Here is a 55,460-nt window from a genome sequence, read left to right on the forward strand (position 1 = left end):
TCGGGAAGAGTAATAGTTGGCATGGCGCCTCCTCTCCTAGTGGTGACCCCTACCAAAGGTCACGTGGGTTGGGATGAGCCAGTACAAGATCCAACACCAGGCCGTTCAATGATGAACGCCTGCCTTACAGCGGCAGGAGCCTTTCGGCCAACCGATAATCGAACCAGAGTGACTGGAGTGAACAAAAAGAACCTGGCAAGGCGGCACATGGCGCGCCCGGAAATAGCCAGGCAAGGATGCTAGCACAGATGAACGGTCATCGCGTCGGCCAAGCGTTGGGTAAAGAGCAATTCATGGCTTTATAGCTGCAAAAGTGAACTTGAGCTGTACGCAGGGCCTCAAAGCCACTGAGAATCGCCGTTCGTCCTCGACCCAAAGGAGCATCCCATGATGCGTTTTACCTCTACCCTCGCTGTCGCCGCTACCCTGAGCCTCCTTTCCCTCGGCGCGCAGGCTGCAGCCCCTTCCAACTGGCCAGCCGGCGCCCGTGACAGCTTTGTCAGCGACTGCAGTGCCGCCGCCAGCCAGAACGTGGACGCCAAAACTGCCAAAGCCCACTGCGAATGTGGTGCTGACAAGATCAATGCCGAATTGAGCACTGCCGAGATCAAGGAATTGATGACCAACCAGAACGCCAGCGCGGACCTTAAAAACAAAGCGGTCGCGGCTATTTCGTCCTGCAAAGTGGTGAAGAAAAAGTAAGATTGCCTGACGATTCGACGGCCATTTCGCTGAAAAAACAGCCTGAAAACTGCCTTTTCACACAATTTATGCAGGTTTTACGGCTTTTTTTAACAGCTGATATTTCGTCGAAAAGCCCCGTAAATCGGGGCTTTCAGCCCAACGATGGATCAAACGCAAAGCGATTGATTAGCAAACAGTGCCTTGGGGGGGCTCCCAAGCCGAACATTTCGACTATGATAGCCCTGTGTGCCCAGTTGGCCTGAGCAGCACAGCACTACTGAAAATATATGTTTCTTGGAGATACACCATGTCTAATCGCCAAACCGGCACCGTTAAATGGTTCAACGATGAAAAAGGCTTCGGCTTCATCACTCCTCAAGGTGGCGGTGACGACCTGTTCGTACACTTCAAAGCTATCGAAAGCGACGGTTTCAAAAGCCTGAAAGAAGGCCAAACCGTTTCCTTCGTGGCTGAGAAAGGCCAAAAGGGTATGCAAGCTGCACAGGTTCGCGGCGAGTAATTCTCCGCTGAGCTAAAAAAACCCCGTCCATGTGACGGGGTTTTTTATGGGCGATGCAAAAACCGTATCAGCCGCAGTTAACCCGGTTGATCACCAGGTTGTCGTCGGTGTTCAGGTTCAGGCGGTCGGAGCGATACTCCAGCGTGACCATGTCATTGGGCTTGAGGATGCGTGCGTTCTGCGCGCCAGCACGCGTGCGGGCTTGCTCCAGCAACTGGGGCGAGGCTTTCTGGCCGATGGCGAACTCTGCAGCCTTCGACTCACAGCGGCTATGACCGGCATCGGTCACAGTGGCAGCTTTGCCTGGCTCAGAGGCACCCGGGGTACTGCAACCCGCCAACGCGAGCGCAGCCAACAAAGTACCGAATGATGCGAGCTTCCAAGGCATGAAGCCTCCTATGATAAAAAGTGGACGGAGATCGTGCGACAGTATTTAAAGCGATTGGTTTCAAGACATTAACCGCCTGTGGGCAAGTCTGCCTGAGTCACGGCCTGCAATCGCTTGGTGAATCGTGACTAGATATGAACGTATTCAGTAGATATCGATGTAGTCCGACGAAGGAGTAGGCCAATTCTGCTTCAGCGCGTTGAAAATCTGCATGACCCAGACTTCATCGCTGGCCGCCACGTTGCCGACATAGCCGGAACCTTTGGCCCAGGTCTCCAGGCGAAACACCAGGCCACCGATATCAGCCCCCCCGACGACGCCGGAAGAAATGTAGGCGATGCCTTTTCTGGTCACCCGCAGCTGGGTATGTTCGTCGTCACTGGCGCTGCCAAGCAATTGGCGCACGGCGTCCAGCGTCAGGTTGTCAGGCTTGCTCAAATCGATTTGCACGCGGTGTTTCCCGGCCATTTAACAGGCCGACAGTGTCGCACAGCCGCTGCTTCATGCCTAAGTAGCAGTGCCAAATGCCGTACAAAATGCTTAACTGCGCCCCTCTGGAACGGCGTTCCAGTGCATTGCCCCGCATTTTCAGCCCGTGAGATTTCCATGACCACCGTAACGCTTCAAGCCGACATCAAAGCCAAGTGGCCCCAAGGGCAAAGCTCCTACAGCCCCGGAAGCCCGGAAGAACTGGCGATCATTGGTATCGACCTGCTGGTCAAGGAACTGGGCACCCAGGCGGCGCAAGCATTCATCGGCCAGATATTCGAGAAATACCCGGCCGACTACATGGGCGCCCAAGAGCGCGAATAGAACCGGGCGACGAGCGCCGCCCCGCTAACTTACTTCAGGCGCGCCAGGCGCTCGGTCAGCAGATCGAAGAAGCCCTGGGCGTCGCCATTCTCGACCCAGAACACATTCTTCGGCTGCTTGAGGCCGTCGTACCAATCGACGATGGTCTGGCCGAAGGTCGGGCCTTCGCGGCTGTCGACCACCATATTGGCCTCACGACCGCTGAACAGCGAAGGCTTGAGCAGGTACGCCACCACGGTAGCGTCATGGACCGGACCACCCGGAATGCCGTAGTGCTCCATATCGCCTTTGACGTACTCATTCAGAATACTGCTGACGACCTTGCTCGCGTTGTTGTTCAGGTCCGCAATCTTCTTCAGGCGGGCGTCGCTGGTGAGGACTTTATGGGTCACGTCCAACGGCAGGTAGGTCAGCTTCACACCGCTTTTGAGCACGATCTCAGCCGCCACCGGATCGGCGAACAGGTTGAACTCGGCCACCGGGGTGATATTGCCTCCATTGAAGTGGGCGCCCCCCATCACAACCACTTCCTTGATGCCTTGAGTGATTTCGGGCGCCTGGGTCAGTGCCAGTGCCAGGTTGGTCTGCGGGCCGAGCATGGCGATAGTGATGCTGTGCGGCTTGGCGCTGCTCAGGGTCTTGATCAGGTAGTCGACTGCATTGCCTTCGGCCAGACCTTTTTTCGGTTCATGCACCGTGACGCCCGAGATGCCTTCCTTGCCATGGATATTCTCGGCGTAGATCGGTTTGCGCAGCAACGGCGCTGGCGCACCTGCGTACACCGGGATGTCCTCGCGCCCTGCCCACTCGCGCGCCAGGCGCGCGTTGCGGGAGGTCTTGTCCAGGCGCACATTGCCGGCGACGGTGGTCAGCGCACGAATGCTCAACTCCTCCGGCGAGGCCATGGCGAACAGCAAGGCCACCACGTCATCGGCACCCGGGTCGGTGTCAATGATCAGGTCGATTTTTTCCGCCGCTTGGGCGCTTGCAGCAGTGAGCGCGGACAAAAGCAGAACACTCCGGAACAGGTTTTTCAGGGTTAGACCACGTTGCATAAAGCACTCCTTGTCATAGGGGGGACGCTAGAACGTTACGCCGGACACCAGCGCGATATTGCAGTACGGCTGGCACTCGCCAGTGCGCACAACAGCGCGGGCATTGCGGCTCAATTGCTTGAATTGGTCATGGCTGAGCAGGCGTCGCTCGCCCAGTGCAGCCTGCTCTGTGAGCGCATTTAGCGAAGTCAGCGCGGGCGGTTGCTTCAGCAGGATCTCTTGCGCCAGCACATGGCTTTCTACCTGCATTTCGCTAAGCACGATACGCAAGGTGCTGATAAAGTCCGGGATGCCCTGGGTCAGTGCCAGGTCGATCAATTCGACGCCGGGAGGTACCGGCAGGCCGGCATCACCGATGACGAGGATGTCACCATGGCCCAGGGACGCGATCACGCGCGACAGGGCGATATTCAGCAAAGGTGTCTTTTTCATGCGGGCACAAAACCTTGTACGTCGTGCAGCGTGGGAATAGAAGGCTGAGCGCCGGCACGGGTCACCGACAACGCCGCCGCCACCTGACCAAAACGGATCGCCTCGGCTTCGCTCTGGCCCGCGGCCAGCGCGGCGGCAAAGCCACCGACAAAGGTATCGCCAGCAGCGGTGGTATCCACCGCCTTGACCTTCGGCGCCACCAAGTGCTCAAAGCTCTTGCCGTCGGCAAACAGCGCGCCCTGGGCGCCCAGGGTGATGATGACCTTGCCGGCACCCGCCTGGATCAGCGCGGTCGCGGCGACCTTGGCGCTGTCGAGGGAGTCGACCGCTACGCCGCTCAGGGCGCTGGCCTCACTTTCATTGGGGATCAGATAATCGATCGAGGCATACCAGTCAGCGGGCAACGGTCCGCTTGCCGGGGCCGGATTGAGGATGACGGTCTTGCCCAGCTCGCGACCCCGCTTGAGCGCATACCCAACGGTCTCCATTGGCACCTCAAGCTGACAGATGATCACATCTGCCGCCTGCAGCACAGCGTCGCACGTTCGCAGTGACGCGGGCGTCAGCTCACCGTTGCTGCCGGCCACAATGACAATGGCGTTCTGGCTGCTGTCATCGACCACGATCAACGCCACACCGCTGGAGCCGCCCACCGTGCTGACTGCCTGGCAATCGATCCCTTCCACCAACAGCGCATCGCGCAATTGGCTGCCATAGGCGTCGGTACCGATGCATCCCACCATTGCGACACTCGCCCCCAGGCGTGCCGAGGCGACGGCCTGGTTGGCGCCCTTGCCGCCGGGCACAGTGGAGAACGTCTGGCCGATCAGGGTTTCACCGGCACGCGGCAAGCGACTGGCGCGGGTGACCAGGTCCATGTTCAAGCTGCCTATTACCACTACTTTTGCTGGCATACATCAGTACTCATCAATTCGGTTCAGCGGTATTGGGCGAACACATCAGCCAATGGCGCGGTCGACTCACGCAAAACAATACTGGGCGTCACGATACGTTGATCGATCGGCAGTTGGGGTGTTGCTATTCGTTGCAGTAATAATTCGGCCGCAGTCTCGCCCAACTGCAGGATCGACTGGCCGACCGTCGTCAGCGCCGGGTAGACGTAGCGCCCCATCTGGATGTCATCGAAACCGATGACCGACAGCTCGCCCGGCACACGCACATTACGCTCGGCGGCGGCGCGTAGCACGCCAAAACCAATCATATCGTTGCTGGCGAAAATCGCGCTGGGCGGGTGTTGCGATAATAACTGTACGGCTGCGGCATACCCGCCCGTGCTGGTGAAGTCGCTTTCCAGGGTACGGCTGGCCAACACCTCGATGCCCGCCTCGCGCAATGCACGCTGGTAACCCGCCAGGCGCATCTGTGCAACGCGGGTATGCCCAGGGCCGCCGATACAGGCGATGTCCCGGTGCCCCAATTCCAGCAAGTGCCGGGTCGCCAGGTAAGCGCCCTCTTCGTGATCGATGCGCACCAGGTCCACATCAATCCCATCCAGCGCCCGGTCGACAATCACCATGGGCGTGCGCACTGCACTCAAACCTGCGGCAAGGCCACTGTCATCACCGCCCACGGATGTCACGATCAAGCCGTCGACACGCTTTTCCAGCAACACGCGCAAATAACTGCGCTGTTTCTCTGCGTCGTCATCCGAGTTGCAGAGGATCACGCAATAGCCATTACGCTCGCAGTAATCCTCGATACCCCGAGCCAGCTCGGCAAAATACGGGTTGAGGCTGTTGGGCACCAGCAGGCCAATGGTCGCGGTGGTCTTGGCCTTGAGCGAGCGCGCGACGGCACTGGGCACGTAGTCCAACTGCTTGATCGCAGCCTCGACCTTGATGCGTACCGGCTCGCTGACTGGGCGCGTCTTGTTCACCACATGGGACACGGTGGTGTAGGAAATACCTGCAAGCGCTGCCACATCCTTGATCGTTGCCATGGGTCAGCCCCGCCGACTGGCGCGCTGGCTGCGATAAGTATCGAGGACCACGGCAATCACGATCACGGCACCGGTAATGATGCGTTTAGTCGGTTCCGTCGCACCAATCTGCGCAAGCCCGGCGGCCAAGACCGAAATAATCAACACCCCGAAGAACGTACTGATGACCGAGCCACGCCCGCCCATCAGGCTGGTGCCACCGATCACCACGGCGGCGATCACTTGCAACTCCAGGCCCGAGCCGGCATTCGGGTCCGCCGCTTCCAGGCGCGAAATCTGGAACAGCGCCGCCACACCGGCCAACAGGCCCATCAGGCTGAACACCAGGATCTTGTAAGGCTTGGGATTGATACCCGCCAGGCGCACCGCTTCTTCGTTGGTGCCGATGCCGATCAGATAACGACCGAAGACCGTACGGGTCAGTACCAACTGGGCCGCGATGATCACCAGCAGGGCGATGATGAACGACGGGGAAATACCGAAGGCAATCGGGTTGGACAGCCAGGCAAACGAGTCACCAATATAAGCGGTGCGCGAGCCCGTCATCTGGTAGGCCACGCCGCGGGCCATCTCCAGCACGCCGAGGGATACGATAAATGACGGAATGCGCCAGGCCACCGTGATGGAACCGGTGATGGTGCCGGCCAACGCCGCGCAGCCCATGCCCAACAGGGCGGCGGGCAACACGCTCCAGCCCCAGCCCAGGATCGCCACGCTGACTGCCGAGGCCGCCAATGCCAATACCGATCCCACAGACAGGTCGATGCCGCCAATGATCAGGATGAAGGTCATGCCCACCGCCAGCACCATCAGGTCTGGGATCTGGTTGGCCAGGGTGCTGAAGGTGTCATAGGACAGGAAGTGATCGCTGAGCACCGAGAACAGCGCAATCATCGCCAGCAAGGCACCTGCCAGCCCCAGGTAAGTACCCAGGCCATAGAAGTTGCCGCCAGTTTTACCGGGGGAAATGTTTGTTTTCATGGGGTATTCCTAGGCGCTGCTTCGTTGAGCAGCGCATCACGTTTCTGATAGCCGGCAAAGGCGGCGGCGAGCAATTCGTCCTGGGTCCAGCTGTCACGCTCGAAGGTCTCGATCAGGCGCCCGGCGGACAGCACACCGATGCGGTCACAGATCAGCATCAGCTCACGCAGGTCACTGGACACCACCACCAGCGCTTTGCCCTGGCGGGTCAGTTCACCGAGCAAGGCATAGATATCGAACTTGGCACCGACGTCGATGCCGCGGGTGGGCTCATCGAACAGCATTACTGCGCAATCGCGCTCCAGCCAGCGGCCAATCACCACCTTTTGCTGGTTACCACCCGACAGCTCGGACACTAGTTGCGTCGGGCTGGAACTGCGGATACGCATGGCGTCGATCTGGCGCTTGGCCAGAGCGGTTTCGTTGCGGCTGTTGACGACGCCACCGCCGGAAATTTCCGGCATGTTGCCCAGGGCGATGTTGGCGCTGATGGACTGGGTCAGCAGCAGGCCCTCACCCTTGCGGTCTTCGGTGATCAGGGCAATACCATGACCGACCGCGTCGACCGGCGAGCGAATGCTCACCACCTTGGCCGGCGAGCCCAAGGCCACGGTGCCGCTGTCGGCCGGGTCGGCGCCGAAGATCAGGCGCAGCAATTCGGTGCGGCCGGCGCCGATCAGGCCGGAAATGCCATAGATTTCACCGGCGCGCACTTCAAAGGACACATCGCGGACCTTGTCCGAACGGGTAAGGCCCGTCACGGTCAAGGCCGGGCCTCCGATGCTGCGCGGGCCCAAATCGATGTGTTCACCCAGTTCGCGACCGACCATCAAGGTCACCAACTGCTCACTGTTGTAATTGGCCATCGGCTCGACGCAGACCAGCTTGCCGTCGCGCAATACCGCAATGCGCTGGGCGACACGGGCCAACTCTTCGAGCCGGTGCGAAATATAAATGATCGCCACGCCTCGAGCCTGCAGGCGCGTGATTTGTTCAAACAGCATCTCGACTTCACGAGCAGTAAGCATCGCCGTGGGCTCGTCGAGGATCAATACGTGGCAGTCGCCGATCAGGTTACGGGCGATCTCGACCATTTGCTGGTGACCAATGCCCAGGCTGCCCACCAGCGTGTCCGGGTCGATCGCGTCCAGACCGACTTGGGCCATCGCTTCGATCGCGGCTTTGCGCAGTTGTTTGCGGCTGATCCAGCCACAGCGGCTCGGCAGGTTATCCAGGAACAGGTTTTCAGCCACGGTCAGCGTCGGCAGCAGGTTGAGTTCCTGCATGACCATGCGCACGCCCAAGGCTTCGGCCTGGGTGCGGCTGGCCGGGCGGTAATCCTGACCGTTGAATTGCATGTGCCCGGTGGTGGGCGTGACCAGGCCGCCGATGATCTTCGACAAGGTACTTTTGCCTGCGCCGTTCTCACCGGTCAGCGCCAACACTTCCCCGCGATTGAGCGTCAGGGTGATGTCGGACAGAACCGGTTGGGCATAGGTCTTACCGATACCGCTGACCGAGAGGACAGCGTTCGGGGCGGAAGATGACATAGGAAAATCTCCAGGCGCCCGCTCAGGACGAGCGGGCGCTGTTGGGTACTGCCAGGATTACTGCTTGATGACGAGTTCGACCGGGGTTTCGATCACGCCATCTTTGGCATCGACTTTCTCACCCTTGACCAGCTTCAGCGCGTTCTGGATACCGAACACGGCTTGCTGGGCGGCGGCCTGGTCAGCGGTGGCCAACACACGGCCGTCCTTGAGCATTGGTTTGATCGCGTCAATGTTGTCGTAACCTACCACCAACACCTTGCCGGCCTTGCCTGCCGCACGCACGGCGGAAACAGCACCCAGGGCCATGTTGTCGTTACCGGCCAACAGCGCCTTGATATCCGGCGTTTCGCTCAGCATCGCTGCCGCGATCTTGTTGCCCTGGTCGATTTCCCAGTTACCGGATTGGGTGGAAACAATTTTCATGCCTGCCGCGTCCATCGCATCCTTGAAGCCTGCGGTGCGCTGCTGGGCATTGGTGGTAGTGGGTACGCCCTCGATGATGCCGACCTTGTCACCGGCGGCCAGCTGCTTGGCCAGGTAGTCGCCCACCAGCTTGGAGCCTTTGCGGTTATCCGGGCCTACGAACGGGATATCGAGGTTTTTGCTTTTGAGTACTTCCGGGTCCAGGCGGTTGTCGATGTTGACCACCTTGATACCGGCATCGGAAGCCTTCTTCAGCACACTGGCGAGTGCCTTGGAGTCGGCGGGAGCGATGACAAGCGCATCGACCTTGGCGTTGATCATTTCGTTGACGATGGCGATCTGCGCGCTGGTATCGGTTTCGTTCTTGATGCCGTTGGAGATCAACTTGAATTCTGTCGGGTGCTCTTTCTGGTATTCCTTCGCACCGTCGGTCATGGTGACGAAAAACTCATTGGCAAGGGACTTCATGACCAAACCCACGGTAGGCGTTTTGGCAGCGTCATCGGCAAATGCAGAAGAGAGAGGCAAAGCGGCGGATGCGGCAGCAAGCACAGCAACAGCAAGAAGACGTCCAGCAAATGGCAGCTTCATGGGTTCACTCCGATCTTATGATTATTGTGAGCAACGCTTGCACCGAAGAGCCCTTCGGCAGCCCTCCCACCCGGGCGGCTGATACGAGCTGTCACGATTGTGCCAAGGGCGCAGTGAAACATCTCGCAAACGTTTGCGTTGAGAGAACTATGAGAACCTTGTCGGGATTTGTCAACGGTAGCTGCAAGCCTGTCATTGGCGCCCTCCAAGCTCTCCCTTGAGCTACCGGCCGCTGATACGTTTAAGCCAGCTCGCCCTTTCTGCCGTTCTCTGAAACGACAGGCTGCACTGCGAATGATCGACCAGAGCACCCGAACAAATTGTGAACGCTTTCGGACAACCGAACACCACAGCTCTTCGCGTTCGGAAAGCCGGACAACGCCAAGCCCTGTTAAACTTAAATATTAGATTAAGTTGTTTTAAATCAATAAGTTAATTTATAAAAACCAACATGCTCAGCCTGGTACAAATCCTGCTCTTTCTCAGCACCTCGCGGCGTTCAGAACCGCCCGGGTGTTCTAGATGAACCTGCTACAGCACTCATCAAAAACCAGAGAGAAAAATAATGAAATCTGCATTGAAGAACGCTATTCCGGGCGCCCTGGCCCTCCTGCTGCTGTTCCCCATTGCCGCCCAGGCAAAGGAAGTTGAAAGCAAGACCAAACTCTCCAACGTGGTCATCCTTGCCACCGGCGGTACCATCGCTGGCGCCGGCGCCAGCGCGGCCAACAGTGCCACCTACCAGGCGGCCAAAGTCGGCATCGAACAACTGATCGCCGGCGTTCCTGAGCTTAGCCAGATCGCCAATGTTCGCGGCGAACAAGTGATGCAAATTGCGTCGGAAAGCATCAATAACGAAAACCTGCTGCAACTGGGTCGCCGTGTCGCCGAACTGGCCGACAGCAAGGACGTAGATGGCATCGTGATCACCCACGGCACCGACACCCTTGAAGAAACCGCCTACTTCCTGAACCTGGTGGAAAAAACCGACAAGCCTATCGTGGTAGTCGGTTCCATGCGCCCAGGCACTGCCATGTCGGCAGACGGCATGCTCAACCTGTACAACGCCGTTGCGGTCGCGGGTAGCAAGGATGCACGGGGCAAAGGCGTGCTGGTGACCATGAACGACGAGATCCAATCGGGTCGCGACGTCAGCAAGATGATCAACATCAAGACCGAAGCGTTCAAGAGCCCATGGGGCCCACTGGGCATGGTCGTCGAGGGCAAATCCTACTGGTTCCGCCTGCCGGCCAAGCGTCACACCATGGATTCTGAGTTCGACATCAAGACCATCAAAAGCCTGCCTGACGTTGAAATCGCCTATGGCTATGGCAACGTGAGCGACACCGCCTACAAGGCATTGGCCCAAGCGGGCGCCAAAGCGATCATTCACGCCGGTACCGGCAATGGGTCAGTATCGTCCAAGGTCGTTCCAGCGCTGGTGGAATTGCGTAAACAAGGCGTGCAGATCATTCGCTCTTCCCACGTCAACGCCGGTGGCATGGTTCTGCGTAACGCCGAACAGCCAGACGACAAATACGACTGGGTCGCGGCCCTTGACCTGAACCCGCAGAAAGCCCGCATCCTGGCCATGGTCGCCCTGACCAAGACCCAGGACAGCAAGGAACTGCAGCGGATCTTCTGGGAATACTGATCCCTGCTGATCTACCTGTAGGAGCGAGCTTGCTCGCGAAGAACGCTAACGATAACGCGCAAAGCCTGACTCACTGCGGCGCTATCACGTTTTTCGCGAGCAAGCTCGCTCCTACAGCTTCTTTGTCCCCCTCAACAACAAACTCCCTGATTCGCTGTCAGACGAACTTCTTGAAATTTAAGCAGTTGCGAAATTGCCTACAGTTAAATACTGTATGTGCGTACAGCCTATTAAGGAATGCTCTGTGGCAAAGCCCTCTTCCGCAGCACTTACAACGCCTGACGCCTATCAGCGCCTGGCCATTCGCGTGCAAAAAATCATCAATTCGACCAACGCGCAGAAAGCCAAGGCAGCGTTGATCTTCCGTTTACCCGATGAACCGGAGGACGATTGGCAACGTTTACTGGAAGAAATTGCGGAAAACGACAACGTCACCCTCGCCTACCGAGATGACGGTGGCGTGCAGATTTTCTGGGTTGTGCCGAAGGAAGATTGATTGAATGAGTGCCCGTTTTATTGCTGCGTGCTGTCTGTTATTTACCGTCACCGCCAACGCCCAAGCCCCTCGCACCTTCAGCGAAGCCAAGAAAATCGCCTGGAAGCTCTACGCGCCGCAATCCACCGAATTTTATTGCGGCTGCAAATACACCGGTAACCGGGTGGACCTGAAAGCCTGCGGCTACATCCCACGCAAAAACGCCAACCGCGCCGCGCGCATTGAGTGGGAACACATCGTGCCGGCCTGGCAAATCGGACATCAGCGCCAATGCTGGCAGAGTGGCGGGCGAAAAAACTGCACGCGCCATGATGATGTGTTCAAGCGCGCCGAGGCAGACCTGCACAACCTGGTGCCGAGCATCGGCGAAGTGAATGGCGACCGTAACAACTTCAGCTTTGGCTGGCTGCCGGTGCAAAGCGGGCAGTACGGCTCTTGCCTGACCCAGGTGGACTTCAAGGCGAAGAAAGTCATGCCTCGCCCGTCCATTCGCGGAATGATCGCGCGCACGTATTTTTATATGAGCAAGCAGTATGGCCTGCGCCTGTCAAAGCAGGACCGGCAATTGTATGAAGCCTGGAACAAGACCTATCCGGTGCAAACCTGGGAGCGTCAGCGCAACCAGACTGTGGCCTGTGTGATGGGGCGTGGTAATGAGTTTGTCGGCCCGGTCAACCTGAAGGCTTGCGGCTGAACGTGGGCGGGGTTGCCGCCCACCTGGCACGTCACTGCGTGGCGTTGTGTTCGATAATTTCAGACACGGTATCGGTTTTCTTCGCACGAGCCATTTTTTCGTTTAGCAGCGCCTGCTTGGCTTCGGCCTCGGCTTTGGTCGCGAACGGCCCCAATAGCACCTCATCCTTGCCCTCGACCTTCACGATATAAAAATTGAAACCATGCTCCAGCAGCCAGGCGGTCAGATCGGTAATCGCCTGCAGCTTGTGGTCCGGCGGGCCGACGCGCACATCCCATTCCTGAGCGGCAATCGCACCGGTTTGCGGCAGGCTTTCGGTCACGGCAGGCTTGGCCTTGGGGGCATCGACCGACTTACCTTCACCGCATCCGGCCAACGCCAACACCACAATTGCCATCGCTACTTTACGCACTGCCCTGCTCCTTTGAGGATCAAAGAGGCAACTTTACCATTCACTGTCTATTCTGGCCGTCATAAACGTTGGCTTAAACAATGCGAATCATGTATCGCGACCTGTATGATACCGCCATGGGAATTAATGTCGCCTCTATGCGTCCTAAAAGAGGCAGTCACAGGGAAGCGCTTCGCAGTAAGCTACACACATCCGACACCTGCCCTGTCTGAAACATGTGTCCTTAAAAGTAATTCAAGGAGAAGTCCATGCTTATACTCACCCGCAAAGTCGGTGAAAGCATAAACATCGGTGATGATATTACGATCACCATCCTGGGCGTTAGCGGCCAGCAAGTACGAATCGGCATCAACGCGCCTAAGGATGTTGCCGTGCATCGCGAGGAGATTTACCAGCGTATCCAGGCCGGCCTGACTGCACCCGACAAAAACCAGACGCCTTGAAACGCCTCCAGTAGCCAGCCTTTTCGTTCACTGTAATGGCTGGCGAAAACCCAATTGGCCTGTTCGCGTTTCCCCGCGTGACCAGCGCGCCTTGAGCTTTCCCTTCGCTGCAAGATGAAACTGTCAGGGTATCCGGAACTTGTCGCGCTATTGGCAGCCCAACTTCTGACACTTTATCCTGCCGTTCGAGTGCATTTCGGGAACACGTCGATGAGGCCAGCCGCGTCGCAACCGCTTGTTTCAAGATCCTGGATGATCGCCCTGCTGATAGGGCTGGTCTTCGTGGCACTCGGGTGCTGCTTGAGAATGGAAGTGGAAGGGGCCGATCCCGACACCCATTCCTGGTTGGATCTTGCGCTTCTGCTCTGTGGCTACCTGCTTGCGTTCTGCCTCAAACCCATCCAGAAGGTGATCTTGCGCAAGCTGCGCCAGCGTGCCGCTCATTGCACCCATGAAAAAACCGCACGCTGAGGGCGTTTACCTGTTATCGGATCGCCGGTATTTACAGCAGCGCCGCACCACCTATCATTGGGCTTGCGCAGTCAGCCAAAGGTGCAGAAACAGATGGACACCCTTAGCAAAGCCCAGATCGAATCAGCACTGGCAGCGCGCCTGCCCAGCTATACCGTTGAGTGCACGCTACATGCCGACGGTACTCTCTCAGCCGTTCTCAGCGGCCCGGGAACCGATCACTTCGCCATTACCGGCATCGTGCGTGCGCATTATCACGGTACAGAAGCCATCAACCGGCTCGCCACCGAGATACTCAGGGAAATGGTGGTGTCGCGCCAGGGGATGAAAAACAGCCGGCTGCAGGCACTGTCCGATCCCATCGACTGCATGGAAGGCCGAGACCGGTAACGGGCTCGGCCTTCCACGTATCATGGCGCCAACGAACTTAAGGACAGCAAGCCATCAGCCCCACGCTCGGCTTTCAACGCGCCGTATTCCTCGATGCAAGCATGGGCGGTCACCATCGGCGCCAAGTGTGTCGAGGTCACCACCATGATATCCGCCCCCGCCGCTTCCCCAGCCTGAATACCCACTGTGGCATCCTCGAACACCAGGCAGTCTTGCACCGGCACGCCTAGGTGCTGGGCACCCAGCCTGTAACAGGCCGGATCGGGCTTGCCCGTCTTCACGTCTTCGGCTGTCACCAGTACCGCCGGCACGGGGATGCCCGCCGCTTGCAGCCGGCGCACGGCCAACGCTTTTGGCGCTGAGGTGACCAACGCCCATTGATCGACGGGCAGGCTCGCCAAAAACGCCACCGCGCCGGGAATCGCCACGATGCCATCGACATCGTCCAGCTCAGCTTCGGTGATCCATTGGGCTTCTACCTGTGGATCGACACCAGGCAATGCCTGGCGGGTGATCGTATCAATCGCGCGAGCACCATGAATGGTGTGCAGAAACGCTTCCACATCCAAGCCATGCCGTGCAGCCCAGATGCCCCAGACGCGCTCTGCAGCGGCAATGGAGTTGAGCAGGGTCCCGTCCATATCGAACAGGAAGGCGCGGTAACGCCGGCTAAATACACTTGGATTTGGGCTGGACACTGCGCGGCTTCCTCATGGGCTGGGCCCTGCAATCTACGGATCACCTCGACGCTTGTAAACGCCGAGACCTGGCCCGTCAGTCCCAAGGCAAAAATGACGAACTTGTCATGATCCTGTTGGTTGGCTGTTGGGGTCGCCTGGTTACCGTGAGCTCACTACCAACCCGGAACGTGAGACACCACCATGAAACTGATTGCCCTGGGCTTCGCCGCTTTGCTCGCCACTGGCTCGGTATTCGCTGCCGATACCGCCCCCGCCGCCAACGTGATCCATGACAAAACCGGCTTCTTCGTCCACCTGGACGTCGCCAAGGTGCTGTCGAGCACCGATACCTACGGCCAATGCGGGGTTGTGCCGGCGCAACTGCGCTACCTGGACCACCAAGATCGAGAACATGTGCTGGATTACCAAGTCCAGGGCACCGGTTGCGCCAATGACAATTGATCGGGCTACACTGGCGCAACTTATTGAAGCAGAGCACCTTCCATGAACATCCTCGTAGTCGAAGACGAACCCAAGGCCGGTAATTATCTGCTCAATGGGCTGCAGGAGCTGGGGCATTGCGTAAGCCTGGCCCGCGATGGCGTGGACGGTTTGCACCAGGCCCTTGAAACGCCGTTCGACGTGATCGTACTGGACGTGATGATGCCGAAAATGGATGGCTGGGAAGTGCTGCGCCGCCTGCGCAAAGAAGCCGATACGCCGGTGTTGTTCCTCACCGCCCGCGATGACATCGCCGACCGCATCAAAGGCCTTGAGCTGGGTGCCGATGACTACCTGATCAAGCCCTTTTCGTTCGCCGAACTGGTGGCGCGCCTGCGTACTCTTAACCGTCGTGGCCCGAGCCGGGATGAAGAGCAACTGCAAATCGCCGACCTGCACATTGACGTACTCAAACGTCGGGTCACCCGTGCCGGCACGCGCATTACCCTGACCAACAAAGAGTTCGCCCTGCTGCATCTGTTCGCAACGCACCAGGACCAGGTGCTGTCCCGCTCGCTGATTGCTTCGCGGGTGTGGGACATGAACTTCGACAGCGACACCAATGTGGTGGATGTCGCCGTGCGCCGCCTGCGCCTGAAAATCGACGACCCGTTCCAGCTCAAGCTGATCCACAGCGTGCGGGGCATTGGCTACCGCTTCGATACCCAGCCATGAGCCGCCAACACCCTTACTCCCTGACCCTGCGCCTGGCGTTGATCTTCGCGCTGCTCGCCTTCGCCCTGCTGGCAACCCTGGGCGTGGCGCTGTACCGGGAACTGGAGCGCGAACTGATCCGCCGCGATGACGCCGCGCTGATATCCCGAGTGGATCAGTTACGCAACCTGCTCAACGACAGCAATACCCTGGATCTGATCAAGACCAAGCCAGAGCTGTTCCAGAACATGTTGGGCAACCGCGAATCCGTGCTGAGCATTGCCGCCCCCGGCAAACAGCCACTGCTGCTGGTAAACCCCGGGAATATTGAGTTGCCGTCGATCCAGCCGCTGCCCAAGGATCACAAACTCATGTTGAGCGACGTACAACATTTGCCAGGCCTGAACGGTATTCCCTTCTCGCTGGTGGCCGTGGCTATCGACTCCGGCGACCTGGGCAGCCTGCAAATCACCAGCGGCCGCCTGATGACCGAGCGCACCGCGGTGCTCGCCAGTTATCGACTCAGCGTATACATCCTGGCGAGTATCGCCGCGATCATCCTGGCACTGGTGGGTTACCTGCTGGTTCATCGCGGCTTGCTGCCGTTGCGCCGCCTGGCCCGGCATGCCCAAGGGATCGGCGTCAGCAACCTGGCCGAACGGCTCGACAGCCACGGCGCACCGAAAGAATTGCTGCCCATGATCGACTCGTTCAACACCATGCTTGAACGCCTGGCCAAAGGCTTTGTACAACTGGGCCAAGTGTCCACCGACATGGCCCATGAACTGCGCACCCCGATCAACAACCTGCTCGGCGAAACCCAGGTTGCCCTGCAGCAGCAGCGCAGCATTGAAAGCTACCAGCAACTGCTGGCCTCCAATGTCGAAGAGCTGGAACGCCTGGCGCGAATGCTCGACAACATGCTGTTCCTGGCCCGCACCGACCCCGCCAGCGCACTGCGCCAACGCCAGGCGCTGGACGCGGCGGATGAAGTGGAACGCATCGCGGATTACTTCGAGGGGCTGGCCGGTGATGTGGACATGCACATCACCGCCTTCGGTGAAGGGGTGATCTGGGCTGAACCGATGTTGCTGCGCCGTGCCTTGGCCAACCTGTGCGCCAACGCCATCAAATATGGCGCGCCGGGCTCGGAACTGAGTATCCAGGCAGTGCCGGATGGCGCGGGCATCAACCTGAAGGTCAGCAACCACGGCCAGACGATCCCGGCCGAGCACCTGCGGCGGCTGTTCGAACGGTTCTACCGGGTGGATGAATCCCGCGAGCGGTCATCCCAGTCCAACGGCCTGGGACTCTCGATCGTGGCGACCATCATGCAGCTGCATAACGGGCGGTACCGCGTAAGCAGTGAAGATGGCGTGACCTGTTTTGAGTTGTTTTTCCCCGGCCGTGAAGCCTGAGGGCGCTGCAACTCAATCAAACGCACCGTTCAGAACTTCGTAGATGATACCCGTCGCAATGGCCACCAATATCAAGTCGGTTCCCGCTTGCTGCCACTCGTAACCGTCGTAGCGAGGCAACTGCCCCAGCAAGCGGCCGTCCAGCTTTTTGGCAATACCCGGCGGCAGGGGCTTGCCGCGTGCCAGGTTTTTCTGAATGCCAGGCGGCAAGGACGGCCCAGGGCTCCAATAATCGCGGTGACCGCCCAGCACGTTCAGTACAAGGCCGCGATCAACGCTGAAGTCATTCCTGGAGGGCCCGCCATTGTCTTTGCCCTTGCCTTGCCCACCTTGGGCATTACCTTTGTTGTTACCCTGGCCTTTGCCCTTATCCTGCCCGCCGTAGGCATCACCCTTGTTATTACCTTGGCCTTTGCCCTGCCCGCCATACACATCACCTTTGCTATTACCCTGGCCTTTGCCATTACCCGGATCCGCAAGGGCAAGGCCACTGGTCACGGACAGTGCAAGCGACAACGCAACCGACACGAACTTCGTACGCTTTAACATGGCAACTTTCCAAGGCAATGATGTACTTGAACTGTAGTTGAAATCGCAACACAGCGTACAGCGTCAACAACGCCTGGCGTCAGCTGATCTGGCCACCGGCAAGGACGACATCCGCCTGGGTTTGCCAGGCTGCCAACGCCGCAACACGCAACCCTTCCACGGTTGTCGATAGCGCCATCGACGGCTCGCCCGACTCAGGCAAGCCAGGCACATGAATAAACCCACTGCGCACCCCACTCCCCGCCAGCGCATGCTGCAAGCGATAAAACACCTGGTTGCACACAAACGTCCCCGCCGTCTGCGATACCGAAGCCGCAATACCCGCCTCACGCACCGCCTTGACCATGCCCTTGATCGGTAACGTCGAGAAGTACGCCGCCGGGCCGCCATCCACCACCGCGATGTCAATCGGCTGAGCGCCCAGATTGTCGGGAATACGCGCATCGTTAACGTTGATCGCAACGCGCTCGATGGAAATATCACTGCGCCCAGGCCCCAGGCCCGTGGCGATGACCATTGCCGGCCGCAGTTCGTTGATCAATTGCAGCAAGGTTTCGGCAGCGGTGGCGAATGCGCAGGGCAAGCAACGCGAAACCATCTGCACCCCCTCGCACAACTGCACCCCGTCCAACTGGCGCACGGCCTCCCAAGAGGGGTTTACCGCCGCCTTATCAAAGGGCTCGAAGCCCGTCAGCAATACGTTTTGCACAGTGGCCTCACATCAACAGATAGAGCAGCACGATATTGACCACCAGCATCATCAGCGCCGTGGGTAGTTGGGCTTTGATCACCGCATTTTTATCCGGTAGCTCCAGCAGCGCCGCCGGTACGATATTGAAGTTGGCCGCCATCGGCGTCATCAACGTACCGCAATAGCCAGAGAACATACCAATCGCCGCCATCACCGCAGGATTGCCGCTGTAAATCCCCACCAGCACCGGCACGCCAACGCCACCGGTCATGACCGGAAAGGCCGCAAAACCATTGCCCATGATCACGGTAAACAAGGCCATGCCCAACACATAGACCATCACCGCCACCAACTTGTAGTCAAGGTTGATGTAGGTGGTGGTGACATGAGCGACCGCCGTGCCCACCCCGGCCTCATTGAACAACAGCCCGAGCATCGCCAGCATTTGCGGGAGCACCATGGCCCAGCCCAGGGCTTCGGTCAGGCGACGGGATTCACGCAACGCTTGTACCGGCGTATCACGGGTCAGCCAGCAGGCCAGGCCGAGGGCGATGAGGCAACCGATGCCGAGGGAGACGAAGGTGGTGTTCTTCGGGTCCAGCAGCGGTACACCGCCGATTTCGGTGTGTTTGAGCAACACCGAACCAATCACAGTGGTCAGCGGAATAGCCAGCGCCGGAATGAACAATTTGTGGCCCAGGCGCCCGGCACTGGCGCGGGACGCCTTGTCGTGCAATTCGGCATGCTGGCCACGACCAACGCCGCCCAAGCCCGCAATCAATGCCATCACCACCACACCCGCCCCGATGACCACCGAAGGCAGGCGCTCGCCTATAAGGAACGGTACGGCGAACAACAACCAGAACAGCGCACTGGACCAGCGCTTGGGGTGGGAACGGTCGAGCAGGATCATACCGGCGGTGATCAGCAACAGCACGCCCGCCAGCCAGTACAGGTATTGAATGGAAATAATCATTGAGCCGCCTCCACCGGAGCGGTGGCCGAGCTCATTTCGCGGGTCAAGCGCCGGTCGAAACGATGCAACCGGATAGCGTGAATGATGAAGGCGCAGATCGCCGTCGGGATGCCCCACACCGCAATGTGCAGCGGCTCCACATCAATCCCCGAGCCAAGCAGGAAGGTGTGCATCAACGCAATCGCACCAAAGGCCACGAAGATGTCCTCACCAAAGAACAACCCGACGTTGTCGGTGGCAGCGCACATGGCCAGTACCTTGTGGCGCAGCTTGTCAGGCAGCTTGCCATAATGTTTTTCCGCTGCGCCCTCGGCCATCGGCGCCAGCAGCGGCCGCACCATCTGCGGATGCCCACCCAGGCTGGTCAACCCCATGGCAGCCGTGGACTCACGCACAAACAGATAGATGATCAACAAGCGCCCGACCGTGGCGCGTTCAAAGCGTGCGATCCAGTTCTGCGCATGCAGGCGCAGGCCATGGCGCTCCAGCAGGCCAATCACCGCCAGCGGCAATAACAGAATCAGTTGCAAGGCACGGGTCCGAAGGAAGCCATCGCCCATGGTGGCGAGAATTTTTTCCAGCGGGAACTGGGCGGCAAGCCCGGTGGCGATGGCGGCCGCGGTGACCACCAACAGCGGATTGAAGCGCAATACAAAGCCGACCACGATGACAAGTACGCCGATCAACGGCCATAAGTTCACAACAGTTTGCATGGCGGGGAGGTCCTTTAGTGCGCGCTGCGGCGCCATTGCAGCAGGATGTGGGCAAAGGGCTCACAGCTTGAAAGTGGCGTGCAGTCGGCTCGGTTTTTTTATTGTTGACCTGGAAGGTCGAGCGTCAGTGGCAGCAACTTTGCTGCCTGGGGCCGGGGGTGTCCAACAAGAAAAATTGTTGCTGCAAACCAATAATTTTTGTGGGGGGATGGCATCGGGCGGTACGGTGCCATGCAGAGATTCAGCGCAGTTTTTTGGAAAAGTCGTGAGGATGAACTCGCTAGGGCGTCGGCAGGGAAAATTCCTGATCAGCGCCTATACTCCACGATGCAGCTGTGTGTACTTGCAGTTCATTCACGGCGTCACGCCGACAATGAGGGTTCCCGCTATGTATGCCGGACAAATGAGTAATATGGCGACCACGCTTGGCGAAATACGCTGCCAGCTGATCGCCCAGGTAATTTGCCTGCTGGCGGTGGCGACGCTTTTCGCCTGATCGAACATTCACGCCCTGAAACGACGCCGTCAGGCGTCTTGGCTTTCCTTTGTCCAAATTTCAGTGTCTACAAACCCGAACACGCAGTCCTACTGACCCTACTGAAGAAACACAGGAAGGCGGCAGGCCTGAACCAAGTACAGTGTTCAAAGGCTCTGGACGTCCACAGTCGTTCATGAGTAACGTTGAAAGCGGGACATGCCGCATGGATATCGTGCAGCTCCGCGAGCTGATCGCTGAGTTTGAACGATCTTTGGACGAGAATTGATCGAGCAGCGGTTGCAGGGTTGAAGTGCTGGACTTACACAGCATGTGCTGTTGGAAATCCTGGCCTTCCCATCTAAAGCCATAGCACCACCACTCGCCATTAGTCCCGCCAGTGCAAGCGCTACCGCGATCCCTGCTTTCATTTTCGTTTCTCTTTGCGCGATATCAGTAGCAATCGGTGCTCACGGTCTGGCCGTAAGCCGTGGAAGTGCAGTGTGTTTGCTTGGGTATCACGTAGGGCTGCGGTGCCGGCTGCTGACTCTGTGAATTCAACATTTTCACTATATTCTGACGCCTTTCTTTCTCAGCCTGAGCCTGCAAGTCAGTCGCGGTCTTATCGAGCTGAACACGGCAGTTTACGTAAGCATCAGAACCGGGGGTTGCCCCATATGACTGACACTGAGCATCGTCCTTGACAGCTGCAGTTCTTTTGCAGCTGCAAGGTTACTCAAGCTTTCCTGCCGGATGGCATATCCCTTAGTTCCGGGCAGGCAGTCGTCCCACGCAATCAGCCCTGTAGCACAGTCCAATGGGTGATTTGCACACCCAGACATTAACAACGCTACAGTCGCAATCGCCCATGCCTTCATTGGTTAAGTCCTCGTGTTAGATCGGTGAGCTTACAGTCTCGGTTGACACCCTGCCATCACGTCACACCTTCTCCCAGGAGCTGGTAATCAATCCTCCTTGAACCCCGGCAAGCCCTCAACAGCACGCCATTCATTTAGCGTTTGGATAATGCCTTGGGCTGAATCGTCTGCATCGTCTTCGGGGAAAAAGATCAAGTCCGAGCCTGCGGAATGTTCACAGATTGCGTTGAAGTGATGCACGAGCTTGTTCTCTTCTTCGCTTGCGTCGTTCCCGATGATGCGTTGAAGGTGTTGAAAATCGGCGGGGCATATCATTGGCTGGGAATCTCATTCGCTTCCGGCTAGTCTCCAAGCTTCATTACAGGGAGTTACCATGAGTCCAAGATTTCTTCTGATTGTCGCAGGCATCGCCCTCTCTTTCATGGCAGTAATCGTGGCCGTATACCTTGATATGTTCGGTACCAACCGGGTACATGATCAGGCGATATGGGGAGCTTTCGGCGATTACTTCGGCGGCATCCTGAATCCGATATTTGCGTTGTTTGCGTTTCTCGGTGTGCTTTGGTCGCTTCATCTGCAAATGAGGCAGGTTAGGCAGCTCGCGTTGGACAAAAAGGCGGACGAAATCTTGCAGGTCGTGAAAGACATTGATGCTCGTCTCTCGGCTCTTCAGTTGACGTTTGTGGGGAAGACATCAGGCATTGATCTTCACATACTGCACATGGTCGCAGAGGCTGAGCGTGGAGCGAAGAAGGCTGGTGATTCACGCGCCTACACAGATTTTCTGCGAATCTCCAACGACCCCGGAGCGGTGATTGAGTCAGCAGTCAGGGAAATGGGATATCAGGTTTCAATGATGTGTGAATTCCTTAAGCGCCACCCGCAGCAGCAGGATGGTGGATACGCCCCCATTATCGACTACTACACTGCCAAAACCTCCCGCCTGATGCCGATGCTGAATGACATCGGGGGTCTGCCCGAGTCCACACGAGCATTTTTCGAAGCAAAGATCAGGAATGTATAACCCGCTAATCGGTATCGTGATTGCGGTTGAGCTATTGGATGCTAGGAGAAAGATCGTGGGTGAAACGGATACGCCAGATTTCAACAAAGCCCGAAGCTACTTGATAGGCTTTTCAACTGTAGTCCTGTTGTTGTGGTACTTCGGTGCTGACCTTTCGACGTTCAAGCTGCTAGGGAATGAGATCAGACTCAAGGAAAACGTTCAAAACGTCTGGATGGTTCTTGCTGGAATCAACACCTATCTGTGGTTGAGGCTGTATCAACGAACCCCCGAAGGCAGCTTCCGCTTTGATCTTGCAATGCACGACCTGTATGAGAAGACGCTCATCAGAGTCGTCAGGCGTCTAGGCAAGAAACAGATGCGAAATCATGTTTGGGAGCTGATTGAAAAGACACCTGGCACTGTTGAGGGCGAGTTCAAACTCATTAGCTTCAACCCCACGGGAAAGATGACTCACCTCGAAAGAACTCCACCAAAAGGCAGTGAACCCCCAGACAAACTCGCGATGGTTCGAAAGCTGGACAGCAGGACGAGAAACGAAATTCGCTATTCTTTTTATATCCACTACACGGTAGGCGGAAACGAACACCATCAGAGTGGTGGCCAAGCATTCACAACAACTCCTTCTCGCCTCGTTGCAACGCTAGTCAGGTGGTATGTTTTTGCCAGAGGCGCGATTGTATCGCCTTGGTTCTTCGATCATGTCACCCCTTTCGTTTTGGGTGGCATAAGCATATTTGTTGCTCTGTTCAACTGGTGGCAAATCAACTATCCGCACTCATGAGGCCGGTGTCGAATGATCCCGTCCGAAAAGCACATAAAGGAATCACTTCATGCTCCACATGATGCTGCCACTTGATAAGCATTTTGATTCTGGGTTTGGCGCTGTCGCAGATTCATTCAAGAACGCGGCCGATGCCCTCGAAGACGCAATAGAAAAGCCCAGCTTGAACCTTCACCTTCCAGTGAGCTTCCTGTATCGACACGCCATAGAACTCTACTTGAAGTCTGGGATCATCACTCTTCATCGCAAATTCAACATCCCGTATGGGGACATAACCTCCACAGGCGAGCCCTGTGTACCGGTGAAAGGGAAGTGGTGCAAAATCCATACAGTGCACAGCCTACAGCTTCTATATGCGCACCTACGCTCTACTCTCGACTCCCTGAACGATACGCTGTCTCCAATTCCAAATACCGATTGGACTCTTCCTCCAGAGCTCGACCAGTGGATCATCGCCATTGAAGAAACAGACTCGTCGAGTACCTTTTTTCGCTACCCAGTGACTAAAGACAAGAAAAAAGATCAGGATAAATCAACAATTCATCCTGAAGACGTGGATCAAATGCTTTCAAAAATGCACGGCAACGGCCCACGCGTTAAAGCACTACTAATGCTCGATGGAAACGACAATATCGTCGAGGCTTTCTCACATGACGATACACGAGCAAAGGAAATAGTCGGTACTCTGAAGCAGACAGCTGAATTGTTTTATTGCCTTCGAGCAATGATGTCATTCGTGCTTGCTGGAGGCAGGTAATTATCTTTCCAGCCAGAAGCTTGTGGAGATAGTAAATCGCATACATTCTCCAGCGACGAACTGGCACTGCTGTTCCAGCCTGGGCCATAGGAAAAGGAGCAATCATGCGAAGACGATGGAATTTACTCGCACTGAAGGAACATATTCGCACCATCGAGCCCGACAAGAACTGGTTGCTCAGCACGGTCGATTCTGTGAGTCATTCACTGTACATCTACCAGTACCACAAGAGTCTGGCTCGTGATGCGTTCGCCGCCTATCACGTTGAGCACGACCCAGATGGCATAAAAATGTTTGCTGCGACAATGATGATGGGGGGCGATGATGAGTTTGAGGATGCAAAACTTGCAAGCGAGGCCAACCTGATCGCCGCCATCAACATAACTCGCAATACCTTTGATATCCTCGCCCAGTTAGTGAACGCCCTAGCACTTCCTCAGCCGCTAGCTATCGACCGATGCGACTTCACCAAGGTTCGTGACAAGCTCCAAGAGAGCACGCTGAAAGCCGAGATATCGCGAGTTTCTCAACTCCATTGGTATCGCTACTTGGCGGGCTTCAGCAACACGATCAAACACCGCCAACTCATAACGCACACACCATCCCAGAAGCACGAAGAGAAAACGGGCAAGTACCTTGGAGGTGGTGCAGAAGTAGCCCCCTTCGATTATCGAGACGATAAATTCACGAGTTACTGGGTGCAGGAAGTGCTGGAAGCCACCGTCGAAATGCACAATGAAATTGTCACTCTCGGCAACACTCTCAACGAATACTGCCTGACGCCATCTCCACGCTGCCCCCCAAAAGCATCGTGCAAACCAACGTTCACATTGTCGGGTGTGAACGAACTCGATATTTTGTGAACGTTCTGCAAGAAATCCAAGACAACAAAAAAGGGCCCACCTTTCGGTGAGCCCTTCCAGACCGCCCAGCAGAGCGGATTTTGTTTGGTAGGCGCGATTGGACTCGAACCAACGACCCCCACCATGTCAAGGTGGTGCTCTAACCAACTGAGCTACGTGCCTGCTGTGAGGCGGCATTCTACGGAATTCCGAAGGGGTGTCAACATCTTTTTTGCAGCTAACCCTATGAATATGCGAATTTTTTATTTGCTGCGGGTGCACCCGTGGTTTTCGGGTGGCTGGCAGGCAATTTTCAACTCAGGTAGGATCGGCGCACTCGTAAAAAATATAAAACAGAGGTTCCAGGATGGCGAACACCCCCTACCCCCAGTCGTATTACGCCGCTTCTGCGAATGCAGTTCCGCCCCGTCCTGTGCTGCAAGGTGAAGTCGAGACCGATGTGTGCGTGATCGGGGCTGGCTATACCGGGCTTTCCAGTGCGCTGTTCCTGCTGGAAAACGGCTTTCGCGTCACGGTGCTGGAAGCCGCCAAGGTGGGTTTTGGTGCCTCGGGTCGTAACGGTGGGCAGATCGTCAACAGTTACAGCCGCGATATCGACGTGATCGAGCGCAGCGTCGGGCCCCAGCAGGCGCAGTTGTTGGGGCAGATGGCGTTTGAAGGTGGCAGGATCATCCGTGAGCGCGTGGCCAAGTACCAGATCCAGTGCGACTTGAAGGACGGCGGTGTGTTCGCCGCCCTCAACAGCAAGCACATGGGCCACTTGGAGTCACAGAAGCGTCTGTGGGAGCGCTACGGCCATACGCAACTGGAGTTGTTGGACGAGCGCCGCATCCGCGAAGTGGTGGCCTGCGACAACTATGTGGGCGGTTTGCTGGACATGAGCGGTGGCCATATTCACCCGCTCAACCTGGCGCTCGGTGAAGCAGCGGCCGTGGAATCCCTGGGCGGCACGATCTATGAGCAATCGGCAGCGGTGCGCATTGAACGCGGCGCCAATCCGGTGGTGCACACTGCTGAAGGCAGGGTCAGGGCCAAGTTCATTATCGTCGCGGGGAACGCTTACCTGGGCAACCTGGTGCCGGAGCTGGCGGCCAAGTCGATGCCGTGCGGTACCCAAGTGATCACCACGGCGCCACTGGGCGATGAAGTGGCCAAGACGCTGTTGCCTCAGGATTATTGTGTCGAGGACTGCAACTACCTGCTCGACTACTACCGCCTCACTAGCGACAAGCGCCTGATCTTCGGCGGCGGCGTGGTCTATGGCGCGCGGGACCCGGCGAATATCGAAGCGATCATCCGGCCGAAAATGCTCAAGGCATTTCCGCAACTGAAGGACGTGAAGATCGACTACGCCTGGACCGGCAATTTCCTGCTCACCCTGTCGCGTTTGCCGCAGGTTGGCCGCCTGGGCGACAACATCTATTACTCCCAGGGCTGTAGCGGCCATGGCGTGACGTACACCCACCTGGCGGGCAAAGTGCTGGCGGAGGCCCTGCGAGGTCAGGCGGAGCGTTTTGATGCGTTTGCGGGCTTGCCGCATTACCCGTTCCCGGGTGGGCAGATGTTGCGCACGCCGTTTGCGGCGCTGGGGGCTTGGTACTACGGGTTGCGGGATAAATTCGGGATGTAAACCCTGTAGGAGCGAGCTTGCTCGCGAAATACTTCAACGATAACGCGTTTATTCTGAATGAACGCGGCGGCGGTGAGTTTTTCGCGAGCAAGCTCGCTCCTACCGGGCTGCGCTTCAGAGCTGGTCGCGAGCAATCCCGCTACGAATCCGTACGATATCGGCCAATACTGCCAGCGCGATTTCCGATGGCGTCCTGCTCCCCAGATTAAGCCCGATGGGCGCGTGTATCCGCGCCAGTTCAGGCTCCCCCAACCCACCGATGCGGCGCAGTCGCTCAAAGCGCTTCTGCGAGGTCTGCAGCGATCCCATCACGCCAATGTAGAACGCGTCGGTACGCACCGCTTCCATCATCGCCAGATCGTCGATACGCGGGTCATGCGTCAGCGCAACCACCGCCGTATCACGGTGACAGCCGCCGTCGGCAATAAACACCGACGGCAACTGGCGACGAATCTCCACGCCATTGAGCACCACGCCTTCGAGCACTTCATCACGTGGGTCGCAGAGAATCACTTCGAACCCAAGGCCGACTGCAAATTCGGCACACGCCTGCGCCACGCTTGAGTACCCGGCCAGCAACAGACGCTGAGCCGCACCGACGCGGATGCGCACCCGCTCACTGTCACGCTCGATGCGCACGCCCTGCTCACAATCAGCGACCAGGCTGCGCGCCCCGCTGGCCAGGTCCACCTGGCGAATCAAGCGTCGCTGCCCGAGCAGCGCCGACTCCACTTCACGCAGGTGCGCCTGCACCTCGCCGTCAGGCTCGAACTTCTCAACCAATACATCGAGAATGCCACCACAGGGCAGGCTGACCCGCGAGCGCGGATCGTCCCCTGCGCCGTAGCGCACCACGTTGACCGCCTCGAGAAACACACCTTCGGCGACGCGTTCGAGAAAGTCTTCCTCGACGCAACCACCCGACAACGACCCAATCCACTGCCCGGCGGCGTTCACCGCCAGCAGCGAACCCGGTGCGCGGGGCGCCGAGCCGTAGGTGGCCAGAACGGTGCACAACCAAATGCGCTGCCCCGCCACCGACCACTCCAGCGCCCGTCGCACCACTTGCAGATCCAGATGCTGCATGTCAGTGCGCCTTGTGTTCGATGGACGGCGCCTCAGCCTGCAGCTTCTGCACGTCGCTCACCGCCAGCTCCGCCGATTGCCCGCCCCAGCCTTGGCGCAGGTAATTGATCAGGTCGGTGAGTTGCTCCGGGCTGAGTTTCCCAGCGAAGCCCGGCATCGGTTGCATGTGCTCGAACCCGGAGAACTTCTGCTCGCCGATCCCGTCCTCGATCACCCGCACCAGGTTGCGCGGGTCTTCCAGACGCAGCGTGGTGTTGCCGCGCATCGCCACCGCGATGTGCGGCTTGCCTTCACCACCGGCGGCATGGCAACCGGCACAGACGTTCAGGTATTCCTGGCGGCCGCGCTGAGCGCTCGGGCCGAGCTTGTCCACCGGAACTTCGACCAACGCCTTGGCTGCCGGCGGTTTATCGCCGAGCAGGAAGGTCGCCATCGCGGCCAGGTCCGCATCACTCAGGCCCTGGGTGCTGTTGTGGAACACCGGGAACATCTCATTGAACATGGTGCCTTGGGCGCTCATGCCGTGCTTGAGGAATGTGCTCAGATCCTGCTCATTCCAGCCGCGCGCGGCCAGGTCAGTGGCGAGCAGGCTGGGCGCCAGATAGCCATTGAGGATGCCGCCGGTCAGGCGCTTGTCCAGCTCCATCGCACCGGGCAGGCCACGTGGCGTGTGGCATTCGCCGCAGTGGCCGAGCACTTCGACCATGTACTGGCCGCGCTTCCAGGCTTCGCTCTTGCCTTGGGCCGGTTCCAGTTTCAGCGCTTTGCCGTACAGCACGTTCCAGCCCATCAGGCCCGGGCGAACGTTGAACGGAAAGCTCAGGCTCGTCACCGGCGCTGCGCGCTCGATCGGCTCGATAGTTTTGAGGTACGCATGAATCGCGTCCGAGTCTTCACGCGGCATCAGGTGGTACGAGGTGTAGGGCATCGCCGGATACAAGTACGCACCGTCGCGACGCTTGCCTTCAGTCAACGCGGCGAAGAACTCGTCATCGTTGTACAAGCCAATGCCGTGTTCTTTGCTTGGCGTGATATTGGTGCCGTAGATCGTGCCGAACGGCGAGACAATCGGCAGGCCACCCGCAAACGGCGCGCCGCCCGGTGCAGTGTGGCAGGCCATGCAGTCAGCGGCGCGGGCGAGGTATTCGCCGTGTTTGGCTTGATCATCAGCGTGGGCAAACAATACCGGCGCGGCCAGGCCGACCGCCAAGGCCAGGCGGGTCAGAAAAAGCTTCATGCTTAACCCTCCTTGACCAGGCCGAGATCGGTCAGCACGTTGCGGGTGGCGTTGTAATAACGCACGTACCCGGTACAACGGCAAACGTGATGGCCGAGGCTGTCCTCGATGACTTGTTCCAGCTTGCTGTGCACGGTCGGCTGGCGTTGCAGTTTCTCCACCAGCACGGTGGCCGCATTGACGAAGCCCGGCGCGCAATAGCTGCACTGAAAGGCGAACTCGTCCACGAAGCGTTGCTGGATCGGGTTCAGCTCAGTGACCTGGCCCGACTCATCGCGCTTGGCGTGGCCCTCGATAGTGCGCACTTGCTTGCCTTCGAAGTAATGCGCGCCAGTGATGCAGGTGCGCACTTCCTCGCTGGTGCCGTCCGGGTTGTCGACGATCACCACACAGGCGTGGCAAATGCCCTGGCCGCAGCCCAGCCGCGAGCCAGTGAGGTTTTTGTATTCGTGCAGGTAGTCGATCATCGGCAGGTCATCAGGGATGTCCACCGGGCCGACGGATTGACCATTGAGGGTCAGTTGAAGCGCACGGTTAGCCATTGAGGGCCTCCTTGATGCGTGCAGCCGTGATTGGCAGGTCGCGAACACGTTTACCGATGGCGTGTGCCACCGCATTACCGATGGCCCCGACAATCGGGATCATCACCACTTCAGCGATACCTTTGGATGGGTCGCTTGGCGACAGCGCCGGCAGAATCTCCGAGGTCTGTTTCCACACGGCAACGTGACGCGCCATCGGCAGGCGGTAGCGGTTGAAGTTCCAGTCGCCCTCCCCCGGCCCACCTTCGTACAGCGGCATTTCTTCCATCAAGGCGTGACCGATGCCCATGGCCACACCGCCTTCGAGCTGGCCCTTGACCAACTCTTCAACCAGCACACGGCCGCACTCGATCCACGAATGGTGATTGAGCACTTCGACCTGCGCCGACCCCTTGTTGACCTTCAACTCCACCAACGTGGCGACGGGGCTGTAGTACGTCACCGCAGCGTTGTTCAACTGGGTGGCGGGATAGCTGATGTTCTGGCGATCGAGCAGGTGGAAACCGGCAGTGCTCATCAGCGCCTGCTTGGCTTTCGGTGCGCCGTCGCCATATTTCACCGCCAGACCGTCGAGCGGCAGGCGCTCGCGCACGCCGTCGATGCTGTACTCAGCCTCGGCCCAGCTCCAGCGGTTAAACCCGTGGACCGTGGCAGCGGTGACCAGGCCGCGCTCATGAGCGCGCTTGGCCAGTTCTTCAAAGCTCAATGGCTGCATGCCGTTGGCGGTGAGCTTGCCGTCCACCCAATGCGCGTCCTCGCGGCGCACCACATAGGGGTTGGCCTGGCCACCGAACGGGCCCTGGCGCCAGATCTCCAGCGCTGCCGGCCACAAGCCGTGGTTGAACAGCACGCGCGCCGCTTCACGGGTGGCGTGGCTGAAGTAGTACGCCGAGTTGGTCGCCGAAGACGCCGACGCCAGCTTGCCGACCCAACGCGGGTTACGCAGCAGGTTGTCCTGCTCGGCCTGGCTCATGGTGTAAGGGTTGCCGCCGGTGACCAGTTGCATTTCCTGCCATTGTGTTTCGCCGGTTTTTACTTCGTGGGCCGGGCTGCCGAGGAAATCGGCGACCACCAGCGATTGCGAAGTGGACATACCGGTGCCGATTTCGATCCCGATGTGGCGCAGGCTGATGCGACCGTCAGCGTTGAATTCAACACTGGCCATCGGCGCTTCGGAACCGGTGCCGAAGTCTTTCTGGCAGATGGCGAAACCGACGCCATACCAGTTATCCGGGTCTGCGGCTTCGCGCTGTTGCTTGATCGCGTCGCGGTTTTTCCACACGTCGTGCACAGCGGCCTTGTCGAGAATTTCGTGCAGCCGCAACGCACCGGCAGGGATCGCGCCCTGGGTGTTCTTCATGCCCGAACGCAATGCGTTCTTGCGCCGCAATTCAATGGCATCCACACCGAGGCGACCGGCGATTTCGTCGACCATCATTTCGGTCGCCGCCATGCTTTGCAGGGTGCCGTACCCACGCATCGAACCGGCTTCAACGCCACGGGAGTGGTACGCAGTGACTTGCAGGTCGTTCTGCGGCATGTAGTAGATCGACTGCGCCGCCGTGGCGCCGACCGCAGCGACCGATGGGCTGTAATTGACCCGGCCACCGCCGTCGACGCTCATGTCGGCGAGGAAGATTTTGAAGCTGTGGTCGTTTTTGTCGACTGCCAACTGATAGCGGATATCAAACGGGTGACGCTTGATGCCGCTCTGGAATTGCTCGTAACGGTCGTTGGCCAGGCGCACCGGTACACCGGCGCCATACAACGCAGCGAGGGCGGCGTAGTAGACGAAAATATTGTGGTCTTTGGAACCGTAACCCACGGTGTAACCCGGGTGCATATTCAGGTGGGCCAGGCCGAAGCGCGACGGCGAGATCATCTTGGCGGTCTCTGTCGCAACTTCCAATGGGCACTGGGTAGCCACCACAAAGTGCAGGGTCTTGGTTGCCGGATCGTACCAACCGTTGCCGTTGTCCGGCTCCAAGGCGGCTGGTTCGATCGATGGGGTTTTGTAGCGCTCGTCAAACACCAGCCAGTTGTCCGGCGGCGTGTTGATCTGGCTCTTCATGCGCTCGGCGTAGAACAGCCCGCGCTCGGTCAGGTTGCCGTGCAGGTTTGGCTGGGAATTCCACACCGGGCGACGGTTTTTCAGCATCGGGAACAGGATCGAATCCTTGAGGCTGGCGAATTCGTCTTCGTCGGCCGAGGTCGGGCCACCCACGCGCACGTAGCGGAAGCTACCGTAGGGGTCACCTTCGTAATACGGCACTTTGACGCCGTAACGAATCGCCTTGTCATTGAACTTGAGCTTGTTCTTGGCCTGACGGAAACGCTCGAAGTCGTTCCAGATCAGGATCGCCACCGGGTGACCGATGAACATCGGCACTTTGCCCTCGGGCAGCAACGGGTCCGGCGCATGTTCTTCCGGGAAGACGATACCGTCCTTGTCCAGGTCGGCAGCGGTGACAATACGGTCCGGCTGCAGCTCGGCACCAAGCCACGACAGGTCGTAGCCCGCGTAGATGCGGTCGGCCTTGATGGTTTTGAGCAACATGGCGTGACCTTGCTGCTGGGGCCAGCCAGGCATGTCCTTGGAACGGATGTCGCGGGCAAACACCTTGCTGCCGCAGACTTTCGACAAGGCATCGTTACGCTGGCGCGCTTTGCCATTATTGCCGAGCCATTTTTCAGGCGGCACGGTCACGCTGTTTTCCATCAAGGCAGCCAGCGCCTGGGTGCTGAGCGGCGTGAGCGTGACACTCACACCCGCCACCAGCCCGCCCTGGAGGAACGAGCGCCGGGTTATTTCACGGTTGGACATGGATCATCCTCTGAGCGGTTATAAATCCGCCCTTATAGTTAAGTACACCGAATCTGGAGACTTGCAGAAGCCTTTCTCGACGAATCAAAAGGCCATGATGAAAGTGCAAAGTTGACCGAAGGGTTAACTTTAAAGGTTTCTGCGCCTGCGGCAAATAACCACATTGAAATTTTTTGACACAAGAACGCAAAACGGCCGACAGAATCAAAATGATCTGTCGGCCGTTTGCCGATAATGAGCGCTGGTGGTAGCGAAGAAGATGAGGTTTTTTCAAACCCCAGACACAAAAAACCCCGGTCTTTCGACCAGGGTCTTTGCTATCGGATCAAGGTGAGCCAGTGGCTTTCCTTGTGCTTCAAGGCGTTCAGTGGGCCTTGAGGCAGATATGGCGCAGCGGACGGGACTCGAACCCGCGACCCCCGGCGTGACAGGCCGGTATTCTAACCGACTGAACTACCGCTGCGTATCGCTTGGCTGGTTGAGCATGAACCCTCAACCACCTTTAAACATCTGACCGATCAGCCTTGGCTGTTCAATCTCAAGTCCGACACATCGAACCTGGAAAATATGGCGCAGCGGACGGGACTCGAACCCGCGACCCCCGGCGTGACAGGCCGGTATTCTAACCGACTGAACTACCGCTGCGCGTCGGTGCAACCTTTAACGTTGCGTCTTGCCCCAAGGCAAAACTCTCAAGAAGTGGTGGGTGATGACGGGATCGAACCGCCGACCCTCTGCTTGTAAGGCAGATGCTCTCCCAGCTGAGCTAATCACCCTTTGCTTCGTTGAGGCCGCGAAATTTACGCAGGTAGCGGACCTAAGTCAATAGCCTGCTTGAAGTTTTTCTGAAAAAGACAAAATGACTTCAAGGCGGCTACCCGCCCTACTCGCTGTAAATCATCTTCTTGCTCATGCCACCGTCCACCACGAACTCTTGCCCGGTGACGAACCCGGCCTGGCGTGACAGCAACCAGGCGACCATGGCCGCGACGTCTTCCACCGTCCCTACCCTGCCCGCCGGATGCTGGGCATGATCGGCGTCAGTGAGCGGTTCTGCGCGCCGCGCAGCCGGGTCACGTGCGTCGATCCAGCCAGGACTGACCGCATTGACCCGCACTTCGGGCCCCAGGCTCATGGCCAGGGCGTGGGTCAGGGCCAACAACCCACCTTTGCTGGCCGCATAGGCTTCGGTGTCGGGCTCCGATTGACGCGCCCGGGTCGAGGCCAGGTTGACGATGGCTCCGCCGTGGGCACGCAGGTAAGGCGCGCAGTGCTTGGCCAGCAGCATCGGCCCACTGAGGTTGACCGCCAGCACGCGATTCCAGTACGCCAGGTCGAGGCTTTCCAGGGTGATATTGCGCGGGTCGGCCACCGCCGCGTTGCACACCAACGCATCCAGGCGCCCGAACTGCCCCAGCACCTCGGCGACACCCTGGGCCACTTGCTTCTCGTCGGCCACGTCCATGGTGATAAACCAGGCATTGTCGCCCAACACCTTGGACACCTTGGCACCGCGCTCGCGGTCCAGGTCGGTCAACACCACCTGCCAGCCTTCACTGATCAGCCACGCGGCAATCCCGAGGCCAATGCCACGCGCCGCGCCCGTCACCAACGCCACGCGCCCGTTACTGGCCGCCGCAGCCTCCATGGACCACTCGATCACAAGGCCGCCAGCCCGCGGGCCAGGTCTGCCTGCAAGTCAGCAACGTCTTCCAGGCCCACCGCGATGCGGATCAGGCTGTCACGGATGCCGGCCGCTTCACGCTCCTGCGGCGCCAGGCGCCCGTGGGAGGTAGTGCTCGGGTGGGTGATGGTGGTTTTGCTGTCACCCAGGTTGGCGGTGATGGAGATCAAGCGTGTCGCGTCGATAAAGCGCCAGGCGCCGTCTTTGCCGCCCTTGACTTCGAAACTCACCACCGCACCGAAACCACGTTGCTGGCGCTGGGCCAATGCGTGTTGCGGGTGGCTCTTGAGGCCGGCGTAATGCACCTTCTCGATACCGTCCTGCTGCTCCAGCCACTCGGCCAGGGCCTGGGCGTTGGCGCAATGGGCTTTCATACGCAGGCTGAGGGTTTCCAGGCCTTTGAGGAAGATCCAGGCGTTGAACGGGCTCAGGGTCGGGCCAGCGGTGCGCAGAAAGCCCACCACTTCCTTCATCTGCTCGCTGCGACCGGCCACCACGCCGCCCATGCAACGGCCCTGGCCGTCGATGAACTTGGTTGCCGAGTGCACCACAATGTCCGCACCCAGCTTCAGCGGTTGCTGCAAGGCCGGGGTGCAGAAGCAGTTGTCCACAACCAGCATCGCGCCCTTGGCATGCGCGACTTCGGACAGCGCAGCAATGTCCACCAGCTCAGCGAGCGGGTTGGACGGCGATTCGACGAACAACAGCTTGGTATTGGCCTTGATGGCCGCCTCCCAACCGGACAGGTCCGCCAGGGGCACGTAGTCCACTTCAATACCGAAACGCTTGAAATACTTCTCGAACAGGCTGATGGTCGAGCCGAACACGCTGCGCGATACCAGCACATGGTCGCCGGCGCTGCACAGGCTCATCACCACGGCCAGGATGGCCGCCATGCCGGTGGCAGTCGCCACGGCCTGCTCGGCACCTTCCAGGGCCGCGATGCGCTCTTCAAACGCACGCACGGTCGGGTTGGTGTAGCGCGAATACACGTTGCCCGGCACTTCGCCAGCAAACCGCGCAGCGGCGTCGGCGGCAGTACGGAACACGTAGCTGGAGGTGAAGAACATCGGGTCGCCGTGCTCACCTTCCGGGGTACGGTGCTGGCCGGCGCGCACAGCCAGGGTATCGAAAGCTACGCCATCGAGGTCGCTGTCCAACCGACCGGCATCCCATTCCTGACTCATGCTGCGACTCCTTATTCAATTCTTTATTTAAGATACAAAACCGGCCCCTCAGGGCCGGTGTTTACTCAGTTGTTATACAGGTCGATGATCGCGCTGACCGCCTGGGTCTTGATCTTCGACGAGTCGTTGCGCGCCTGTTCGATCTTGTTCAGGTAGGCCTCGTCGACATCGCCGGTCACGTACTTGCCGTCGAACACGGCGCAGTCGAACTGCTCGATCTTGATCTTGCCACCGCCAACCGCTTCGATCAGGTCCGGCAGGTCCTGGTAGATCAGCCAGTCGGCGCCGATCAGGTCGGCCACGTCCTGGGTCGAACGGTTATGCGCGATCAGCTCATGGGCGCTCGGCATGTCGATACCGTACACGTTCGGGTAACGCACCGCAGGTGCGGCAGAACAGAAGTACACGTTCTTCGCCCCGGCTTCGCGGGCCATCTGGATGATCTGCTTGCAGGTGGTGCCCCGCACGATGGAGTCATCCACCAGCATCACGTTCTTGCCGCGGAACTCAAGCTCGATGGCGTTGAGCTTCTGGCGTACCGACTTCTTGCGCGCAGCCTGGCCGGGCATGATGAAGGTACGACCGATGTAGCGGTTCTTCACGAAGCCTTCGCGGAACTTGACACCCAAATGGTTGGCCAGCTCCAGCGCGGCGGTGCGGCTGGTGTCCGGGATCGGGATGACCACGTCGATATCGTGCTCGGGGCGCTCGCGCAGGATCTTCTCGGCCAGCTTCTCGCCCATGCGCAGGCGCGCTTTGTATACCGAGACGCCGTCGATGATCGAATCCGGACGCGCCAGGTAGACGTGTTCGAAGATGCACGGGGTGAGTTTCGGTGCTACGGCGCATTGACGGGTGTGCAGCTTGCCGTCTTCAGTGATGTAGACAGCCTCGCCCGGCGCCAGGTCGCGGATCAGGGTGAAGCCCAGCACGTCCAGGGACACGCTTTCGGAAGCGATCATGTACTCGACGCCTTCGTCGGTGTGACGCTGGCCGAACACGATCGGGCGAATGCCGTGGGGGTCGCGGAAACCAACGATGCCGTAACCGGTGATCATCGCCACCACCGCATAACCACCGACGCAACGGTTGTGCACGTCGATCACGGCGGCGAACACGTCTTCTTCGGTCGGCTGCAGCTTGCCGCGCTGGGCCAGCTCGTGGGCGAACACGTTGAGCAGCACTTCCGAATCGGAGCTGGTGTTGACGTGGCGCAGGTCAGATTCGTAGATCTCCTTGGCCAGTTGTTCAACGTTGGTCAGGTTACCGTTGTGCGCCAGGGTGATGCCGTAAGGCGAGTTGACGTAGAACGGTTGAGCTTCGGCCGAGGTCGAGCTACCGGCAGTCGGGTAACGCACATGGCCAATGCCCATGTGCCCGACGAGGCGCTGCATGTGACGCTGATGGAACACGTCACGCACCAGGCCATTGTCCTTGCGCAGGAATAACCGGCCGTCGTGGCTGGTCACAATACCGGCAGCGTCCTGGCCGCGGTGCTGGAGGACGGTTAGCGCGTCATACAGCGCCTGATTGACGTTCGACTTACCGACGATACCGACGATGCCACACATGCGACGCAACCCCTACTTAATGAATCTTGACTGAACACAGCTTACTGAGGCGTTTTGGCCGGTAAGAGGTGTTCCTTGAACGGAAGATCAGCGGGTACGCTGATTCCGCTGGCCAGCCACTGACTGCTCCACCCCAGGATGAGGTTCTTGGACCAATCTGCAACCAATAGAAATTTTGGCACGAGTACCGACTCCTGCCACCACGAATCCTGCTGTACCGGCCCCAGACTCAACAGCCCGACCGCCACGACCACCAGCAGCGCGCCACGCGCAGCCCCGAAGGCCATGCCGAGAAATCGATCGGTCCCGGAGAGGCCGGTGACACGTATCAACTCGCCAATAAGATAATTGACCATTGCCCCCACCAACAGCGTGGCGATGAACATGATGGCGCAGCCCGCGATGACGCGAGCCGAAGGTGTCTCTATGTACCCGGCCAGGTAGACCGACAGTGAACCACCGAACATCCAGGCTACGACTCCTGCGATGATCCAGGTCAGCAACGACAGTGCTTCTTTTACGAAGCCGCGGCTCAGACTGATCAAAGCGGAGATGGCGACGATTGCAACGATCGCCCAATCAACCCAGGTAAATGGCACAGTGCAGCCTACGTACGGATAAGGCGGCGCATTTTAGCAGAGCGCCGGGCTATCGGTAAGCGGTGATTGCGGGTGCTTTGCAAATCAATAGATTGGGGGCAAGCAAGTCGATCTCAACCCCATCACAAAACCAATGTGGGAGCGGGCTTGCTCGCGAATGCGGCGGGCCAGCAACAAATAAGTCGACTGAACTGATCTACCGCATTCGCGAGCAAGCCCGCTCCCACATTTGAACCACGCCGCCAGCCAAAGCCGGCGGTTATTCAGCCGCGCTCGGGCTGGAAACGCACCACAAACCCGTTGAGGTTCTGCTGGCGACCCAACAAGTCCCGCAGGCGATCTGCCTCGGCACGCTCGATCAGCGGGCCGACAAACACACGGTTCTTGCCGTCGGCGCTGCGGATATAAGCGTTATACCCCTGGGCACGCAGCTTTTTCTGCAGGGCGTCGGCACTTTCGCGGTTGGCCAGGCTGGCCAACTGGATCGACCAACTGATCGGCAGGCCATTAGGGTCGATGCGACTCTGGCCTACATCCGGCTTGCCCGGTGCCGCAGGCTGCGGCGCTACGGGCTTGGGCGCTGGCGCCGGTGCGGCCGGCTTGGCAGCAACGGCCGGGGCCGGCTTGACCACCGGGACACTTGGCTGCACCGGCATCGAAGGCGCCTCTTGCGCGGCCACTTCCTCATCAGTGGGCACAGGCTCTTGCGGCAACGCCTGGGGCTCAGGCACCACTACCGGCTCGACTTGAACCTGCGGCACCACCGGCGCCTGGGGCGCAGCGGGTGCTTCAACCACCACCTGGCGCTGTTCGTCCTGGCGAGAAAACAGCATCGGCAGAAAGATTACCGCCAACGCCACCAGCACCAGGGCCCCGACCATTCGCTGCTTGTATGCGCTATCCAGTAATGCCATGTGCAGCTTCCTCCGTGGAGCGCCGGGCCAGCCATTCAAGCGCCTCGGCAACACAATAAAATGATCCGAACAACAGGATTTCGTCCTCGGCCGTCGCTACCGCACACTGCGCCTCCAGGGCTGCAGTGACGCTTGCATACGACGTCACCGGCGCGCCAAGGTTCTGCAAGGCAGCTTCCAACTCAACCGCAGGACGGCTGCGTGGCGTGTCCAGCGGCGCAACGGCCCAAGACTGGACGCTGCCCAGCAGTGGCGCAACCACGCCGTCCAGGTCCTTGTCGACCAACAACCCGAACACCGCCAGGCGACGCCCCACCGGCGGCGTACGCGCCAGACGCTGAGCCAGGTACTGCGCAGCATGGGGGTTATGGCCTACATCCAACATCAGGCTCAGGCGCTTGCCTTGCCAGTCGAAGGTTCGGCGATCGAGGCGCCCCACCACTTTCGTTGCCAGCAAGGTCGCGGCGATCTGCGCGGCGTCCCACGGCAGGTCCAGCAGCAAATAGGCTTGCAGCGCGAGCGCGGCGTTTTCCATCGGCAGGTTCAGCAACGGCAAATCAAGCAGCTCTACCCGTTGGCCACGTGCATCCTGCCCACGCCATTGCCAACGGGTGTCGCCGATGTCCAGGGTGAACTCGCGACTCCGTAGGTAGAACGGGCAATCCAGTTCGCGCGCCCTGTCGAGCAAGGGTTGCGGCGGGTCCAGGTCACCACACAGCGCCGGACGGCCCTGACGGAAGATTCCGGCCTTTTCAAAAGACACCGATTCGCGGGTATTGCCCAGGTAATCGGCATGATCGACACCGATGCTGGTCACCAGGGCCAGGTCGGCATCCACCACGTTGACCGTATCCAGGCGCCCGCCGAGGCCGACTTCCAGCACGACCACATCCAGTTGCGCACGCTCGAACAGCCAGAACGCCGCCAGGGTGCCCATCTCGAAATAGGTCAGGGAAATGTCGCCACGACCGGCCTCCAGGGCAGCGAAGGCTTCGCACAGCTGGGCATCAGTGGCTTCTACGCCATTGAGCTGCACCCGCTCGTTGTAGCGCAGCAGGTGCGGCGAGCTGTACACGCCGACGTTGAGACCCTGGGCCTGCAACAGCGCGGCGACAAAGGCACAGGTGGAGCCTTTGCCGTTGGTACCGGTCACCGTGATAACACGCGGTGCCGGCCGGCCCAACCCGAGGCGGGCCGCTACCTGTTGCGAGCGCTCCAGGCCCATGTCGATGGCGGACGGATGCAACTGCTCAAGGTAGGCGAGCCATTCGCCCAGGGTACGTTGGGTCATAGGTTTGCAGGCACCGGCGGCACGATGATCGGCTCGACCTTAGGCGCGATGTACACAGGCGTCGGCAGGCCCATCATTTGCGCGAGCAGGCTGCCCAGGCGCGGGCGCAGTTCGCCACGCGGGATGATCAGGTCGATCGCACCGTGCTCCAGCAGGAACTCGCTGCGCTGGAAACCTTCCGGCAGTTTTTCCCGCACGGTCTGCTCGATCACGCGTGGGCCGGCAAAACCGATCAGGGCCTTAGGCTCGCCAACGATCACATCACCCAACATCGCCAGGCTTGCGGACACGCCGCCGTAGACCGGGTCGGTCAGTACGGAGATGAACGGGATACCTTCTTCACGCAGACGCGCCAGTACCGCCGAGGTCTTGGCCATTTGCATCAGGGAAATCAGGGCTTCCTGCATACGCGCACCACCGGAGGCGGCGAAGCAGATCATCGGGCAACGGTTTTCCAGGGCGTAGTTGGCAGCGCGAACAAAGCGCTCACCGACGATGGCACCCATGGAGCCGCCCATGAAGGAGAATTCGAAGGCCGAGACCACTACCGGCATGCCCAGCAGCTTGCCGCTGACCGAAATCAGCGCGTCTTTCTCGCCGGTCTGCTTCTGCGCGCCAACCAGACGGTCCTTGTACTTCTTGCTGTCGCGGAACTTGAGACGGTCAACCGGCTCCAGGTCGGCGCCCAGTTCATTACGGCCGTCGGCATCCAGGAAGATGTCGATACGGGCGCGTGCGCCAATACGCATGTGGTGGTTGCACTTGGGGCAAACGTCCAGGGTCTTTTCCAGCTCCGGGCGATACAGCACCGCATCGCAGGATGGGCATTTGTGCCACAGACCTTCAGGAACCGAGCTTTTCTTCACCTCGGAACGCATGATCGAAGGGATCAGTTTGTCTACTAACCAGTTGCTCATGCTTTCTTTTCTCCAGTACCGGTGGCTCGAACACAGCCCCGCGTATGCCCTTGAGCTAAATTCATATGTGGCGATGATACAGGCGGGACGGGGTCAGACGTTGGACCTGCCATTTCCCGCCCGTATCCTCAGCCTTCCAGACAACCTGCCAGCGCAGGGTTGCCACTTCGTTTCCGGGCCACCCACAGGCGGCGCCGGGCTGTTTTACACAGTGGTAGTTATGGACGGCGGCAGACTGCCAGCCGTCACATCCCAACCCTGCTGTTGCGCACGGCCTGCATGAACGCGCGAATCTTGCTCGGGTCCTTGATCCCCTTGCTCTGCTCCACCCCACCGCTGACGTCCACGGCATACGGCCGGACCTGTTCGATGGCCGCCTGGACATTCACGGGAGTGAGCCCACCCGCGAGAATGATCGGCTTGCTCAACCCCTCGGGAATCAGCGTCCAGTCGAACGCCTCGCCCGTGCCACCGGGTACGCCTTCGACGTAGGTGTCCAACAGAATCCCGCGAGCGCCGGTATAAGCGGCGCAGGCTGCGGCGATATCGTCCCCGGCCTTGACCCGCAACGCCTTGATGTACGGGCGCTGATAGCTTTCGCATTCCTCTGGCGATTCGTCGCCATGGAACTGCAACATATCCAGCGGCACCGCATCCAGGGTTTCGTTGAGCTCGCAGCGGCTGGCGTTGACGAACAACCCCACGGTGGTCACGAAAGGCGGCAACGCAGCGATGATCGCTCGCGCCTGCAGCACATTCACCGCCCGTGGGCTCTTGGCATAAAACACCAGGCCAATGGCATCCGCCCCCGCTTCGACTGCCGCCAGCGCGTCTTCTATGCGGGTAATCCCGCAAATCTTGCTGCGAACGGCTGACATGTCGTAGGAACCTCAGGGTTGGACCGAGAAAGTCCCGGATGGTAACAAAAGCTTTTCCGGGCGTCAGCCGCCAAGTTCGCTGAAACCGGTGAGGAAGTGCGGGCCGATAAAGCGTTCCGGTAATTCGAACTCGTCGCGGTACTCCACATCCACCAGGTACAGGCCGAACGGATGCGCCGTGACCCCGCCCGTGCGGCGAATGCGGCTTTCCAGCACTTCCTTGGCCCACTCCACCGGGCGCTCACCAGTGCCGATGGTCATCAGCACGCCAGCAATGTTGCGCACCATATGATGCAGAAAGGCCCCGGCACGGATATCCAGCACAATCATCTTGCCGTGCCGCGTCACCCGCAGGTGGTGGACTTCCTTGATCGGCGACTTGGCCTGGCACTGGCCGGCACGGAAGGCGCTGAAGTCATGCACCCCGACCAGATGCTGCGCGGCTTCGGCCATGCGCTCGGCATCCAGCGGGCGGTGGTTCCAGGTGATTTCTTCATTGAGGTGCGCCGGGCGGATCTGATCGTTGTAGATCACGTAGCGGTAACGCCGGGCGATGGCCTTGAAACGGGCGTGAAAATGCGCCGGCATGACCTTGGCCCAGCTGACGCTGACGTCATGGGGCAAATTGATATTAGCCCCCATCACCCACGCCTTCATCGAACGCTCGGCCTGGGTGTCGAAGTGCACCACTTGGCCACAAGCGTGCACGCCGGCATCGGTACGCCCGGCACACATCAGCGACACTGGCGAGTTGGCGACTTTGGACAGGGCGTTTTCCAGGGTTTCCTGCACCGTCAGCACCCCGGAGGCCTGACGCTGCCAGCCGCGATAGCGCGAGCCTTTGTATTCCACGCCCAGAGCGATGCGGTAAAAGCCTGCGGCCGCCATTTCGGCAGCCGCGTTATCTATATTAGCCAAGAACTGAGAGCCTGATGAGTTGCGCAAAGGCGGGCATTATAGGGCGTCAGGGTGCGTGAGTGGACTTTAAATGTGGGAGCGGGCTTGCTCGCGAATACGCCGTATCATCCAGCACATCAGCAGCTGAACCACCGCATTCGCGAGCAAGCCCGCTCCCACATTTTTCTGCGTCGCTCGTTAGATTCTGCCGAGCATTTCCTTGGCTTCGCCACGCTGGCCTTCGTTGCCCTCGGCCAGCACCTCGTCCAGGATGTCACGCGCGCCGTCAGCATCGCCCATGTCGATATACGCCTGGGCTAAATCGAGCTTGGTGGCCACTTCATCGGTGCCCGAGAGGAAGTCGAAATCCGGCTCATCCTCAGCACCCAGCGCGGCATCTTCAGCCGTGAAGGAAGGCTCGATCGAGGGGTGCTCCAGGCTCTGGGACAAACGATCCAGTTCGGCATTGACGTCGTCCAGCTCCGAAGCGAAAGCATCAGGCTTGGCCGCAGGCTTGCTCGGCTCGTCCGCCAGCGACAGGTCAAAGTCTTCCGGCAGGTCGAATTCGTCCAGCGCAGCCGGCGTCAGGGTCGGCGGCTCCACCGACGGTACATCCTTGATCTGCTCTTCAAGGCCCGACAAGAAGTCGTCATCGGTTTGCGACGCGGGCGGGTCCAGTTGCAGATCCAGGTCAAAGTCCGATAGGTCCTGTGCATCGGCCTTGGGCTCAGTCTGTTGTTTGAGCAGTGCTTCAAAGGTTTGCTGGTCTTGCGCGATCTCGGCCGGTGAGGCGACTTCCAGGTCATCCAGGCTCAGGTCGAAGTCGGTGTCTAAGGTATCTGCCTGCGCAGCCGAGGCCGGCTTGTCGTCGAGCAGGTCCTTGACGTATTGCGCATCCAGGGCCGCGGCAGCCACCGCGGCACTGACACCCGCCGCCAGCACGGCCATGGCCGGGAAGCGCGCCTTGAGCTGCTCGACCTGGGCATGGTTCTCACCGTTGGCCACCAACTGGCGCTCCTGGGTGACGAACCCGTCCTTGTTGTTCTGCAGGCCATAGACTTCCATCAGCTTCAAACGCAGGTCGCTGCGCTTGGGCTCGTGCTTGATGGCTTGTTCAAGCACATCCGCCGCCTGGTTCAGGTGGCCACGGTCGATATGGGATTGGGCCTGGGCCAGGGCGTCGCTGGAATTTTCCTGAGCCAAGGCAACCGCCAACGGCGCCAGCACGGAGGCGACCGTCGGTGCCACAACCGTCTCGACCACCGGTGCTGGCGCGGGTGCGGGTGCTGGCGACGCCGGGGTGGCGAGCTTAGCGCTCGGTGGCGGCACTTCAAGGCCCTCGAAGCTGTCAGGCGGCAGGTCTTGATCGATATTGGAAACAAACTCGGGCTCTTCGGCCAACGCCCGTGCCATGCGCAGATGTTTCTCTTCTTCGCGGCGAGCATTGCGATGGCGTGCCCATAGCAGCAGAAGCAGCAGCACCACCAGCAGGGCCGCACCGCCAAGGATGCCGAGCACAATCGGGTTGGTCAGCAGATCATTGAACTTGCCTTCGGTACTGGCCGGCGCGGCAGCCGGCTTGACCGGTTCAGGCGCTGGCGTTGCAACGGGGGCCGCAGGCTCGGCTGCAGGCTCACCGGGCAACTGCGCGGGGATCGCGGCTATAGGTGGCTCACCCGTTTGCGCTTGCAAACGAGCCAATTGGTCATTCTTCAGCTGGATCAGCTTCTGCAGCTTGTCCAGCTGGCTTTGCAGGTCGGCGGCACGGCTTTTCAGTTCTTCGTTGTCGCGCCGCGTGGTGTCGAGCTCTTCCTGGGTCATCGCCAGCTTGTCGCTCAGGGCGCGGCTGTCACCGACGGCGCCCTTTCCACCTTTCTTGGCGGCTTGCGCCGATACCAGGCTCAAATTGTCCTTGGCCTGGGTGCTTGACGGCGCATTGCCGGCCTGGGTGCGCCTGGTTGCATCCAACTGCGGCTTACCGGCCACTTGCCCCTGAGGACTACGCTGGCGCTGGCGCCAGGCGGCGTTCTGCGCACTCACTTCGGCAATCGCTTGCGGCTGGGCCAGGGCTGTACTTTGCGTGATATCCGGCAGGCGCAGCACCTGGCCGGTTTTCAGGCGGTTGATGTTGCCGTCGACAAAGGCATCCGGGTTAAGCGCCTGGATAGCCAGCATCGTTTGCTGGACCGAGGCGCCATGACGGTTCTTCGCGGCAATCTCCCACAAGGTATCGTGGGGCGTGGTGGTGTGCCGGGCAAGCGTGCCAGTGGCAGGCGCGGTGCTGGTCGGCGCGCTGGCAGTCGGTGCCGGCTGGTCAAACTTGGCCGGGTCGAGCAGCACGCTGTAGTCACGCATCAAGCGGCCATTGGGCCATTGCACCTGCATCAGGAAACGCACGTAGGAATCAGGCAACGGCTTGCTGGAGGTCACACGTACCACGCTGCGACCTTCGGGGTTGATCACCGGCGTGAACGTCAGGTCATCGAGAAACGCCTGGCGATCGACACCCGCATCCACGAAGGCCTGGGCCGAAGCCAGGCTGGGGGTGATCTCGGACGCCGTGAGCCCACCCACATCGCGCAATTCGATTTCCACCGACAGCGGCTGGTTCAACTTCGACTTGAGCGTCATCTCCCCAAGTTGCAGCGCCTGCGCCATACCGGAGGACAGCGCCGAGGCGGCCGCTATTGCTAACACCAGTTTGCGAACTTGAACCATAGCCTCATCCTTTGTTTGAACACTTCCCGCCCTGCGAGAAGGTTGGTAACCGCTGCCATAAGGCATGGCGAGCCGATAGGTCACCGACGCGCTTGTGTTTCACTTGGGTCCAAGCATAGCGCCTGGCTAGAATCAATCTACAAATTGCCGCCAAGTATCTTTTACACAAGGTCTTTTATCAACAACTGCGCCAGTTCCACGGCGTTCAGGGCCGAGCCTTTGCGTACGTTATCTGACGTCAGCCAAAGATTTAGTTCCGCCGGGTCGTCGATACCTGCGCGAACTCGCCCGACGTACACCACGTCCTGGCCGACGGCATCGCCTACGGCCGTGGGGTAATCGCCCTCCTCGACCAACTCGATTCCCGGCGCAGCGTCGAGGGCGCGGTTCACCGCGGCCAGGTCGACCGGCGCGGCCAGTTGCAGCGACACAGTCAGGCTATCGCCGAAAAACACCGGGGCTTGAACACAGGTGGCGGAAATCTTTAGTGAAGGTGTTTCCAGCACCGCACGCAGTTCGTGTACGAGGCGCTTCTCCAGGGCGGTATGACCTTGGACGTCTGGCGTGCCGACTTGCGCCAGCAGGTTGAACGCCACTTGCCGATCGAAGAACGCCGGCTCCAAGGGACGCACGTTCAACAGCTCGGCAGTCTGGCGCGCCAACTCGCTGACAGCCTCGCGGCCCTGGGCAGAGATGGCCAGGTTGGCGGTGACGCTCACGCGCTGGATGTCCACCACACCGCGCAACGGTGCCAGCACCACCGCGAGGTAAGTGGCACAGGGGCTCGGGCTGCCGAGTTGAAAAGGCTTTTTCAACGCGTCCAGCACATGGGCGTTGGCCTGCGGCACCACTTGCGGCGCCTGCTCGGCGGGCAATGCGCCAGACAAGTCGATCACCGCGCAGCCAGCGGCAGTGGCTCGCGGGGCGAAGCTCAGGGTCACCGCTGGGCCTGCAGCGAAGAACGCCAACTGCACCTTGCTGAAATCAAACGTGTCGACCTCTTTGACCCGCACGTTCTTGCCCCGAAACGGCACCGAAGCCCCCGCCGAGTTGCTGCCCGCCAGCAGGTACAAGGTGCCCACCGGGAACTCCAGCTCTTCGAGAATCTGCACCAGGGTTTCGCCAACGGTACCGGTGGCGCCGATCACGGCGATTTCAAAGGTCTGGGTCATGGGATTGCCTCGGGCATTACGGGGGAGCGGCACTTTACCGGGTGGTGGCAGGCGAGGCAATTAGCCTGCTTTTTGCGGTGTTGTTGATGGCCTCATCGCAGGCAAGCCAGCTCCCACATTTTGACCTGTGAATACATTCAAGTGTGGGAGCTGGCTTGCCTGCGAAGACGGCCTGACAGTCAACACAGCTGGACGGTGTGTATATCCATTCCTGCGGTAACGGCCACTTAAGGTTCCGCTTTTACAGCGGGTCACTTTCGAAAAACGCGAAAGTAACCAAAGCGCTCTTGCCCCACCACTCGGCACCTCGCCTAGGCTCGGTGTACCCGTAATCCGACATTGATTTGGGGGGCCGCCGCCACGCGCCATCCATGGCGCGGGGCGGCTAAACCGGCATCCCTGCCGGTTTACCCCCCAAATCCCTGTCGAATTCCGGCCAGCGTGGTTTAACGGGGCGCCTAAGATCAAAAACAGATCAAGATCAAGAGCGGCTCGCTTCGCCTCGTGGTTATCGGCGGCTGCGACGAACTGCACAGTTGTGTAGATACCTATGCTGCGACGAGGGTTTCAAAGGGCAACAAAAAACCCGCGCCTGTCACCAGAACGCGGGTTTCTCTGATTGCCTCAGGCGATCAACGCTCCAGCAAAATCCGCAACATGCGACGCAACGGCTCAGCCGCGCCCCACAGCAGTTGGTCGCCGACGGTGAACGCGCCGAGGAACTGGCTGCCCATGTTCAGCTTGCGCAGGCGGCCCACCGGTACATTCAGGGTGCCGGTGACCTTGGTCGGGCTCAGCTCCTGCATGCTGATATCGCGGTTGTTCGGCACCAGCTTGACCCAAGGGTTGTGCTGGCTGATCAGCCCTTCGATATCGGCGATCGGCACGTCTTTGTTCAGCTTGATGGTCAGCGCCTGGCTGTGGCAACGCATGGCGCCAATGCGCACGCAGATGCCATCCACCGGGATCGGGTTCTTGAAGCGACCCAGGATCTTGTTGGTTTCGGCCTGAGCCTTCCATTCTTCGCGGCTCTGACCGTTGGGCAGTTCCTTGTCGATCCAGGGGATCAAGCTACCGGCCAATGGCACGCCGAAGTTCTCGGTCGGGTAGGCGTCGCTGCGCATGGCCTCGGCCACACGGCGGTCGATATCGAGGATTGCGCTGGCCGGGTCAGCCAGTTGATCGGCGACAGCGGCGTGGGTCGCGCCCATCTGCTTGATCAGTTCACGCATGTTCTGCGCGCCGGCGCCGGAGGCCGCCTGATAGGTCATGGCGCTCATCCACTCCACCAGGCCGGCTTCGAACAGGCCGCCCAGGCCCATCAGCATCAGGCTGACGGTGCAGTTGCCGCCCACGTAGTTCTTGGTGCCGGCGTCCAGTTGCTGGTCGATGACCTTGCGGTTGACCGGGTCGAGGATGATCACCGCATCGTCCTGCATACGCAGGCTCGAAGCGGCGTCGATCCAGTAACCCTGCCAGCCGGCTTCGCGCAGCTTGGGGAAGACTTCGCTGGTGTAGTCGCCACCCTGGCAGGTCAGGATCACGTCGAGGCTCTTCAACTCTTCAATGCTGTAGGCATCCTTGAGCGGGGCAATATCCTTGCCCACGGACGGCCCTTGGCCACCTACGTTCGAAGTGGTGAAAAACACCGGCTCAATAAGATCGAAATCCTGCTCTTCCAGCATCCGCTGCATGAGCACGGAACCGACCATACCGCGCCAACCGATCAGACCTACACGTTTCATCGCAACTACACCTTGTTAAAAAGTGGGCCGCCTTGCAGCAACAACTGCAAGCGGGCCCGAGAGATTACAGATTCCGCAGCGCGGCGACTACTGCGTCGCCCATTTCTTGCGTCCCGACCCTGGTGCAACCCTGGGACCAGATATCGCCGGTGCGCAAGCCCTGATCCAGCACCAGGCTGACGGCCTTCTCGATTGCGTCCGCCGCATCGCCCAGGTTGAAGCTGTAGCGCAGCATCATCGACACCGACAAAATTGTCGCCAGCGGGTTGGCAATGCCCTGCCCGGCGATATCTGGCGCCGAACCGTGGCACGGCTCGTACATACCTTTGTTGTTAGTGTCCAGGGACGCCGACGGCAGCATGCCGATGGAACCGGTGAGCATCGACGCCTGGTCGGACAGGATGTCGCCGAACAGGTTGTCGGTGACAATCACGTCGAACTGCTTGGGTGCGCGCACCAGCTGCATGGCGGCGTTGTCCACGTACATGTGGCTCAGTTCGACGTCCGGATAATCCTTGGCGACTTCTTCAACGATTTCACGCCACAGTTGGCTGGAAGCCAGCACGTTGGCTTTATCCACCGAGCAGACTTTTTTGCCGCGCACGCGCGCCATGTCGAAACCGACACGGGCGATACGGCGGATTTCGCTCTCGCTGTATGGCAGCGTGTCATAGGCCTGACGCTCACCATTTTCCAACTCGCGCACGCCCCGTGGCGAGCCGAAGTAGATACCGCCGGTCAGCTCACGCACGATGAGGATATCCAGGCCCGCTACCACTTCCGGCTTGAGGCTCGACGCGTCAGCCAGTTGCGGGTAGAGGATGGCCGGGCGCAGGTTGCCGAACAGGCCCAGTTGCGCACGAATTTTCAGCAGGCCGCGCTCAGGGCGGATGTCACGCTCGATTTTGTCCCACTTCGGCCCACCCACGGCGCCGAGCAGTACCGCATCGGCAGCCCGGGCGCGGTCCAGGGTCTCGTCAGCCAGCGGCACGCCGTGCTTGTCGATGGCGGCGCCGCCGATCACGTCGTGGCTCAGCTCGAAGCCCAGGCTGTACTTGCTGTTGGCAAGCTCAAGGACCTTGACCGCTTCGGCCATGATTTCCGGACCAATACCGTCGCCAGGGAGAATCAGAATCTGCTTGCTCATGCGTTCCTCATTTCATCAAGCGACCCGCCCGTGGGCAGGTCGGGAAAAATCAATCAGCGTTCGGCGAAGACCACCAGCACATCGGTGCTGAAGGTGCCGTCGGCTTGAATTTCGTAATAATCGCGTACTTCCTGGCCCATCGCCTTTTGCAGCTCAAGGATTGCTGCACGCAGTACCTCTGGCGTGCGCATGCGCTCGACCCACGAGGTGTATTCCAGGCGCAAGCGCTGGCGACTGCTGTTGCGCACGTGCAGGCCGGCCTCACTCAACTGGCGCATCCACTCGGCGCCGGAATAATCACGCACATGACTGGTGTCGCGCAGCACTTCGACGGTTTGCAGGTAAGTGTCCAACAGCGGGCTGCCCGGTGACAAGACATCCACAAATGCCGCCACGCCACCCGGCTTGAGTACACGGCGCACTTCACGCAGGGCCAGGCCGAGGTCGCTCCAGTGATGGGCCGAATAACGGCTGAACACGAAGTCGAACTCACCCTCGGCAAAGGGCAAGCGCTCGGCGGCGCCGTGCACGGTGCGGATGTTGGCCAGGTTGCGGTCTTTGGCGGCGGCGGCCACCACGTCGAGCATAGGCTGGGACAAGTCGTAGGCCACCACTTCTTTGACCAGAGGCGCCACATGGAAGCTGACATGACCGGCACCGCAGCCCAGGTCCAGCAGGCGTGCAGCGCCCTGCCCGGCCAGCTCGGCTTGCAGCACAGCGAATTCGGTGCCCTGGGCGTGCACGGCACTGCTCAGGTAGGCCGAGGCTTGCTCGCCGAATTGTTTTTGCACGACTTGGGTGTGGGCGGCGCTCGTCATGGTGGCTGTCCTTGAGATCTGTGTTGCTTGTAATACCGTTTTCGCGAGCAAGCCCGCTCCCACATTTGATTGCATTTCAACTGAAGAAACTCGGTCGAATGTGGGAGCGGGCTTGCTCGCGAAGGAGCCAGCGCGGCCTACATAACGTCAGGCATCGCGAAACAACCAGGGCTGGCTCGCCCGGTGCCTGGCTTCAAACGCGGCAATCGCATCGCCGTCCTGCAAGGTCAGGCCGATGTCGTCCAGGCCGTTGATCAGGCAATGCTTACGGAAGGCATCCACTTCAAAGTGGTACACCTTGCCATCCGGTCGTGTCACGGTTTGCGCGGCCAGGTCCACCGTCAACTGGTAACCGACATTGGCCTCCACTTGCTGGAACAACTCGTCCACTTCAGCATCGCTCAAGATGATTGGCAACAAGCCGTTCTTGAAGCTGTTGTTGAAGAAGATATCGGCGTAGCTCGGCGCGATGATGCTGCGAAAGCCGTACTCTTCCAGGGCCCAAGGGGCGTGCTCGCGGCTGGAACCGCAGCCGAAGTTTTCCCGGGCCAGCAGCACGCTGGCGCCTTGGTAACGCTCGGCGTTGAGCACAAAGTCTTTGTTCAATGGGCGCTTGGAGTTGTCCTGATAGGCGTAGCCCACGTCCAGATAGCGCCATTCGTCGAACAGGTTAGGGCCGAAACCAGTGCGTTTGATCGACTTCAAGAACTGCTTGGGGATGATCTGGTCAGTGTCCACATTGGCACGGTCCAACGGCGCGACTAAACCTGTGTGTTGGGTAAAAGCTCTCATCGGGTTTTCCTCAGATCAATTCGCGAACGTCGATGAAACGACCGTTGACGGCAGCGGCAGCGGCCATGGCCGGGCTCACCAGGTGGGTACGGCCACCAGCGCCCTGACGCCCTTCGAAGTTACGGTTGGAGGTCGACGCGCAATGCTCGCCCGACTCCAGGCGATCCGGGTTCATCGCCAGGCACATCGAGCAGCCTGGCTCACGCCATTCAAAACCGGCTTCGAGGAAGATCTTGTCCAGGCCTTCGGCTTCAGCTTGCGCTTTGACCAGGCCCGAACCCGGCACCACGATGGCTTGCTTGATGGTCGAGGCGACTTTGCGGCCCTTGGCGATCACTGCGGCGGCGCGCAGGTCTTCGATCCGCGAGTTGGTGCAGGAACCGATGAAGACGCGGTCCAACTGGATATCGGTAATCGCCTGATTGGCTTTTAAACCCATGTACTTCAGGGCACGCTCGATGGAACCGCGCTTGACCAGGTCGGCTTCCTGCGCCGGGTCCGGCACGTTCTGGTCGACGGCCAGAACCATTTCCGGCGAAGTACCCCAGCTGACTTGCGGCTTGATCTGGGCAGCGTCGAGTTCAACCACGGTGTCGAACACTGCATCGGCATCAGACACCAGGTCTTTCCAGGCCTCTACCGCGGCGTCCCAATCCGCACCGCTTGGCGCGAATGGACGCCCCTTCACGTACTCAACGGTTTTTTCGTCCGCCGCCACCATGCCCACGCGGGCACCGGCTTCGATGGACATGTTGCAGATGGTCATGCGGCCTTCAATGGACAGGTCGCGGATTGCACTGCCGGCGAACTCGATGGCATGGCCGTTGCCGCCCGCGGTGCCGATCTTGCCGATCACGGCCAGTACGATGTCCTTGGCGGTCACGCCAAACGGCAATTGGCCTTCGACGCGTACCAGCATGTTCTTCATTTTCTTGGCGACCAGGCACTGGGTCGCGAACACATGTTCCACCTCGGAGGTGCCGATGCCATGAGCCAAGGCGCCGAACGCGCCGTGGGTGGAGGTATGGGAATCACCGCAGACCACGGTCATGCCCGGCAAGGTTGCGCCCTGCTCCGGGCCGATGACGTGGACGATGCCTTGGCGCACGTCATTCATCTTGAATTCGGTGATGCCGTATTCGTCGCAATAGTCGTCGAGGGTCTGCACCTGCAACCGCGAAACCTGGTCGGCAATGGCTTCGATGCCGCCTTTGCGCTCAGGAGTGGTCGGCACGTTGTGGTCCGGCGTGGCGATGATGGAGTCGACGCGCCAAGGCTTGCGCCCGGCCAGTCGCAGGCCTTCGAACGCTTGGGGCGAGGTCACTTCATGGATGATGTGACGGTCGATGTAGATCAGCGACGATCCATCATCGCGACGTTTCACTTCGTGGGAATCCCAAAGCTTGTCGTAAAGCGTTTTGCCGGCCATCAGTCGGTCCTCATCAGCGGTGCTTCTATACGCCGGGCTTTTCAATAACCCTTTGGCTTGTGAGGCTGATGGTATGGCGCTACATTAAATAACTCAAATTCATATTTTTTATGCTTTGGATTACCAACTGGAATAGCACCATGGACCTGGCCAACCTCAACGCCTTTATCGCCATCGCCGAGACCGGCAGTTTCTCCGGCGCCGGCGAACGCCTGCACCTGACCCAGCCGGCCATCAGCAAGCGCATCGCTGGCCTGGAACAACAATTGAAGGTCCGGCTGTTCGACCGCCTGGGTCGGGAAGTCGGCTTGACCGAGGCCGGGCGGGCCTTGCTGCCACGCGCCTATCAAATCCTCAACGTATTGGATGACACCCGCCGCGCCCTGACCAACCTCACCGGCGAAGTCAGCGGGCGCCTCACTCTGGCCACCAGCCACCATATCGGCCTGCACCGTCTGCCGCCGATCCTGCGCACCTTCACTCGGCAATACCCGAATGTGGCGCTGGATATTCAGTTTCTGGATTCAGAAGTGGCCTACGAAGAAATCCTCCATGGCCGTGCGGAAGTGGCGGTGATCACCTTGGCGCCTGAGCCTCACAACCTGGTACGTGCTACCCGGGTGTGGGACGACCCGCTGGATTTTGTGGTGGCGCCGGAACACAGCCTGATCAGCAACGGTTCCGTCAGCCTGGCCGATATCGCCCGGCACCCGGCGGTGTTTCCCGGTGGCAACACCTTTACCCACCATATTGTCAGCCGCCTGTTCGAGGCTCAGGGCCTTACGCCCAATATCGCAATGAGCACTAACTACCTGGAAACCATCAAGATGATGGTCTCCATCGGCCTGGCCTGGAGCGTGTTGCCGCGCACCATGCTCGACGATCAGGTGGCAAGTATCGCTTTGCCGGGCATACAGCTCAGTCGCCAGCTAGGCTATATCGTGCACACCGAAAGGACGCTGTCGAACGCTGCGCGGGCTTTCATGAGCCTGCTGGATGCACAGGTCGATCTGCCAGGCTTACCGGCATGACACCGTGCGGGCCAGGGGTTTAGGTCAAACCGCGCGGTTTTCTCAATGAGCCAAGGCCCTTTGATAATGCGCAACCCCGTTGACCCGGTTCCACCCCTGCCCCGCATCTACGCCCTGGACCCTCAAGCGGCGGAGCAAAGCTGGGAAGGCGCCCCGCAACTGCTGGCGGCCCTCAACGCCGCGCGGCTGGGTGCCTGGTGCTGGGAAATCGACACAGGAAAAATCAGCTGGTCACGGGGCACCCAGGCCTTATTCGGCTTTGACCCCCGCCAGCCTCTGCCCAAGGACCTCGACTACCTCGACCTGCTGGCTCCGCAAGACAGTGCGCGGGTGGTGCGCGGCTTTCATGCAGTGCTCGCCGGAGAGCCGTTCGACCGCGCCATGCACCACCGCATCCAATGGCCCGATGGCAGCATGCATTGGCTGGAAATCAGCGGCAGCCTGGTTCCCGACAAAGCCGGACGGCGGCGCATGATCGGGGTGATCCGCGAGATCACTCACCAACGCGACCGTGAACACGCCCTCAGCCATTCGGAAAAGCGCTTCGCCACCCTGTTTCACCTGTGCCCGAACATGGTACTGCTGACGCGCCAGGCCGACGGATTGATCAGCGAAGCCAACCAATACTTCGAGATGCTGTTCGGTTGGCCAGTGGCAGATGCCATCGGCCGCACCACATTGGAACTGGGCTTGTGGCGCCACCCGGAACAGCGGGCACTGCTGGTCAAGGCCACGCAGCGCAAAGGCGAACCCATCACCATGGAAGTGCAGTTCTGCGCCAGCAACGGCCAGATTCACGACGGCACCCTCAGCGCACAAAAGGTGGAACTGGACGGCGAGGCGTACCTGATCAGCACGTTCCTGGACACCACCGAACGTAAAAATGCCGAGCAAGCACTCAAGGACAGCCAGGAACGCCTGGACCTGGCCCTGGATTCCGCGCAACTGGGCACATGGGATTGGCACATCCCCAGCGGCATGCTCTACGGCTCGGCGCGTGCCGCCCAGTTGCACGGGCTGGAACCCGCGCCGTTCCATGAATCCTTCGATGCGTTTTTTGAAGGCATGTCCGATGAAGACCGCGAAGGCATGCGCCATGCTTACCGCAGTTTGCGCGAAGGCCCGGACGGCAACTATCAATTGACCTACCGCGTACAAATGGAAGACGGCAGCCCGCGCTACCTGGAAAGCCGCGCACGCCTGTATCGCGATGAGTCAGGCAAGCCCCTGCGCATGGCGGGGACCTTGCTGGACATCACCGACCAGGTCGAGCGCGAGCAACGGCTGACCGCCTCGGAAGAGAAGTTCGCCAGCCTGTTCCAGGCCAGCCCCGACCCGATCTGCGTGACCTGCCTGGACAGCGGCGCCTTTATCGAGATCAACCCGGCGTTTACCCAGACCTTCGGCTGGACAGCCGCCGAAGTGCTCGACAAAAGCGCCGAACAAATCGGCCTGTGGGACGACTCCAGCAAGCGCCTGCAGCGCATCGAGCAGGTGATACGCGAACAGGCCCTGAGCAATGTGGCCATCGTGGTGCATCACAAGGACGGCCAAAGCCTGACCTGCATGATTTCCAGCCGCTTGATCAAGGTCTGCGACCAGCCGTGCATCGTCACCACGCTGCGCGATATCACCCAGCAGCAACGCTCGGAAGCCGCACTCAAGGCCAGTGAAGAGAAGTTCGCCAAGGCGTTTCACTCCAGCCCCGATGCGATATCCATCACCGAACGCGACACCGGCCGTTATGTGGAGGTCAACGACGGCTTTTGCCGCCTGACCGGTTACCGCACCGAAGAAGCCATCGGCCTGACCCTGTACCAGATCGGCATCTGGGCCGATGAGAACCAGCGCGCCGCACTGTTGGCCGAGTTGCACATCAAGGGGCGCATTCACCACCTGGAAATGCTCTGGCGCAACAAGCGTGGCGACGTGCTGGCGGTGGAGGTCTCGGTGGAGCCGATCACCTTGAATGAAACCCCCTGCCTGCTGCTGACCGCACGGGATGTAAGCCTGCTGAAGAATGCCCAGGCGCAGATCCGCCACCTGGCCTATCACGACCCGCTGACCAACCTGCCGAACCGGGCACTGCTGATGGACCGCCTGAGCCAGCAGATCGCCTTGCTCAAGCGCCACAACCTGCGCGGCGCCCTGCTGTTTCTGGACCTGGACCACTTCAAGCACATCAACGACTCCCTCGGCCACCCCGTTGGCGACACCGTGCTGAAAATCGTCACCGCACGCCTGGAAGCCAGCGTGCGCATGGAGGACACCGTGGCGCGCCTGGGCGGCGACGAGTTTGTGGTATTGCTCAGCGGCCTGGAGGGCACCCGCCAGACGGTCAGCAGCCAGGTGCAAGCGCTGGCCGATACTCTGCGCGAATTGCTCTCGGAACCGATGTTTCTCGACGGTCATCGGCTGCAGGTCACGC

57 protein-coding genes and 4 tRNA genes (2 of these 61 running past the window's edge) are annotated in these 55,460 nt (G+C 59.7%); 20 read left to right on the forward strand and 41 right to left on the reverse strand.

The window, feature by feature from the left end; all coding sequences use genetic code 11:
- Nucleotides 1-23 carry the 5' portion of a threonine--tRNA ligase gene (thrS, locus tag BUE92_RS25025; RefSeq protein WP_073526884.1) on the reverse strand. Its footprint begins 1,900 nt before the window's first position, so only the first 23 of its 1,923 coding nucleotides appear in the window; its start codon is at nucleotides 21-23; its stop codon lies off the left edge, out of view.
- Between the two features lie 364 nt (nucleotides 24-387).
- Here thrS and BUE92_RS25030 point away from each other — a divergent pair, with 364 nt between their 5' ends.
- Nucleotides 388-702, forward strand: coding sequence for a hypothetical protein (locus tag BUE92_RS25030; protein ID WP_081372215.1), 315 nt, complete (start codon nucleotides 388-390; stop codon nucleotides 700-702).
- 289 nt (nucleotides 703-991) lie between these two features.
- Complete coding sequence (locus BUE92_RS25035) at nucleotides 992-1,204, forward strand: cold-shock protein (protein ID WP_003234260.1); 213 nt, start codon at nucleotides 992-994, stop codon at nucleotides 1,202-1,204.
- Between the two features lie 67 nt (nucleotides 1,205-1,271).
- Here the strand turns inward: BUE92_RS25035 and BUE92_RS25040 are convergent, their stop codons facing one another.
- Nucleotides 1,272-1,592, reverse strand: coding sequence for an I78 family peptidase inhibitor (locus BUE92_RS25040; protein ID WP_054898318.1), 321 nt, complete (start codon nucleotides 1,590-1,592; stop codon nucleotides 1,272-1,274).
- Between the two features lie 144 nt (nucleotides 1,593-1,736).
- Nucleotides 1,737-2,042 carry a hypothetical protein gene (locus tag BUE92_RS25045; protein WP_073527220.1) on the reverse strand — a complete coding sequence of 102 codons (306 nt, stop codon included), beginning with the start codon at nucleotides 2,040-2,042 and terminating at the stop codon, nucleotides 1,737-1,739.
- Between the two features lie 156 nt (nucleotides 2,043-2,198).
- Between BUE92_RS25045 and BUE92_RS25050 the strand changes: the two genes are divergently transcribed.
- Entirely contained in the window at nucleotides 2,199-2,405 is a 207-nt protein-coding gene (locus tag BUE92_RS25050; protein ID WP_003192496.1) for a hypothetical protein, read from the forward strand.
- Nucleotides 2,406-2,434: 29 nt separating this feature from the next.
- Here BUE92_RS25050 and BUE92_RS25055 read toward each other — a convergent pair whose 3' ends face one another.
- Genes BUE92_RS25055 through BUE92_RS25085 form a run of 7 tightly spaced genes read right to left on the reverse strand, consistent with a single transcriptional unit; the run spans nucleotide 2,435 to nucleotide 9,400 of the window.
- Nucleotides 2,435-3,460, reverse strand: a complete 1,026-nt coding sequence (locus BUE92_RS25055; RefSeq protein ID WP_073526885.1) for a nucleoside hydrolase — start codon at nucleotides 3,458-3,460, stop codon at nucleotides 2,435-2,437.
- 27 nt (nucleotides 3,461-3,487) lie between these two features.
- Nucleotides 3,488-3,892 (reverse strand): D-ribose pyranase, encoded by a 405-nt coding sequence (rbsD, locus tag BUE92_RS25060; RefSeq protein ID WP_073526886.1) that lies wholly within the window; start codon nucleotides 3,890-3,892, stop codon nucleotides 3,488-3,490.
- Nucleotides 3,889-4,806 (reverse strand): ribokinase, encoded by a 918-nt coding sequence (gene rbsK, locus BUE92_RS25065; RefSeq protein WP_073526887.1) that lies wholly within the window; start codon nucleotides 4,804-4,806, stop codon nucleotides 3,889-3,891. The genes rbsD and rbsK overlap by 4 nt, the downstream gene beginning before the upstream one ends.
- A gap of 23 nt (nucleotides 4,807-4,829) precedes the next feature.
- Nucleotides 4,830-5,852: a LacI family DNA-binding transcriptional regulator gene (locus BUE92_RS25070; RefSeq protein ID WP_003192500.1), complete on the reverse strand. Its 1,023-nt coding sequence runs from the start codon at nucleotides 5,850-5,852 to the stop codon at nucleotides 4,830-4,832.
- A gap of 3 nt (nucleotides 5,853-5,855) precedes the next feature.
- Entirely contained in the window at nucleotides 5,856-6,833 is a 978-nt protein-coding gene (locus tag BUE92_RS25075) for an ABC transporter permease (RefSeq protein WP_044275169.1), read from the reverse strand.
- Nucleotides 6,830-8,383, reverse strand: coding sequence for a sugar ABC transporter ATP-binding protein (locus BUE92_RS25080; protein ID WP_073526888.1), 1,554 nt, complete (start codon nucleotides 8,381-8,383; stop codon nucleotides 6,830-6,832). Before BUE92_RS25080 ends, BUE92_RS25075 begins: the two co-directional genes overlap by 4 nt.
- A gap of 57 nt (nucleotides 8,384-8,440) precedes the next feature.
- Nucleotides 8,441-9,400, reverse strand: coding sequence for a sugar ABC transporter substrate-binding protein (locus BUE92_RS25085; protein ID WP_073526889.1), 960 nt, complete (start codon nucleotides 9,398-9,400; stop codon nucleotides 8,441-8,443).
- A 565-nt stretch (nucleotides 9,401-9,965) separates the two neighbouring features.
- Between BUE92_RS25085 and BUE92_RS25090 the strand changes: the two genes are divergently transcribed.
- The 3 genes from BUE92_RS25090 (at nucleotide 9,966) to BUE92_RS25100 (ending at nucleotide 12,244) form a co-directional block, all read left to right on the forward strand.
- Nucleotides 9,966-11,054 carry an asparaginase gene (locus BUE92_RS25090; protein WP_073526890.1) on the forward strand — a complete coding sequence of 363 codons (1,089 nt, stop codon included), beginning with the start codon at nucleotides 9,966-9,968 and terminating at the stop codon, nucleotides 11,052-11,054.
- Nucleotides 11,055-11,298: 244 nt separating this feature from the next.
- The gene (locus BUE92_RS25095) at nucleotides 11,299-11,550 is read left to right on the forward strand and encodes a DUF1654 domain-containing protein (RefSeq protein WP_075294579.1); all 252 of its coding nucleotides are present in this window, start codon (nucleotides 11,299-11,301) and stop codon (nucleotides 11,548-11,550) included.
- Nucleotides 11,551-11,554: 4 nt separating this feature from the next.
- Entirely contained in the window at nucleotides 11,555-12,244 is a 690-nt protein-coding gene (locus BUE92_RS25100; protein ID WP_073526892.1) for an endonuclease, read from the forward strand.
- Nucleotides 12,245-12,275: 31 nt separating this feature from the next.
- On the opposite strand, the gene BUE92_RS25105 is transcribed toward BUE92_RS25100, so the two are convergent.
- Nucleotides 12,276-12,641, reverse strand: a complete 366-nt coding sequence (locus BUE92_RS25105) for an SPOR domain-containing protein (protein ID WP_073526893.1) — start codon at nucleotides 12,639-12,641, stop codon at nucleotides 12,276-12,278.
- A 263-nt stretch (nucleotides 12,642-12,904) separates the two neighbouring features.
- Between BUE92_RS25105 and csrA the strand changes: the two genes are divergently transcribed.
- The 3 genes from csrA (at nucleotide 12,905) to BUE92_RS25120 (ending at nucleotide 13,960) form a co-directional block, all read left to right on the forward strand.
- Nucleotides 12,905-13,099 (forward strand): carbon storage regulator CsrA, encoded by a 195-nt coding sequence (gene csrA / locus BUE92_RS25110; protein WP_003192511.1) that lies wholly within the window; start codon nucleotides 12,905-12,907, stop codon nucleotides 13,097-13,099.
- A gap of 210 nt (nucleotides 13,100-13,309) precedes the next feature.
- Nucleotides 13,310-13,570 (forward strand): hypothetical protein, encoded by a 261-nt coding sequence (locus BUE92_RS25115; RefSeq protein ID WP_073527221.1) that lies wholly within the window; start codon nucleotides 13,310-13,312, stop codon nucleotides 13,568-13,570.
- Nucleotides 13,571-13,663: 93 nt separating this feature from the next.
- Nucleotides 13,664-13,960 (forward strand): hypothetical protein, encoded by a 297-nt coding sequence (locus BUE92_RS25120; RefSeq protein WP_054898326.1) that lies wholly within the window; start codon nucleotides 13,664-13,666, stop codon nucleotides 13,958-13,960.
- Nucleotides 13,961-13,980: 20 nt separating this feature from the next.
- Here BUE92_RS25120 and BUE92_RS25125 read toward each other — a convergent pair whose 3' ends face one another.
- A complete protein-coding gene (locus tag BUE92_RS25125) occupies nucleotides 13,981-14,658 on the reverse strand; it encodes an HAD family hydrolase (protein WP_073526894.1) in 678 nt (225 codons plus the stop codon).
- 183 nt (nucleotides 14,659-14,841) lie between these two features.
- Between BUE92_RS25125 and BUE92_RS25130 the strand changes: the two genes are divergently transcribed.
- From BUE92_RS25130 to BUE92_RS25140, 3 genes are read left to right on the forward strand one after another with little or no spacing between them, the layout of a single operon-like run.
- Nucleotides 14,842-15,102: a DUF2790 domain-containing protein gene (locus BUE92_RS25130; RefSeq protein WP_073526895.1), complete on the forward strand. Its 261-nt coding sequence runs from the start codon at nucleotides 14,842-14,844 to the stop codon at nucleotides 15,100-15,102.
- A gap of 42 nt (nucleotides 15,103-15,144) precedes the next feature.
- Nucleotides 15,145-15,816: a heavy metal response regulator transcription factor gene (locus BUE92_RS25135; RefSeq protein WP_032896183.1), complete on the forward strand. Its 672-nt coding sequence runs from the start codon at nucleotides 15,145-15,147 to the stop codon at nucleotides 15,814-15,816.
- A complete protein-coding gene (locus BUE92_RS25140) occupies nucleotides 15,813-17,213 on the forward strand; it encodes a heavy metal sensor histidine kinase (RefSeq protein ID WP_073526896.1) in 1,401 nt (466 codons plus the stop codon). Before BUE92_RS25135 ends, BUE92_RS25140 begins: the two co-directional genes overlap by 4 nt.
- 12 nt (nucleotides 17,214-17,225) lie before the next feature.
- Here the strand turns inward: BUE92_RS25140 and BUE92_RS25145 are convergent, their stop codons facing one another.
- From BUE92_RS25145 to BUE92_RS25160, 4 genes are all read right to left on the reverse strand, one after another.
- Nucleotides 17,226-17,762: an anti-virulence regulator CigR family protein gene (locus tag BUE92_RS25145; protein WP_073526897.1), complete on the reverse strand. Its 537-nt coding sequence runs from the start codon at nucleotides 17,760-17,762 to the stop codon at nucleotides 17,226-17,228.
- 79 nt (nucleotides 17,763-17,841) lie between these two features.
- Entirely contained in the window at nucleotides 17,842-18,471 is a 630-nt protein-coding gene (gene pcp / locus BUE92_RS25150) for a pyroglutamyl-peptidase I (RefSeq protein WP_073526898.1), read from the reverse strand.
- Between the two features lie 7 nt (nucleotides 18,472-18,478).
- Entirely contained in the window at nucleotides 18,479-19,429 is a 951-nt protein-coding gene (locus tag BUE92_RS25155) for a DUF979 domain-containing protein (protein ID WP_073526899.1), read from the reverse strand.
- Nucleotides 19,426-20,142, reverse strand: coding sequence for a DUF969 domain-containing protein (locus tag BUE92_RS25160; RefSeq protein WP_073526900.1), 717 nt, complete (start codon nucleotides 20,140-20,142; stop codon nucleotides 19,426-19,428). Before BUE92_RS25160 ends, BUE92_RS25155 begins: the two co-directional genes overlap by 4 nt.
- A 127-nt stretch (nucleotides 20,143-20,269) precedes the next feature.
- Between BUE92_RS25160 and BUE92_RS28305 the strand changes: the two genes are divergently transcribed.
- On the forward strand, nucleotides 20,270-20,638 hold the full coding sequence (locus BUE92_RS28305; protein WP_143170030.1) for a hypothetical protein: 369 nt from the start codon (nucleotides 20,270-20,272) through the stop codon (nucleotides 20,636-20,638).
- 944 nt (nucleotides 20,639-21,582) lie between these two features.
- Here the strand turns inward: BUE92_RS28305 and BUE92_RS25170 are convergent.
- The gene (locus BUE92_RS25170) at nucleotides 21,583-21,810 is read right to left on the reverse strand and encodes a bacteriocin immunity protein (protein WP_073526901.1); all 228 of its coding nucleotides are present in this window, start codon (nucleotides 21,808-21,810) and stop codon (nucleotides 21,583-21,585) included.
- A 58-nt stretch (nucleotides 21,811-21,868) separates the two neighbouring features.
- Between BUE92_RS25170 and BUE92_RS25175 the strand changes: the two genes are divergently transcribed.
- The 4 genes from BUE92_RS25175 to BUE92_RS25190 all read left to right on the forward strand — a co-directional run bounded on the left by BUE92_RS25175 (nucleotide 21,869) and on the right by BUE92_RS25190 (nucleotide 24,923).
- Nucleotides 21,869-22,519 carry a hypothetical protein gene (locus BUE92_RS25175; RefSeq protein WP_073526902.1) on the forward strand — a complete coding sequence of 217 codons (651 nt, stop codon included), beginning with the start codon at nucleotides 21,869-21,871 and terminating at the stop codon, nucleotides 22,517-22,519.
- Nucleotides 22,512-23,303 carry a hypothetical protein gene (locus BUE92_RS25180; RefSeq protein ID WP_256674007.1) on the forward strand — a complete coding sequence of 264 codons (792 nt, stop codon included), beginning with the start codon at nucleotides 22,512-22,514 and terminating at the stop codon, nucleotides 23,301-23,303. Before BUE92_RS25175 ends, BUE92_RS25180 begins: the two co-directional genes overlap by 8 nt.
- 49 nt (nucleotides 23,304-23,352) lie before the next feature.
- On the forward strand, nucleotides 23,353-24,060 hold the full coding sequence (locus BUE92_RS25185; RefSeq protein ID WP_073526903.1) for a hypothetical protein: 708 nt from the start codon (nucleotides 23,353-23,355) through the stop codon (nucleotides 24,058-24,060).
- Between the two features lie 104 nt (nucleotides 24,061-24,164).
- On the forward strand, nucleotides 24,165-24,923 hold the full coding sequence (locus tag BUE92_RS25190) for a hypothetical protein (RefSeq protein ID WP_073526904.1): 759 nt from the start codon (nucleotides 24,165-24,167) through the stop codon (nucleotides 24,921-24,923).
- Between the two features lie 85 nt (nucleotides 24,924-25,008).
- Here the strand turns inward: BUE92_RS25190 and BUE92_RS25195 are convergent.
- Nucleotides 25,009-25,085, reverse strand: a tRNA-Val gene (locus BUE92_RS25195).
- Nucleotides 25,086-25,269: 184 nt separating this feature from the next.
- Here BUE92_RS25195 and BUE92_RS25200 point away from each other — a divergent pair.
- Nucleotides 25,270-26,553 carry an NAD(P)/FAD-dependent oxidoreductase gene (locus tag BUE92_RS25200; RefSeq protein ID WP_073526905.1) on the forward strand — a complete coding sequence of 428 codons (1,284 nt, stop codon included), beginning with the start codon at nucleotides 25,270-25,272 and terminating at the stop codon, nucleotides 26,551-26,553.
- Nucleotides 26,554-26,667: 114 nt separating this feature from the next.
- Here BUE92_RS25200 and BUE92_RS25205 read toward each other — a convergent pair whose 3' ends face one another.
- The 23 genes from BUE92_RS25205 to leuC all read right to left on the reverse strand — a co-directional run bounded on the left by BUE92_RS25205 (nucleotide 26,668) and on the right by leuC (nucleotide 52,001).
- Nucleotides 26,668-27,639 (reverse strand): XdhC family protein, encoded by a 972-nt coding sequence (locus tag BUE92_RS25205; protein ID WP_073526906.1) that lies wholly within the window; start codon nucleotides 27,637-27,639, stop codon nucleotides 26,668-26,670.
- A 1-nt stretch (nucleotide 27,640) separates the two neighbouring features.
- Entirely contained in the window at nucleotides 27,641-28,876 is a 1,236-nt protein-coding gene (locus tag BUE92_RS25210) for a c-type cytochrome (RefSeq protein WP_073526907.1), read from the reverse strand.
- A gap of 2 nt (nucleotides 28,877-28,878) precedes the next feature.
- A complete protein-coding gene (locus tag BUE92_RS25215) occupies nucleotides 28,879-29,418 on the reverse strand; it encodes a (2Fe-2S)-binding protein (RefSeq protein ID WP_073526908.1) in 540 nt (179 codons plus the stop codon).
- On the reverse strand, nucleotides 29,411-32,242 hold the full coding sequence (locus BUE92_RS25220) for a xanthine dehydrogenase family protein molybdopterin-binding subunit (RefSeq protein WP_073526909.1): 2,832 nt from the start codon (nucleotides 32,240-32,242) through the stop codon (nucleotides 29,411-29,413). The genes BUE92_RS25215 and BUE92_RS25220 overlap by 8 nt, the downstream gene beginning before the upstream one ends.
- Before the next feature lie 386 nt (nucleotides 32,243-32,628).
- Nucleotides 32,629-32,705 (reverse strand) — tRNA-Asp (locus BUE92_RS25225).
- A gap of 105 nt (nucleotides 32,706-32,810) precedes the next feature.
- A tRNA-Asp gene (locus tag BUE92_RS25230) sits at nucleotides 32,811-32,887 on the reverse strand.
- Nucleotides 32,888-32,942: 55 nt separating this feature from the next.
- Nucleotides 32,943-33,018 (reverse strand) — tRNA-Val (locus BUE92_RS25235).
- A 107-nt stretch (nucleotides 33,019-33,125) separates the two neighbouring features.
- Nucleotides 33,126-33,890 (reverse strand): SDR family oxidoreductase, encoded by a 765-nt coding sequence (locus BUE92_RS25240; RefSeq protein ID WP_003192533.1) that lies wholly within the window; start codon nucleotides 33,888-33,890, stop codon nucleotides 33,126-33,128.
- Between the two features lie 11 nt (nucleotides 33,891-33,901).
- The gene (locus BUE92_RS25245; protein WP_014719150.1) at nucleotides 33,902-35,113 is read right to left on the reverse strand and encodes an O-succinylhomoserine sulfhydrylase; all 1,212 of its coding nucleotides are present in this window, start codon (nucleotides 35,111-35,113) and stop codon (nucleotides 33,902-33,904) included.
- 65 nt (nucleotides 35,114-35,178) lie between these two features.
- Nucleotides 35,179-36,684, reverse strand: a complete 1,506-nt coding sequence (purF, locus tag BUE92_RS25250) for an amidophosphoribosyltransferase (RefSeq protein WP_003192537.1) — start codon at nucleotides 36,682-36,684, stop codon at nucleotides 35,179-35,181.
- Nucleotides 36,685-36,725: 41 nt separating this feature from the next.
- The gene (locus BUE92_RS25255; RefSeq protein ID WP_003192538.1) at nucleotides 36,726-37,283 is read right to left on the reverse strand and encodes a CvpA family protein; all 558 of its coding nucleotides are present in this window, start codon (nucleotides 37,281-37,283) and stop codon (nucleotides 36,726-36,728) included.
- A gap of 263 nt (nucleotides 37,284-37,546) precedes the next feature.
- Entirely contained in the window at nucleotides 37,547-38,197 is a 651-nt protein-coding gene (locus BUE92_RS25260) for an SPOR domain-containing protein (RefSeq protein WP_073526910.1), read from the reverse strand.
- The gene (gene folC / locus BUE92_RS25265; protein ID WP_073526911.1) at nucleotides 38,181-39,488 is read right to left on the reverse strand and encodes a bifunctional tetrahydrofolate synthase/dihydrofolate synthase; all 1,308 of its coding nucleotides are present in this window, start codon (nucleotides 39,486-39,488) and stop codon (nucleotides 38,181-38,183) included. The genes BUE92_RS25260 and folC overlap by 17 nt, the downstream gene beginning before the upstream one ends.
- Entirely contained in the window at nucleotides 39,485-40,405 is a 921-nt protein-coding gene (gene accD, locus BUE92_RS25270; RefSeq protein ID WP_073526912.1) for an acetyl-CoA carboxylase, carboxyltransferase subunit beta, read from the reverse strand. The genes folC and accD overlap by 4 nt, the downstream gene beginning before the upstream one ends.
- Before the next feature lie 245 nt (nucleotides 40,406-40,650).
- A complete protein-coding gene (locus tag BUE92_RS25275; RefSeq protein ID WP_073526913.1) occupies nucleotides 40,651-41,283 on the reverse strand; it encodes a phosphoribosylanthranilate isomerase in 633 nt (210 codons plus the stop codon).
- A 63-nt stretch (nucleotides 41,284-41,346) separates the two neighbouring features.
- A complete protein-coding gene (gene truA, locus BUE92_RS25280) occupies nucleotides 41,347-42,171 on the reverse strand; it encodes a tRNA pseudouridine(38-40) synthase TruA (RefSeq protein WP_003192549.1) in 825 nt (274 codons plus the stop codon).
- A gap of 207 nt (nucleotides 42,172-42,378) precedes the next feature.
- The gene (locus BUE92_RS25285; RefSeq protein ID WP_073526914.1) at nucleotides 42,379-44,898 is read right to left on the reverse strand and encodes a FimV/HubP family polar landmark protein; all 2,520 of its coding nucleotides are present in this window, start codon (nucleotides 44,896-44,898) and stop codon (nucleotides 42,379-42,381) included.
- Between the two features lie 161 nt (nucleotides 44,899-45,059).
- Nucleotides 45,060-46,070 (reverse strand): aspartate-semialdehyde dehydrogenase, encoded by a 1,011-nt coding sequence (locus BUE92_RS25290; RefSeq protein WP_073526915.1) that lies wholly within the window; start codon nucleotides 46,068-46,070, stop codon nucleotides 45,060-45,062.
- Nucleotides 46,071-46,702: 632 nt separating this feature from the next.
- Nucleotides 46,703-47,815: an aspartate-semialdehyde dehydrogenase gene (asd, locus tag BUE92_RS25300; RefSeq protein ID WP_003192554.1), complete on the reverse strand. Its 1,113-nt coding sequence runs from the start codon at nucleotides 47,813-47,815 to the stop codon at nucleotides 46,703-46,705.
- A gap of 64 nt (nucleotides 47,816-47,879) precedes the next feature.
- Nucleotides 47,880-48,962: a 3-isopropylmalate dehydrogenase gene (leuB, locus tag BUE92_RS25305; protein WP_003234330.1), complete on the reverse strand. Its 1,083-nt coding sequence runs from the start codon at nucleotides 48,960-48,962 to the stop codon at nucleotides 47,880-47,882.
- A 53-nt stretch (nucleotides 48,963-49,015) separates the two neighbouring features.
- On the reverse strand, nucleotides 49,016-49,780 hold the full coding sequence (locus BUE92_RS25310; RefSeq protein ID WP_073526916.1) for a class I SAM-dependent methyltransferase: 765 nt from the start codon (nucleotides 49,778-49,780) through the stop codon (nucleotides 49,016-49,018).
- 147 nt (nucleotides 49,781-49,927) lie between these two features.
- A complete protein-coding gene (gene leuD, locus BUE92_RS25315) occupies nucleotides 49,928-50,572 on the reverse strand; it encodes a 3-isopropylmalate dehydratase small subunit (RefSeq protein WP_005789771.1) in 645 nt (214 codons plus the stop codon).
- Between the two features lie 10 nt (nucleotides 50,573-50,582).
- Nucleotides 50,583-52,001, reverse strand: a complete 1,419-nt coding sequence (gene leuC, locus BUE92_RS25320) for a 3-isopropylmalate dehydratase large subunit (RefSeq protein WP_073526917.1) — start codon at nucleotides 51,999-52,001, stop codon at nucleotides 50,583-50,585.
- A 140-nt stretch (nucleotides 52,002-52,141) separates the two neighbouring features.
- Here leuC and BUE92_RS25325 point away from each other — a divergent pair, with 140 nt between their 5' ends.
- Together BUE92_RS25325 and BUE92_RS25330 are read left to right on the forward strand one after the other, a co-directional pair.
- Complete coding sequence (locus tag BUE92_RS25325; RefSeq protein ID WP_073526918.1) at nucleotides 52,142-53,032, forward strand: LysR family transcriptional regulator; 891 nt, start codon at nucleotides 52,142-52,144, stop codon at nucleotides 53,030-53,032.
- Between the two features lie 66 nt (nucleotides 53,033-53,098).
- On the forward strand, nucleotides 53,099-55,460 hold the 5' portion of the coding sequence (locus BUE92_RS25330; protein WP_073526919.1) for an EAL domain-containing protein. Its footprint extends 938 nt past the window's final position; only the first 2,362 of its 3,300 coding nucleotides appear in the window; the start codon lies at nucleotides 53,099-53,101; the stop codon falls past the right edge of the window.

Source organism: Pseudomonas fluorescens (genome assembly GCF_001902145.1).
In the GTDB taxonomy this organism is placed as follows: domain Bacteria; phylum Pseudomonadota; class Gammaproteobacteria; order Pseudomonadales; family Pseudomonadaceae; genus Aquipseudomonas; species Aquipseudomonas fluorescens_BV.

Excerpts from the sequence above, each read along its gene's own strand:
- BUE92_RS25115 (WP_073527221.1), top strand. The coding sequence starts at position 13,310 with ATGAGGCCAGCCGCGTCGCAACCGCTTGTTTCAAGATCCTGGATGATC.
- BUE92_RS25055 (WP_073526885.1), bottom strand. The coding sequence starts at position 3,460 with ATGCAACGTGGTCTAACCCTGAAAAACCTGTTCCGGAGTGTTCTGCTT.
- BUE92_RS25145 (WP_073526897.1), bottom strand. The coding sequence starts at position 17,762 with ATGTTAAAGCGTACGAAGTTCGTGTCGGTTGCGTTGTCGCTTGCACTG.
- BUE92_RS25155 (WP_073526899.1), bottom strand. The coding sequence starts at position 19,429 with ATGATTATTTCCATTCAATACCTGTACTGGCTGGCGGGCGTGCTGTTG.
- leuC (WP_073526917.1), bottom strand. The coding sequence starts at position 52,001 with ATGGCCGGCAAAACGCTTTACGACAAGCTTTGGGATTCCCACGAAGTG.
- rbsD (WP_073526886.1), bottom strand. The coding sequence starts at position 3,892 with ATGAAAAAGACACCTTTGCTGAATATCGCCCTGTCGCGCGTGATCGCG.
- BUE92_RS25210 (WP_073526907.1), bottom strand. The coding sequence starts at position 28,876 with ATGAAGCTTTTTCTGACCCGCCTGGCCTTGGCGGTCGGCCTGGCCGCG.
- BUE92_RS25050 (WP_003192496.1), top strand. The coding sequence starts at position 2,199 with ATGACCACCGTAACGCTTCAAGCCGACATCAAAGCCAAGTGGCCCCAA.
- truA (WP_003192549.1), bottom strand. The coding sequence starts at position 42,171 with ATGGCGGCCGCAGGCTTTTACCGCATCGCTCTGGGCGTGGAATACAAA.
- BUE92_RS25100 (WP_073526892.1), top strand. The coding sequence starts at position 11,555 with ATGAGTGCCCGTTTTATTGCTGCGTGCTGTCTGTTATTTACCGTCACC.
- BUE92_RS25285 (WP_073526914.1), bottom strand. The coding sequence starts at position 44,898 with ATGGTTCAAGTTCGCAAACTGGTGTTAGCAATAGCGGCCGCCTCGGCG.
- BUE92_RS25260 (WP_073526910.1), bottom strand. The coding sequence starts at position 38,197 with ATGGCATTACTGGATAGCGCATACAAGCAGCGAATGGTCGGGGCCCTG.
- asd (WP_003192554.1), bottom strand. The coding sequence starts at position 47,815 with ATGAAACGTGTAGGTCTGATCGGTTGGCGCGGTATGGTCGGTTCCGTG.
- BUE92_RS25030 (WP_081372215.1), top strand. The coding sequence starts at position 388 with ATGATGCGTTTTACCTCTACCCTCGCTGTCGCCGCTACCCTGAGCCTC.
- BUE92_RS25120 (WP_054898326.1), top strand. The coding sequence starts at position 13,664 with ATGGACACCCTTAGCAAAGCCCAGATCGAATCAGCACTGGCAGCGCGC.
- BUE92_RS25290 (WP_073526915.1), bottom strand. The coding sequence starts at position 46,070 with ATGACCCAGACCTTTGAAATCGCCGTGATCGGCGCCACCGGTACCGTT.
- BUE92_RS25040 (WP_054898318.1), bottom strand. The coding sequence starts at position 1,592 with ATGCCTTGGAAGCTCGCATCATTCGGTACTTTGTTGGCTGCGCTCGCG.
- BUE92_RS25175 (WP_073526902.1), top strand. The coding sequence starts at position 21,869 with ATGAGTCCAAGATTTCTTCTGATTGTCGCAGGCATCGCCCTCTCTTTC.
- BUE92_RS25275 (WP_073526913.1), bottom strand. The coding sequence starts at position 41,283 with ATGTCAGCCGTTCGCAGCAAGATTTGCGGGATTACCCGCATAGAAGAC.
- BUE92_RS25070 (WP_003192500.1), bottom strand. The coding sequence starts at position 5,852 with ATGGCAACGATCAAGGATGTGGCAGCGCTTGCAGGTATTTCCTACACC.
- BUE92_RS25245 (WP_014719150.1), bottom strand. The coding sequence starts at position 35,113 with ATGAGTCAGGAATGGGATGCCGGTCGGTTGGACAGCGACCTCGATGGC.
- purF (WP_003192537.1), bottom strand. The coding sequence starts at position 36,684 with ATGTGTGGCATCGTCGGTATCGTCGGTAAGTCGAACGTCAATCAGGCG.
- BUE92_RS25170 (WP_073526901.1), bottom strand. The coding sequence starts at position 21,810 with ATGATATGCCCCGCCGATTTTCAACACCTTCAACGCATCATCGGGAAC.
- BUE92_RS25085 (WP_073526889.1), bottom strand. The coding sequence starts at position 9,400 with ATGAAGCTGCCATTTGCTGGACGTCTTCTTGCTGTTGCTGTGCTTGCT.
- rbsK (WP_073526887.1), bottom strand. The coding sequence starts at position 4,806 with ATGCCAGCAAAAGTAGTGGTAATAGGCAGCTTGAACATGGACCTGGTC.
- csrA (WP_003192511.1), top strand. The coding sequence starts at position 12,905 with ATGCTTATACTCACCCGCAAAGTCGGTGAAAGCATAAACATCGGTGAT.
- accD (WP_073526912.1), bottom strand. The coding sequence starts at position 40,405 with ATGAGCAACTGGTTAGTAGACAAACTGATCCCTTCGATCATGCGTTCC.
- BUE92_RS25105 (WP_073526893.1), bottom strand. The coding sequence starts at position 12,641 with ATGGCAATTGTGGTGTTGGCGTTGGCCGGATGCGGTGAAGGTAAGTCG.
- BUE92_RS25180 (WP_256674007.1), top strand. The coding sequence starts at position 22,512 with ATGTATAACCCGCTAATCGGTATCGTGATTGCGGTTGAGCTATTGGAT.
- BUE92_RS25240 (WP_003192533.1), bottom strand. The coding sequence starts at position 33,890 with ATGGAGGCTGCGGCGGCCAGTAACGGGCGCGTGGCGTTGGTGACGGGC.
- BUE92_RS25075 (WP_044275169.1), bottom strand. The coding sequence starts at position 6,833 with ATGAAAACAAACATTTCCCCCGGTAAAACTGGCGGCAACTTCTATGGC.
- BUE92_RS25200 (WP_073526905.1), top strand. The coding sequence starts at position 25,270 with ATGGCGAACACCCCCTACCCCCAGTCGTATTACGCCGCTTCTGCGAAT.
- leuD (WP_005789771.1), bottom strand. The coding sequence starts at position 50,572 with ATGAGAGCTTTTACCCAACACACAGGTTTAGTCGCGCCGTTGGACCGT.
- BUE92_RS25190 (WP_073526904.1), top strand. The coding sequence starts at position 24,165 with ATGCGAAGACGATGGAATTTACTCGCACTGAAGGAACATATTCGCACC.
- BUE92_RS25220 (WP_073526909.1), bottom strand. The coding sequence starts at position 32,242 with ATGTCCAACCGTGAAATAACCCGGCGCTCGTTCCTCCAGGGCGGGCTG.
- BUE92_RS25205 (WP_073526906.1), bottom strand. The coding sequence starts at position 27,639 with ATGCAGCATCTGGATCTGCAAGTGGTGCGACGGGCGCTGGAGTGGTCG.
- BUE92_RS25090 (WP_073526890.1), top strand. The coding sequence starts at position 9,966 with ATGAAATCTGCATTGAAGAACGCTATTCCGGGCGCCCTGGCCCTCCTG.
- folC (WP_073526911.1), bottom strand. The coding sequence starts at position 39,488 with ATGACCCAACGTACCCTGGGCGAATGGCTCGCCTACCTTGAGCAGTTG.
- BUE92_RS25035 (WP_003234260.1), top strand. The coding sequence starts at position 992 with ATGTCTAATCGCCAAACCGGCACCGTTAAATGGTTCAACGATGAAAAA.
- BUE92_RS25160 (WP_073526900.1), bottom strand. The coding sequence starts at position 20,142 with ATGCAAACTGTTGTGAACTTATGGCCGTTGATCGGCGTACTTGTCATC.
- BUE92_RS25325 (WP_073526918.1), top strand. The coding sequence starts at position 52,142 with ATGGACCTGGCCAACCTCAACGCCTTTATCGCCATCGCCGAGACCGGC.
- BUE92_RS25310 (WP_073526916.1), bottom strand. The coding sequence starts at position 49,780 with ATGACGAGCGCCGCCCACACCCAAGTCGTGCAAAAACAATTCGGCGAG.
- BUE92_RS25080 (WP_073526888.1), bottom strand. The coding sequence starts at position 8,383 with ATGTCATCTTCCGCCCCGAACGCTGTCCTCTCGGTCAGCGGTATCGGT.
- BUE92_RS25130 (WP_073526895.1), top strand. The coding sequence starts at position 14,842 with ATGAAACTGATTGCCCTGGGCTTCGCCGCTTTGCTCGCCACTGGCTCG.
- leuB (WP_003234330.1), bottom strand. The coding sequence starts at position 48,962 with ATGAGCAAGCAGATTCTGATTCTCCCTGGCGACGGTATTGGTCCGGAA.
- BUE92_RS25140 (WP_073526896.1), top strand. The coding sequence starts at position 15,813 with ATGAGCCGCCAACACCCTTACTCCCTGACCCTGCGCCTGGCGTTGATC.
- BUE92_RS25215 (WP_073526908.1), bottom strand. The coding sequence starts at position 29,418 with ATGGCTAACCGTGCGCTTCAACTGACCCTCAATGGTCAATCCGTCGGC.
- BUE92_RS25135 (WP_032896183.1), top strand. The coding sequence starts at position 15,145 with ATGAACATCCTCGTAGTCGAAGACGAACCCAAGGCCGGTAATTATCTG.
- BUE92_RS25185 (WP_073526903.1), top strand. The coding sequence starts at position 23,353 with ATGCTCCACATGATGCTGCCACTTGATAAGCATTTTGATTCTGGGTTT.